46 protein-coding genes and 1 pseudogene (1 of these 47 running past the window's edge) are annotated in these 57,150 nt (G+C 73.7%); 31 read left to right on the top strand and 16 right to left on the bottom strand.

The features are described 5' to 3' along the window. Positions 1–2,505, top strand: the 3' portion of a protein-coding gene (gene glgP, locus J4709_RS36935) for an alpha-glucan family phosphorylase (protein WP_208248072.1). It extends 144 nt beyond the left edge of the window; 2,505 of the gene's 2,649 nt are visible here — the last part of the coding sequence; its start codon lies beyond the left edge, outside the window; the stop codon is at positions 2,503–2,505. Here the strand turns inward: glgP and J4709_RS36930 are convergent. The 4 genes from J4709_RS36930 to J4709_RS36915 are packed head-to-tail and all read right to left on the bottom strand — an operon-like array spanning position 2,502 to position 5,080. Then, positions 2,502–3,062, bottom strand: coding sequence for a hypothetical protein (locus J4709_RS36930; protein WP_208248070.1), 561 nt, complete (start codon positions 3,060–3,062; stop codon positions 2,502–2,504). The two genes, glgP and J4709_RS36930, sit on opposite strands and share 4 nt — an antisense overlap. Beyond that, a complete protein-coding gene (locus J4709_RS36925; RefSeq protein WP_173099409.1) occupies positions 3,062–3,307 on the bottom strand; it encodes a helix-turn-helix transcriptional regulator in 246 nt (81 codons plus the stop codon). The genes J4709_RS36930 and J4709_RS36925 overlap by 1 nt, the downstream gene beginning before the upstream one ends. A 25-nt stretch (positions 3,308–3,332) precedes the next feature. Then, entirely contained in the window at positions 3,333–4,187 is an 855-nt protein-coding gene (locus tag J4709_RS36920; RefSeq protein ID WP_208248068.1) for an ABC transporter permease, read from the bottom strand. Beyond that, the gene (locus J4709_RS36915) at positions 4,184–5,080 is read right to left on the bottom strand and encodes an ABC transporter ATP-binding protein (RefSeq protein ID WP_208248066.1); all 897 of its coding nucleotides are present in this window, start codon (positions 5,078–5,080) and stop codon (positions 4,184–4,186) included. The genes J4709_RS36920 and J4709_RS36915 overlap by 4 nt, the downstream gene beginning before the upstream one ends. A 117-nt stretch (positions 5,081–5,197) precedes the next feature. Between J4709_RS36915 and J4709_RS36910 the strand changes: the two genes are divergently transcribed. Both J4709_RS36910 and J4709_RS36905 read left to right on the top strand, forming a co-directional pair. Beyond that, complete coding sequence (locus J4709_RS36910; protein ID WP_307801868.1) at positions 5,198–6,376, top strand: sensor histidine kinase; 1,179 nt, start codon at positions 5,198–5,200, stop codon at positions 6,374–6,376. A gap of 12 nt (positions 6,377–6,388) precedes the next feature. Further along, positions 6,389–7,231 carry a M55 family metallopeptidase gene (locus tag J4709_RS36905; RefSeq protein ID WP_208248062.1) on the top strand — a complete coding sequence of 281 codons (843 nt, stop codon included), beginning with the start codon at positions 6,389–6,391 and terminating at the stop codon, positions 7,229–7,231. Positions 7,232–7,249: 18 nt separating this feature from the next. On the opposite strand, the gene J4709_RS36900 is transcribed toward J4709_RS36905, so the two are convergent. Then, positions 7,250–7,885 (bottom strand): hypothetical protein, encoded by a 636-nt coding sequence (locus J4709_RS36900; RefSeq protein ID WP_208248060.1) that lies wholly within the window; start codon positions 7,883–7,885, stop codon positions 7,250–7,252. Between the two features lie 98 nt (positions 7,886–7,983). Next, complete coding sequence (locus tag J4709_RS36895; protein WP_232384622.1) at positions 7,984–8,421, bottom strand: winged helix-turn-helix transcriptional regulator; 438 nt, start codon at positions 8,419–8,421, stop codon at positions 7,984–7,986. 139 nt (positions 8,422–8,560) lie between these two features. Here J4709_RS36895 and J4709_RS36890 point away from each other — a divergent pair, with 139 nt between their 5' ends. Then, the gene (locus J4709_RS36890) at positions 8,561–9,433 is read left to right on the top strand and encodes an aldo/keto reductase family oxidoreductase (protein ID WP_208248056.1); all 873 of its coding nucleotides are present in this window, start codon (positions 8,561–8,563) and stop codon (positions 9,431–9,433) included. A 9-nt stretch (positions 9,434–9,442) separates the two neighbouring features. On the opposite strand, the gene J4709_RS36885 is transcribed toward J4709_RS36890, so the two are convergent. Both J4709_RS36885 and J4709_RS36880 read right to left on the bottom strand, forming a co-directional pair. Continuing rightward, positions 9,443–10,222: an SWIM zinc finger family protein gene (locus tag J4709_RS36885; protein ID WP_208248054.1), complete on the bottom strand. Its 780-nt coding sequence runs from the start codon at positions 10,220–10,222 to the stop codon at positions 9,443–9,445. Then, the gene (locus tag J4709_RS36880; protein ID WP_208248051.1) at positions 10,222–13,245 is read right to left on the bottom strand and encodes a DEAD/DEAH box helicase; all 3,024 of its coding nucleotides are present in this window, start codon (positions 13,243–13,245) and stop codon (positions 10,222–10,224) included. The genes J4709_RS36885 and J4709_RS36880 overlap by 1 nt, the downstream gene beginning before the upstream one ends. 161 nt (positions 13,246–13,406) lie before the next feature. On the opposite strand from J4709_RS36880, the gene J4709_RS36875 reads away from it, so the two are divergent. Further along, positions 13,407–14,189: an enoyl-CoA hydratase/isomerase family protein gene (locus tag J4709_RS36875; RefSeq protein ID WP_208248048.1), complete on the top strand. Its 783-nt coding sequence runs from the start codon at positions 13,407–13,409 to the stop codon at positions 14,187–14,189. On the opposite strand, the gene J4709_RS36870 is transcribed toward J4709_RS36875, so the two are convergent. Then, entirely contained in the window at positions 14,176–14,580 is a 405-nt protein-coding gene (locus J4709_RS36870) for a winged helix-turn-helix transcriptional regulator (RefSeq protein WP_208248046.1), read from the bottom strand. The two genes, J4709_RS36875 and J4709_RS36870, sit on opposite strands and share 14 nt — an antisense overlap. A gap of 90 nt (positions 14,581–14,670) precedes the next feature. On the opposite strand from J4709_RS36870, the gene J4709_RS36865 reads away from it, so the two are divergent. The 9 genes from J4709_RS36865 to J4709_RS36825 all read left to right on the top strand — a co-directional run bounded on the left by J4709_RS36865 (position 14,671) and on the right by J4709_RS36825 (position 26,441). Beyond that, positions 14,671–15,330, top strand: coding sequence for an NADPH-dependent F420 reductase (locus J4709_RS36865; protein ID WP_208248044.1), 660 nt, complete (start codon positions 14,671–14,673; stop codon positions 15,328–15,330). Positions 15,331–15,465: 135 nt separating this feature from the next. Continuing rightward, positions 15,466–16,233 carry an SDR family NAD(P)-dependent oxidoreductase gene (locus J4709_RS36860; protein WP_208248042.1) on the top strand — a complete coding sequence of 256 codons (768 nt, stop codon included), beginning with the start codon at positions 15,466–15,468 and terminating at the stop codon, positions 16,231–16,233. A 205-nt stretch (positions 16,234–16,438) separates the two neighbouring features. Then, the gene (locus J4709_RS36855) at positions 16,439–17,389 is read left to right on the top strand and encodes an acyl-ACP desaturase (RefSeq protein WP_208248040.1); all 951 of its coding nucleotides are present in this window, start codon (positions 16,439–16,441) and stop codon (positions 17,387–17,389) included. Positions 17,390–17,521: 132 nt separating this feature from the next. Continuing rightward, positions 17,522–18,346 carry a serine/threonine-protein kinase gene (locus J4709_RS36850; RefSeq protein WP_208248038.1) on the top strand — a complete coding sequence of 275 codons (825 nt, stop codon included), beginning with the start codon at positions 17,522–17,524 and terminating at the stop codon, positions 18,344–18,346. A 53-nt stretch (positions 18,347–18,399) separates the two neighbouring features. Continuing rightward, positions 18,400–20,316 carry a serine/threonine-protein kinase gene (locus tag J4709_RS55100; RefSeq protein ID WP_208248036.1) on the top strand — a complete coding sequence of 639 codons (1,917 nt, stop codon included), beginning with the start codon at positions 18,400–18,402 and terminating at the stop codon, positions 20,314–20,316. A gap of 49 nt (positions 20,317–20,365) precedes the next feature. Continuing rightward, the gene (locus J4709_RS36840; RefSeq protein ID WP_208248034.1) at positions 20,366–22,681 is read left to right on the top strand and encodes a protein kinase domain-containing protein; all 2,316 of its coding nucleotides are present in this window, start codon (positions 20,366–20,368) and stop codon (positions 22,679–22,681) included. Between the two features lie 449 nt (positions 22,682–23,130). Then, positions 23,131–24,414 carry a protein kinase family protein gene (locus J4709_RS36835; protein WP_208248032.1) on the top strand — a complete coding sequence of 428 codons (1,284 nt, stop codon included), beginning with the start codon at positions 23,131–23,133 and terminating at the stop codon, positions 24,412–24,414. 275 nt (positions 24,415–24,689) lie between these two features. Further along, positions 24,690–25,469 carry an electron transfer flavoprotein subunit beta/FixA family protein gene (locus J4709_RS36830; protein ID WP_208248030.1) on the top strand — a complete coding sequence of 260 codons (780 nt, stop codon included), beginning with the start codon at positions 24,690–24,692 and terminating at the stop codon, positions 25,467–25,469. A 21-nt stretch (positions 25,470–25,490) separates the two neighbouring features. Next, positions 25,491–26,441, top strand: a complete 951-nt coding sequence (locus tag J4709_RS36825; protein ID WP_208248028.1) for an electron transfer flavoprotein subunit alpha/FixB family protein — start codon at positions 25,491–25,493, stop codon at positions 26,439–26,441. 54 nt (positions 26,442–26,495) lie between these two features. Here the strand turns inward: J4709_RS36825 and J4709_RS36820 are convergent, their stop codons facing one another. The 3 genes from J4709_RS36820 to J4709_RS36810 form a co-directional block, all read right to left on the bottom strand. Continuing rightward, on the bottom strand, positions 26,496–28,310 hold the full coding sequence (locus J4709_RS36820) for a serine/threonine-protein kinase (protein ID WP_208248027.1): 1,815 nt from the start codon (positions 28,308–28,310) through the stop codon (positions 26,496–26,498). An 82-nt stretch (positions 28,311–28,392) separates the two neighbouring features. Beyond that, a complete protein-coding gene (locus J4709_RS36815; RefSeq protein ID WP_208248026.1) occupies positions 28,393–29,691 on the bottom strand; it encodes an MFS transporter in 1,299 nt (432 codons plus the stop codon). A gap of 183 nt (positions 29,692–29,874) precedes the next feature. Next, positions 29,875–30,393 (bottom strand): TetR/AcrR family transcriptional regulator, encoded by a 519-nt coding sequence (locus J4709_RS36810; protein WP_208248025.1) that lies wholly within the window; start codon positions 30,391–30,393, stop codon positions 29,875–29,877. A 153-nt stretch (positions 30,394–30,546) separates the two neighbouring features. Between J4709_RS36810 and J4709_RS36805 the strand changes: the two genes are divergently transcribed. From J4709_RS36805 to J4709_RS36795, 3 genes are all read left to right on the top strand, one after another. Next, on the top strand, positions 30,547–31,722 hold the full coding sequence (locus tag J4709_RS36805) for a cysteine desulfurase family protein (RefSeq protein ID WP_208248093.1): 1,176 nt from the start codon (positions 30,547–30,549) through the stop codon (positions 31,720–31,722). A gap of 82 nt (positions 31,723–31,804) precedes the next feature. After that, positions 31,805–32,665 carry a DUF1206 domain-containing protein gene (locus J4709_RS36800; RefSeq protein WP_208248024.1) on the top strand — a complete coding sequence of 287 codons (861 nt, stop codon included), beginning with the start codon at positions 31,805–31,807 and terminating at the stop codon, positions 32,663–32,665. A gap of 77 nt (positions 32,666–32,742) precedes the next feature. Then, entirely contained in the window at positions 32,743–33,642 is a 900-nt protein-coding gene (locus J4709_RS36795) for a DUF1206 domain-containing protein (protein WP_208248023.1), read from the top strand. Positions 33,643–33,649: 7 nt separating this feature from the next. On the opposite strand, the gene J4709_RS36790 is transcribed toward J4709_RS36795, so the two are convergent. Continuing rightward, positions 33,650–34,747 carry a DUF695 domain-containing protein gene (locus J4709_RS36790; RefSeq protein ID WP_246342426.1) on the bottom strand — a complete coding sequence of 366 codons (1,098 nt, stop codon included), beginning with the start codon at positions 34,745–34,747 and terminating at the stop codon, positions 33,650–33,652. Positions 34,748–35,319: 572 nt separating this feature from the next. Here J4709_RS36790 and J4709_RS36785 point away from each other — a divergent pair. From J4709_RS36785 to J4709_RS36760, 6 genes are all read left to right on the top strand, one after another. Next, positions 35,320–35,994: an RNA-guided endonuclease InsQ/TnpB family protein gene (locus J4709_RS36785; RefSeq protein WP_307801867.1), complete on the top strand. Its 675-nt coding sequence runs from the start codon at positions 35,320–35,322 to the stop codon at positions 35,992–35,994. 41 nt (positions 35,995–36,035) lie between these two features. Then, the gene (gene mnmA, locus J4709_RS36780) at positions 36,036–37,112 is read left to right on the top strand and encodes a tRNA 2-thiouridine(34) synthase MnmA (RefSeq protein ID WP_208248022.1); all 1,077 of its coding nucleotides are present in this window, start codon (positions 36,036–36,038) and stop codon (positions 37,110–37,112) included. Positions 37,113–37,266: 154 nt separating this feature from the next. After that, complete coding sequence (locus J4709_RS36775) at positions 37,267–38,085, top strand: LLM class F420-dependent oxidoreductase (RefSeq protein WP_208248021.1); 819 nt, start codon at positions 37,267–37,269, stop codon at positions 38,083–38,085. Between the two features lie 58 nt (positions 38,086–38,143). Then, the gene (locus J4709_RS36770; protein ID WP_208248019.1) at positions 38,144–39,148 is read left to right on the top strand and encodes a methionine synthase; all 1,005 of its coding nucleotides are present in this window, start codon (positions 38,144–38,146) and stop codon (positions 39,146–39,148) included. Between the two features lie 50 nt (positions 39,149–39,198). After that, a complete protein-coding gene (gene ligA / locus J4709_RS36765; protein WP_208248016.1) occupies positions 39,199–41,367 on the top strand; it encodes an NAD-dependent DNA ligase LigA in 2,169 nt (722 codons plus the stop codon). Positions 41,368–41,620: 253 nt separating this feature from the next. Then, entirely contained in the window at positions 41,621–43,744 is a 2,124-nt protein-coding gene (locus tag J4709_RS36760; protein ID WP_208248014.1) for a putative bifunctional diguanylate cyclase/phosphodiesterase, read from the top strand. 3 nt (positions 43,745–43,747) lie between these two features. On the opposite strand, the gene J4709_RS36755 is transcribed toward J4709_RS36760, so the two are convergent. Further along, entirely contained in the window at positions 43,748–43,999 is a 252-nt protein-coding gene (locus J4709_RS36755; protein WP_208248012.1) for a DUF6458 family protein, read from the bottom strand. A gap of 159 nt (positions 44,000–44,158) precedes the next feature. On the opposite strand from J4709_RS36755, the gene gatC reads away from it, so the two are divergent. From gatC to J4709_RS36735, 4 genes are read left to right on the top strand one after another with little or no spacing between them, the layout of a single operon-like run. Further along, positions 44,159–44,458, top strand: coding sequence for an Asp-tRNA(Asn)/Glu-tRNA(Gln) amidotransferase subunit GatC (gene gatC, locus J4709_RS36750; RefSeq protein ID WP_173099435.1), 300 nt, complete (start codon positions 44,159–44,161; stop codon positions 44,456–44,458). Beyond that, entirely contained in the window at positions 44,458–45,957 is a 1,500-nt protein-coding gene (gatA, locus tag J4709_RS36745) for an Asp-tRNA(Asn)/Glu-tRNA(Gln) amidotransferase subunit GatA (protein ID WP_208248010.1), read from the top strand. Before gatC ends, gatA begins: the two co-directional genes overlap by 1 nt. A 14-nt stretch (positions 45,958–45,971) precedes the next feature. Continuing rightward, on the top strand, positions 45,972–47,456 hold the full coding sequence (gene gatB, locus J4709_RS36740) for an Asp-tRNA(Asn)/Glu-tRNA(Gln) amidotransferase subunit GatB (RefSeq protein WP_208248091.1): 1,485 nt from the start codon (positions 45,972–45,974) through the stop codon (positions 47,454–47,456). 48 nt (positions 47,457–47,504) lie between these two features. Beyond that, positions 47,505–48,251, top strand: coding sequence for a DUF4253 domain-containing protein (locus J4709_RS36735; protein ID WP_208248008.1), 747 nt, complete (start codon positions 47,505–47,507; stop codon positions 48,249–48,251). Here the strand turns inward: J4709_RS36735 and J4709_RS36730 are convergent. Then, entirely contained in the window at positions 48,248–49,327 is a 1,080-nt protein-coding gene (locus J4709_RS36730) for a PQQ-dependent sugar dehydrogenase (protein WP_208248006.1), read from the bottom strand. The two genes, J4709_RS36735 and J4709_RS36730, sit on opposite strands and share 4 nt — an antisense overlap. A 404-nt stretch (positions 49,328–49,731) precedes the next feature. Between J4709_RS36730 and J4709_RS36725 the strand changes: the two genes are divergently transcribed. From J4709_RS36725 to ilvC, 4 genes and pseudogenes are all read left to right on the top strand, one after another. Then, positions 49,732–52,626 (top strand): EAL domain-containing protein, encoded by a 2,895-nt coding sequence (locus J4709_RS36725; protein WP_208248003.1) that lies wholly within the window; start codon positions 49,732–49,734, stop codon positions 52,624–52,626. A gap of 229 nt (positions 52,627–52,855) precedes the next feature. After that, a pseudogene (locus tag J4709_RS36720) lies at positions 52,856–54,619 on the top strand (acetolactate synthase large subunit); the annotation flags it as partial. Position 54,620: 1 nt separating this feature from the next. Next, positions 54,621–55,145, top strand: a complete 525-nt coding sequence (gene ilvN, locus J4709_RS36715; protein WP_208248000.1) for an acetolactate synthase small subunit — start codon at positions 54,621–54,623, stop codon at positions 55,143–55,145. A 78-nt stretch (positions 55,146–55,223) separates the two neighbouring features. After that, positions 55,224–56,207, top strand: a complete 984-nt coding sequence (gene ilvC, locus J4709_RS36710) for a ketol-acid reductoisomerase (protein WP_173099441.1) — start codon at positions 55,224–55,226, stop codon at positions 56,205–56,207. A gap of 53 nt (positions 56,208–56,260) precedes the next feature. Here the strand turns inward: ilvC and J4709_RS36705 are convergent, their stop codons facing one another. Next, positions 56,261–57,073 (bottom strand): hypothetical protein, encoded by an 813-nt coding sequence (locus J4709_RS36705; protein ID WP_208247998.1) that lies wholly within the window; start codon positions 57,071–57,073, stop codon positions 56,261–56,263. Positions 57,074–57,150: the final 77 nt, after the last annotated feature.

Here is a 57,150-nt window from a genome sequence, read left to right as displayed (position 1 = left end):
GCCGTCCACCACGACCCGGTCCGGCTGCTCGGCGAGGTCGCGCCCGAACGGCTCGCCCAGCTCGCCGAGGACCGCCGCTTCCTGCGAAGGCTCCAGGACACCGCCGAGGACCTGCACGAGTACCTGACCGCACCGCGCTGGTACCAGTCGCTGACCGGCGCGCCGTCGTCCATCGCCTACTTCTCGCCCGAGTACGGGATCACCGCGGCGCTGCCGCAGTACTCGGGCGGCCTCGGCATCCTGGCCGGCGACCATCTGAAGACCGCCAGCGACCTCGGCGTCCCGATCATCGCGGTCGGGCTGCTGTACCGGCACGGCTACTTCTCCCAGTCGCTGTCGCCGGACGGCTGGCAGCTGGAGCACTACCCGGCGATCGACCCGAACGGGCTGCCGCTGACACTGCTGCGCGAGGCCGACGGGACGCCGGTGCGCGTCGCGATCGGCCTGCCCCCGGGCGGGGTGGGACGCGGCAACGGCGCGCCCGGCGCCGCCGAACCCGGGATCGGGGGCCAGGAGCTGCACGCGCAGGTGTGGCTGGCCAGGGTCGGGCGCGTCCCGCAGCTGCTGCTCGACTCCGACGTCGAGGACAACGACCCGGCCGCCCGCGACGTCACCGACCGGCTCTACGGCGGCGGCGGCGACCACCGGCTGCTGCAGGAGATGCTGCTCGGCATCGGCGGCGTCCGCGCCATCCGCGCGTACTGCCGCATCACCGGCCACCCGGCGCCCGAGGTGTTCCACACCAACGAGGGCCACGCCGGGTTCCTCGGCCTGGAGCGCATCCGCGAGCTCGTGTCCGAGCACGCCCTGACGTTCGACGAGGCGCTGGAGGCGACCCGCGCCGGCACGGTGTTCACCACCCACACCCCGGTGCCCGCCGGCATCGACCGGTTCCCGCGCGAGCTGATCGCCCGGTACTTCGGCGGCGCCAACGAGGACCCGTACGTCCCCGTCGAACGCGTCCTCGCGCTCGGCGCCGAGGACTACCCCGGCGGCGACCGCACCGTGTTCAACATGGCCGTCATGGGGATGCGGCTGGCGCAGCGCGTCAACGGCGTCAGCGAGCTGCACGGCGAGGTCAGCCGCGAGATGTTCGGCGGCCTGTGGGGCGGCTTCGACACCGCCGAGGTCCCGATCGGGTCCATCACCAACGGCGTGCACGCCGGCACCTGGGTGGCGCGGGAGGTCCTCGACCTCGCCGCCCGCGAGATCCCGGCGCTGATGGCGTCCGGGCGCGGCTGGGAGGAGGTCCGCGACGTCCCGGAGAGCGAGATCTGGCGGATCCGCGGCCTGCTGCGCGAGCGGCTCGTGCTGGACGCGCGGCGCCGGCTGCGCGAGTCGTGGCGGCAGCGCGGCGCCAGCGAGGCCGAGACGTCCTGGATCGACGACGCCCTCGACCCGAACGTGCTGACCATCGGGTTCGCGCGGCGCGTCCCCTCCTACAAGCGGCTCACGCTGATGATGAGCGACCCGGACCGGCTGCGCCGCATCCTGCTGGACCCGGACCGGCCGGTGCAGATCGTCATCGCAGGGAAGGCGCACCCCGCCGACGAGGGCGGCAAGCGGCTCATCCAGGAGATCGTCCGGTTCTCCGGCGAGGAGGACGTCCGGCACCGCATCGTCTTCCTGCCCGACTACGACATGGCGCTCGGGCGGCTCATGGTGCAGGGCTGCGACGTGTGGATGAACAACCCGCTGCGCCCGCTGGAGGCGTGCGGCACGTCCGGGATGAAGGCGGCCCTGAACGGCGGGCTGAACCTGTCCATCCTCGACGGCTGGTGGGACGAGTGGTACGACGGCCAGAACGGCTGGGCGATCCCGTCCGCCGACGGCCTCGCGAGCCCCGACCGGCGCGACGAGCTGGAGGCCGGCGCGCTGTACGAGCTGATCGAGGACCATGTCGCGGTCACCTTCTACGACCGCGACTCGGCGGGGCTGCCGCGCCGCTGGCTGGAGATGGTGAAGCACACCATCGCGACGCTCGGCCCGAAGGTGCTGGCGAGCCGGATGCTCCGCGACTACGTGCTGGACCTGTACACGCCGGCCGCCGCGTCCGAGCGGGAGATGGTCGCCGACAAGTACGCGGGCGCCCGCGCGCTCGCCGGGTGGAAGCAGCGGGTCGCCAAGGCGTGGCCGGGCGTCGCCGTCGAGCACGTCGAGACCGACGGCGGGGAGAGCCCGCAGGTCGGCGCGCGGCTGACGGTGAAGGCCGTGGTCGGGCTCGGCGGCCTCGACCCCGACGACGTGTCCGTCGAGGTCGCCTACGGCCGGGTCGACGACGCCGACGCGCTGATCGACCCGGCGTACCTGGAGCTGGACGGCGCCGAGCCGGCGGGCGACGGGCGGCTGCGCTACACCGGCGAGGTCACGCTCGGCCGCAGCGGCGCGTTCGGGTACGGCGTCCGGGTCGTGCCGAGCCATCCGATGCTGTCGGCGCGGTCGGAGATGGGCCTGGTCGCGCTGCCGCCCGCGCCGCCCGGCATGACGAACGGCGACCTGCGCTAGCGGTCGTTCTCATCGTCGTCGTCCTCGTCGTCGGGGGGCGGGTCGGGCAGCCGCCACCCGGCGACGAGGACGGGCAGCAGCATGTGCGTCTCGAACAGCGCGACGACGCCGACCACCACGGCCGCCATCGGGACGTGGTCGGTGTCGGCGGCCAGCACCCCCGCCACGACGGCGACGAGCACCGCGAGCATGACCCGGTGCGCGACGGTGAAGGCGCGCAGCCGCTCGGCGACCTGCCGCTCGTCCAGCCGGCTCTCCGCCAGCGACGTCGTCCCGCGCGTCGCGACGTTCAGCGCGGCGACCACCGGAATCGTGGTCAGCACCGACACGGCCAGCAGGCTGATCGTCACCCACATCGCGGTGTCGCTCGGCGCGAGGTTCCAGGACACGACCGTCCCGGCCCAGATCATGGCGAGCCCCGCCAGGCCCGCGCCGGCGAGCGCCCGCCGCCGGCGCCGCGTCGCGTACCAGGACGGCAGCAGGTCGGACTGCAGCACCTCCTCCCGGCGGCGCGTCCACCGTTCCCACATTCCGGTCTCGCCTCCCTCGGGCGTCATCACGTGCTCCCCAGCCGGGGGAACGGCGCCAGCGAGAACACGACCTCGACCGGCACCTCGAAGAACGCGGCGATCCGCAGCGCCAGGTGCAGGCTCGGGCTGTACTCGCCGCGCTCCAGGTAGCCGATCGTCTGGTAGTGGACGCCGAGCGCCGTCGCCAGCTCGCGGCGCGACACGCCGCGTTCCGCGCGCAGCACCGCGATCCGGTTGTGGACGTGCTCCTTGTCCGCCTTGCCGTCCGCCACCGGCACAGTCTCCCGCACCCGGAGGTCAGAACGCGCCCTGGGCGGCCCGCCGCTCGCGGCGCGCGGCCAGCCGGGCGCCGGACTCGCGCCGCGTGGCGCGCAGCAGCAGCACCGGCGCGACCAGCAGGCCCGCGGCGGCCCACGCGCCGAGCATCCCCGCGGTCTCCAGCGGGCGCCAGCTCCCGCCGATCTCCCCGGCGAGCATCGCGTCCGGCAGGAACGCAGACCGCAGCCCGAGCCCCTCCCAGTACAGCGGGAACGCCTGCGCGATCCACTGGACCGGCTCCGGCAGCGACGTCACCGGGAACAGCACCCCGGAGACGACCATCAGCCCCATGACCGGCAGCGACAGGATGCTCGCGGCGTTGCGCGGCCCCGGCAGCAGCGTGCCGAGCACCGCGCCGAACGGGACGACCGCGAGCGTCCCGAGCGCCAGCACCCACAGCAGCGTCAGCCACCGCGCCGGGTCGGAGGGCAGCTCCAGGCCCGCGAGCGCCATGCCCGCGACCAGCATCAGCACCACGTACGTGACGATCTGCAGGAGCACCGAGACGGCGCGCCCGACGACGTAGGCGGGGACGCCGCCCGGCACCGTGCGCAGCCGCAGCAGCGTGCCCTCCTCCCGGTCCGCGGCGATCATCATGGCGAGGTTCATCAGCCCGGTCGAGAACACGCAGAACGCGACGAACCCCGCCGCGAGCAGCAGGCCCTCCGACACATGCGTGCCCTGCGCGTCGTGGCCGCCCTGCCAGCGGACCATCAGCACGAAGACGGCGACCGTCCCGCCGAGCCCGGCGAGCAGCTCGCGCCGGTTCCGCATCGAGTGCACGTGCTCGGCCCAGCCCCGCCGGACCCCCAACGCGATCGGCCTGGTGTTCACGCCGCCGTCCTCTCCGCGACCGCCGCCGCGTCCCGTCCGGCCGCGCCCGGCTCGGCGCCGACCAGGTTCAGGTAGCTCTGCTCCAGCGTCGGGCGCCGGATCTCCAGCCCCGGGACCGGCCCGCCGAACCGCCGGTGCAGCTCGTACGCCAGCCGCGACGGGTCCGGCGTCCGCTCGGTGCGGGGCGCGCCGTCCTGCAGCCACCGCACCTCCGACGGCGCCTGCACGATCGACGCCAGCCCGGACGGGGTGCCGCTCACCGTGACCTCACCGCGCACCAGGATCGCGATCCGGTCCGCGAGCCGCTCGGCCTCCGCGAGGTCGTGCGTGGTCAGCAGGATCGTCATGCCGTCCTCGCGGGCGAGCCGCCCGACCAGGTCGTGGAACTCGCGGCGCGCCCGCGGGTCGAACCCCGCCGTCGGCTCGTCCAGGAACAGCACCTCGGGGCGCCCGACGATGCCGAGCGCGACGTCCAGCCGGCGGCGCTGCCCGCCCGACAGCCGCGCGACGGCCTGCCCCGCCTGCGCCGTCAGGCCCATGACCGCCAGCAGCTCGTCGGGGTCGCGCGGCCGGTCGTAGAACGCGGCGATGTGCGCCAGCAGCTGCCGGACGCCCCAGCGCGGGTGGTCCTGCCAGTCCTGCAGGACGATCCCGAGCCGCGCCCGCCACGCCGCGCCGCCCGTGCCGGGGTCGGCGCCGAGCACCCGCGCCTCGCCGGACGAGCGGCGCCGGAACCCCTCCAGGATCTCGATCGTGGTGGTCTTGCCCGCGCCGTTCGGGCCGAGCAGCGCGGCCACCTCGCCCGCGCCGACCTCCAGGTCGACGCCGCGCAGCACCTCGGTGCGGCCGTAGCGCATCCGCAGGTCGCGCGTCCGGATCACCGGCTCGGTCATGCGCACCCCCTCCGTACGGGAACTTCGATCGTCCGCCGCAACTCTATGTTCATTGATAGTAGAAGTACTACATCTCATCGTAGGATCGCAAGAAGGGGGACCTGGCAGGATGGAGCCGTGCGCGCACCAGCCCCCGCCCTCGGCCGCGCGGCGTCCGCGCTCCGGGCGCTGCCGCACGGCCGCCGCGCCGACGCGCTGCTCGCCGCCGCCTGCTTCGCCGTCCTGACCGCGATCGCGCTGATCGCGACGCAGGCGCTGCACCGCGGCACCATGGTGTTCTACGGCTGGGCGCTGCTCGCGGTCGCCTGCGGCGCGCTCGCCTTCCGGCGCAGCCGCCCCCGGACCGTCGCGGCCGTCACCTTCGTCGCGTGCGCCGTCTACTACCCGGTCACCGAACCCGACGGCCCGATCATCATGACCTTCGTCATCGCGCTCTACACCGCGGCGGCGCAGGGCCACCTCGCGACGGCGTCCGCGCTCGCCGCGGTGGCGATGGGCGCGACCCTCTACGGCAACGACAGCGACAACATCAACCACCTCGCCGACGCCGCGACCTTCCTGCTCGCCGGCTGGTTCGTCGCCGTCATCGCGATCGGCGGCCTCGCCCGCAACCGGCGCGCCTACCTGCGCGAGGCCGAGCGGCGGGTCGCCGCCGCCGAACGCTCCCGCGAGGAGGAGGCCCGCCGCCGCGCCAGCGAGGAGCGGCTCCGCATCGCCCGCGAGCTGCACGATGCGCTCGGCCACAACATCTCGCTGATCCACGTCCAGGCGACCGCGGCGCTGCACGTCCTGGAACGCGAGCCAGGCCGGGCGGGCGACGCCCTCACCGCGATCAAGGACGCCAGCAAGGACAGCCTCCGCGAGCTGCGCGCCACCCTCGGCGTGCTGCGCCAGGTCGACGCGCCCGCCGGCCCCGGCCTCGCCCGGCTGGACGAGCTCGTCGCCGGCTCCACCGCCGCCGGGCTCACCGTCCGCACCGAGACCGAGGGCGCGCCGCGCCCGCTGCCACCGGACACCGACCACGCCGCGTACCGGATCGTCCAGGAGGCGCTCACCAACGTGACCCGGCACTCCGGCGCCTCATCCGCCGTCGTCCGCGTCCGCTACGGCGACGACGGCGTCACCGTCACCGTCGAGGACGACGGCGGCGGCGCCCCCGCACCGGCCCCCGCCGGAACCGGCACCGGCTCGGGTATCCGCGGCATGCGCGACCGCGCCGAGGCCCTCGGCGGCACCCTCGACGCCGCGCCCCGCCCCGGCGGCGGCTTCACCGTCCGCGCCGCCCTCCCCGCCTGACACGATGACCGCATGAAGATCTTCGTCTCCGTCGACATGGAAGGCGTCTCGGGGCTCACCGACCCCGAGGAGATGCGCGCCGGCGGGCGCGGCTACGAGCGCGGCTGCGAGCTGATGACCGCGGACGCGAACGCCGCGGTCCGCGCCGCCTTCGACGCCGGCGCCGACCAGGTCGTCGTCACCGACTCGCACGGCCGCGGCAAGAACCTGCGCGCCGACCTGATCGACGAGCGCTGCACGCTGATTCGCGGCCCGCACATGGCGATGCGGATGGGCGAGGGCCTCGACGCCTCCTTCGACGCCGCCCTGTACGTCGGCTACCACGCGCGCGCCGGCGCCGAACGCGGCGTCCTCAACCACACGTGGATGGGCCGCGAGATCCAGGACCTGTACCTCAACGGCGAGATCGCGGGGGAGATCCGGCTGATGGCCGGCTACGCCGGCTCCCTCGGCGTCCCGGTCGGCCTGGTGGCGGGCGACGAGGCGGCCTGCGCGGAGGCCCGCGACGCCCTCGGCGCCGTCCCGACTGTCGCCGTCAAGACGGGCCACGACCGCTACGCGGCCGAGCTGATCCCGCCCGCGCGCGCCCAGGAAATGATCTACGAGACGGCGCTGCGCTCCCTGCGCGACCCGTCCGGCTGGCGCCCGCTCGCCGTCCCGTCCCCCTACACCCTGTCCATCGACTGGAACTCCACGTCGATCGCCCAGTCCTGCGCCCTCATTCCGGGCGTCGCTCTCACCGCCCCCCGCACCACCGAGTTCATCTCCACCGACTACGCCGAGATCGTCGGCCTCCTGGGCATCTGCGCCACCCTCGCCGGCGACATAGCCTGCACCGGCCGCCACTACGGCTGACTCCGAACGAATGGGGGCCTAGAAGGGAGGGCGCCAATCAACCCAGGTGGGTTCGTGGCCGGGCGGTGGCCAGAATTCTGAATGGCCCGGGTAGGCCCACTGACGGCCCACCCATTCGCACTCCGGTATCCACCCCTCCCAATCGTCGACACAGCGGTCGGCCCAGTCGCGACCCACCAGCACCGGGCGGGTGGCCACGCTGCCATCGGTCTCCTGCACCCGCAGAACCAGGCCCAACTCGTTGATCCCAGGGTTTCCGCGCGGCCCATAGGCCACGCTGAGCCCAGTGGACCTGGCGACGTCCAGCAGCGATTGTTCGAGCTCGGCCGGAATGGCGGCGGTCAATTCCAGGCCCTCGAATGCCACTTGGGGTCCACGAGCGGCATCGACCGCCACGCAGAACAGGCGACCGGCCTCGTCGAAGTAAGTGTGCACGGCGGGAGCGGCACGCCCGGTGCCGAACTGCACACCCAAGATCTGGGGAGAGTGAGGACCGGCCTGGAACCGGCGCAGCTCGATGACGCCGGGCAATGCCGCTGCGACGTCGTCCATGCGCATGCCGAAGTGCAGCGGCCCGACGCTCTCCAGGGGTGTCAGCGCCCACACCGGCCGCATCGGTCCGACGGCGGTTTCACGAACACCTGCTGCCGCCATCCTTCATCCCCGTTCGCTTCAACCGGTGGTCGAGCATATGGCCGGTGAAGGGTGATGAACCGACGGTTTCGTTGGTTTCACCGTGCCCCTTGTTTCGGTCAGGGGGTGCGGGCGTCGTGGGTTTTGCGGTTGGTGAGGACTTCGTCCATGTGGGTTTGGGCCCAGCTTCTGAGGCCGCGCGTCATGTGGTGGAGCGAGAGGCCGAGGTCGGTCAGCTCGTAGGAGACGGTGACCGGGACGGTCGGCGTGACCGTACGGGTGAGCAGGCCGTCGCGCTCCAGCGACCGCAGGGTCTGCGTCAGCATCTTCTGGCTGACCCCCGCCAGAAGCCGGGAGATCTCGGAGTAGCGCATCGCCTTCGGGGCGTCGGCATGTGCCGCATCGGGCCGGTCACCGCCGTTGTCGCCACCCAGCGCGCACAGGACCAGGACGACCCACTTGTCCGAGATCCGGTCGAGCAACTGGCGGCTGGGGCAGCCTGCCAGGAACGCGTTGTACTCCACCTTGGCTTGAGCCCTCTTCTGGGCCGCCTTCATCGTCGCCACAGGCCACGCCTCTCACCGATGGGTGGGTTACGCACTCCAAGGTACCTACTTCCCGTCAGGGAGTTTCTCTCCAATGCTGGTGCAGGGAGGCGGCAGGCGCCACCCCGAGTGCACGACGAAAGGCACCACGATGAGCACACCCTCCCTCTCTCTTCCCGGCGGCACCTGGACTCTGGGGGACATGACCGTCACCCGGTTCGGTTACGGTGCGATGCAACTGGCCGGCCCGGGGGTCATGGGACCGCCCGCCGACCGCGAGGGCGCCGTGGCCGTTCTGCGCGAAGCGGTCGACGCCGGTGTCACCCACATCGACACCAGCGACGCCTACGGGCCGCGCGTCACCAACGAGCTGATCCGCGAGGCGCTGCACCCCTATCCCGCGTCGCTGCACATCGCGACGAAGGTGGGCGCGACCCGCGACGAGCAGGGTGGCTGGCCTCCGGCCCGGCGGCCCGGCGAGCTGCGCCGCCAGGTCCACGAGAACCTCGAGTCCCTCCGGCTCGACGTGCTCGACCTGGTCGACCTCCGGCTCGGCGACGCCGAGGGCCCCCGGCCCGGCTCGCTCGTCGAAGCGTTCGAGACGCTCGCCGAACTCCAGGAGCAGGGCCTGATCCGTCACCTCGGGGTCAGCAACGCCACCGAGGAGCAGGTCGCCGAGGCGCGGAGCATCGCGCCGATCGTGTGCGTGCAGAACATGTACAACCTCGCCCACCGCCACGACGACGAGCTCATCGACCGGCTCGCCGCCGACGGCGTCGCGTACGTGCCCTTCTTCCCCCTCGGGGGCTTCACCCCGCTGCAGTCCTCGGCGCTCTCGGCCGTCGCCGCCCGATCGGAGGCGACGGCGATGTCCGTCGCGCTGGCCTGGCTGCTGCAGCGATCACCGAACATCCTGCTCATCCCCGGCACGTCATCGACGGCGCACCTGCGCGAGAACATCGCCGGCGCGAGGCTGTCCCTCTCGCATGAGGACGTGACCGAGCTGGACCGCATCGGCCGCTGAACGGCCGGGTCAGTCGGTGGGGTCGGTGGCCAGGGATTCGTAGGCGGGGAGTAGGGCGTCGGTCAGGGGGCGGCGGCGGATCTTCAGTGGGGGCGGTGTCGCCACCTGGAGGATGAAGCCGGGTGGGACGGGGGGTGCGGGCGGACGGTCGCGGAGGCGGGCCAGGCCGGACGGGGTCGTCCAGAAGTCGGTGGCCGAGAGGGGCTCGTCGTCCATCGCCAGGGGGTCGGGCGCGGCGGCGGGGCCGCGGCGCAGGGCGGTGAGGAGCTGGTCGCGGCCCCGGCCGTTCCATTCGAGGATGAGGAACGGGTCGTCGTCGAACGCCTCCGCGAGCAGGTAGAGGACGGCGGCGGCGTGCTTGCACGGGTCGCCCCAGTCGGGGCAGTCGCACATCAGGTGCAGGTCGGCGGCGGAGCCGGGGAACAGGGCGAGGCCGAGTTCGGCGAAGACCCATTCGATCTCCGGCGGCATCTCGCCGGCGAGGAGGCGGGCGCGGAACACGGCGCGGGACGCCAGTTCCCTCTCGGCGGCGCGCCAGTCCGCCGCGCCGATCCCTTCGATGCCGAGCGCCACCTCGTACGGCTCGGGACGTGAGCCGCGGACCTTCGCCGTCACCTCGTAGGGGGCGACGCGCAGGTCGTGGACCTGGCCTTTGCGGGCGTAGGTGCGGCCGCGGGAGAGGCGGCCGGTGTCGGCGAAGCCCTCGACGAGGTCGATGAAGCGGCGCGACCACCATTGCGCGCCGATCGAGCCGCGCCTGGTGCGGGCCTTGATCCCCTCGTCGTCCATCAGTCGCTCACCGCCTCGGGGGACAGCCGCAGGACGTCGCGGAGCTCGGCGACCGACAGGTCCGTCAGCCATTCCTCGCCCGTGCCGACGATCGATTCGGCGAGGGCCTTCTTGCGCTCGATCATCTCGTCGACGCGCTCCTCCATCGTCCCGACGCAGATGAACTTGCGGACCTGCACGTTGCGGGTCTGGCCGATGCGGAACGCGCGGTCGGTGGCCTGGTCCTCGACGGCGGGGTTCCACCACCGGTCGACGTGCACGACGTGGTTCGCGGCGGTCAGCGTGAGGCCGGTGCCGGCGGCCTTGAGGGACAGCAGGAAGATCGCCGGCTCGCCGTCCTGCTGGAAGTGCTGGACGAGGTCGTCGCGGGCCTGCTTGGACGTGCCGCCGTGCAGCCACAGGACGGGGCGTTCGAGCCGGGCCGCGAGGTAGGGCTGGAGCATCGAGCCGAACTCGGCGTACTGGGTGAAGACGAGCGCCTTCTCGCCCTGGTCGAGGACCTCGGCGCAGATCTCTTCGAGGCGTTCGAGCTTCCCGGACCGGCCGGGGAGCCGCGAGCCGTCCTTGAGCAGGTGCGCCGGGTGGTTGCAGACCTGCTTGAGCTTGGCCATCGTCGCCAGGACGAGCCCGCGCCGCTGCTTGTCGTCGGCCTCGGCGATCTGCTCCAGCATGTCGTCGACGGTGGCCTGGTAGAGCGACGCCTGCTCGGTGGTGAGGTTGCAGTAGACCTTGATCTCCTGCTTCTCCGGCAGGTCCGAGATGATCGACTTGTCGGTCTTGAGGCGGCGCAGGATGAACGGCTGCGTCGCGCGCTTGAGGGCGAGCGCCGCCTGCTCGTCGCCCTCCTTCTCGATCGGCACGGCGAACCGCTGCCGGAACGCCGCCCGCGGCCCGAGCAGCCCCGGGTTCGCGAACTCCATGATCGACCAGAGTTCGGTGAGGTGGTTCTCGACGGGCGTGCCGGTGAGCGCGATCCGGTTGCGGGCGGGGATGCTCCGCACCGCCCTGGCCTGCCGCGTCCCGCTGTTCTTGAGGGCCTGCGCCTCGTCGCAGATGACCCGTTCCCAGCCGACGGGCGAGAGCATCTCCGCGTCGCGGGTGGCCGTCCCGTAGGTGGTCAGGACGAGGTCGGCCGCCGCGGCGGCCTGGAGCAGCTCCTCGCCGCGGTGCCGGCCCGTCCCGTGGTGGACGTACACGCGCAGCTTCGGCGTGAACCGCGCCGCCTCCCGCTGCCAGTTCCCGACCAGCGACATCGGCAGGATCGCCAGCGTGGGTCCGGGGCGGGCGCCGTCCTCCCGTTCGTGGACGAGAAGCGACAGAACGGAGATCGTCTTACCAAGCCCCATATCGTCGGCAAGAAGGGCACCGAGCCCCAGACCGTCCATAAAGGTCAGCCAGGCCAGGCCGCGCTCCTGGTACGGGCGCAGGTCGGCGTCCAGGTCGTCGGGCGTGCGCATGGGGGTGAGGCGGCGGTCGGCCTCGCCGGACAGCAGGTCGCCGAAGGTTCCGTCGGCGTCGACGGCGGTCAGCGGCAGCGCGTCCTCGCCCGCGTGGACGATCGCGCGGATGGCCTCGGCGGCGGCCATCCGGCCCTGGCGGGGATGGCGCAGGAAGTCGAGGGCGGCCTCGAGCTGCTCCTCGTCCAGCTCGACCCACTGGCCGCGCAGCCGGACGAGCGGGGTCTTCAGCCGGGCCAGCTCCTCCAGCTCCGCCTCGTCGATGCTCTCGTCGCCGATGGCGAGGTCCCACCGGAAGTTCACCATGCCCTTGAGGTCGAAGCCGGACGGCGCGGCGGCGCCGGCGGACGCCTCGGGATCGTCGGTGCGGGTGGTGAGCTTCATGCCGAGCTTGGCCTTGCCCGCCCACTGGGGGAGCAGGACGCCGAACCCGGCGGCGGCCAGCATCGGCGCGGCGCGGCGGAGGAAGCGGAACGCGCCGGCGGTGTCGAGGGTCAGCTCGGCGGGCGCGGGGCCGTCGAGCGCGGGCGCCATGTCGGGGAACAGGCGCAGCGCGCGGCCGAGCCCGGCGAGCAGCGTCTCCTCCGCGTCGGGGATCGAGGTCGCGTCGCCCGCCCACACCATCGCGGCGGGCACGTAGAGGCTGGGGTCGTCGGTGCCCTGGAGGGCGAACTCGACGCGCCAGGCGTCGCCGGAGTCCTCTTCCTCTTCTTCCTCGGGGAACGGGTCGGTGGTGAACTCCTCGGCGCCCGGTTCGGCGAGGCGGAAGCAGACCCGCAGCGGCCCGGACGGGCGGCGCGCGGCGGCGGCCCACGCGTCCAGCTCGGCGATCAGCTCGCCGGGGTCGTCGCCGGGCTCCCGCGCCACCTCGGCGGACGGCCCCGTCAGCGCCTCAGCCCAGCGCTCGGCGAGCGGCAGCCGGTCGGGCGCCTTGCCGCGCCGCGCCGGCAGCAGTGGATGCGGGACGACCCCCCGGACGGCGGTGTCGACCAGCCCGGACAGCGCCTCCCGCAGCACCTGCGCGGCGGGACGGCCCCCGTCGGCGGCGCGGCACGCGGCGGGCATCGCGCGGGCCAGCGCCCGGAACCGGGCCGGGTCGTCCAGCACGGGGCGCCAGCGCGCGACGAGGTCGCCGTCCTCGCGCAGCAGCGCGGGCAGCACCTGGCCGCGCCCGGCGAGGTGCACGGCCTCGTCCGCGAGGACGCACAGGAACCGCAGGTCGGAGCCGGGGACGACGTCGCCGCTGTGCTCGGCGGCCTGGAGCAGCGCCATCGCCGGGAACGGCTCCAGCACCAGCGCCGGCACCCGCCACGGCCGCAGCTCCGGCTCGCCGGGCACCGGTTCGGGGCCGAGCTCGGCGGACGGCAGCGGATGGTCGCCGAAGGTGGGCAGCGCCATCGCCAGCTCGACGCGGAACGCGCCGCGCAGCAGCGGCTCGTAGGACGTCCCGGTGAAGTCGCGGGTCGCGAACGGGTGCGCGTCGCCGCCGGGCGGTTCGTGCGGGCCGGTGCGCTCGGCCCACAGGCACAGCGCCCCGCCATGCCAGGTGGCGTGCGAGACGAGCATGGTCACCGAAGCTACCAGCCGCTTCGGACGGTCCGGGCCCGGCCGCGCGAGGGCCCCGGGTCCTGAATCCGGCGCCGCATGAGGACGGCCGGGCGGCGGGCGCGCCGCGAGCCCTGGCTAGGCTCGGAGCGTCGGTCGACCGGAGGATTGTGGAGGCGTTCGTGGGCGAGTTCGTGCGGGTGGAGACCGAGGGCGGCGTCGCGACGATCAGGCTGGACCGTCCGAAGATGAACGCGCTGAACGCGCGGATGCAGCGGGAACTGATCGAGGCGGCCCGGCAGGTCACCGAGGACGACGCGGTCGCGGCGGTGGTGCTGTACGGCGGGGAGCGGGTGTTCGCGGCGGGCGCCGACATCAAGGAGATGGCGCCGATGCAGTACGCGGAGATGGCGGCCGGCCACTCCCGGCTCCTCCAGGACTTCACCAAGGCGCTCGCCGCGATCCCGAAGCCCGTCATCGCGGCGATCACCGGGTACGCGCTGGGCGGCGGCCTGGAGGTGGCGCTGACCGCCGACCTGCGGGTCGCGGGCGAGGGCGCGAAGGTCGGGCAGCCGGAGATCCAGCTCGGCATCATCCCCGGCGCGGGCGGCACGCAGCGGCTCGCGCGGCTGGTCGGCCCGTCCCGCGCCAAGGACCTCATCTTCTCCGGCCGGCACGTCAGGGCGGACGAGGCGCTCGCGATGGGCCTGGTGGACCGGGTCGTCCCGGACGCCGACGTCTACACGGCGGCCAGGGAGTGGGCGGCGTCGTTCGTCGGCGGTCCGGCGGTCGCGCTGCGCGCCGCCAAGCAGGCCGTCGACGCGGGCCTGGAGGTGGACCTCGCGACCGGGCTGGAGATCGAGCGGGCGCAGTTCGCCGCGCTGTTCGCCACCGAGGACCAGAAGAACGGCATGAAGTCGTTCATGGAGGACGGCCCAGGCAAGGCGACGTTCACCGGCCGCTGAGCGCGCCGTCGCGAGCCTCCGTCCCCGCCGACTCCGCGTCCGCCGACTCCGCGCGGTCCTGGGCGTCGAGGACGTCGGCGGCGTAGCGCTCGGTCCACCGGCCCAGGGCGGACAGGGGTTCGAGCATCCCGCGCCCCGGGCCGGTCAGCTCGTAGTCGACGCGCGGCGGCGCCTCGGCGTAGCGGCGGCGCACGACCAGCCCGTTGTGCTCCAGGCGCCGCAGCGTCTCCGTCAGCACCTTCTGGCTGATGCCGCCGATCCGGTCCTGGAGCTCGCGCGGGCGCAGCGGGCCGTCCTGCAGCGTCCACAGCACCACGCCCGTCCAGGTGCCGGACAGCAGGTCGAGGCCGAGGCGCGTCTGGCAGTCGGCGAGGAACTCGGGGTCGTCCATCCTGCATCCTGCCCTTCCCGATACGCACCGGATGGTGCGGAACGGACCGCTTAGCGTCCCGTCCGACGGTAATCGACACGGGAGGTCGTCATGCGGATCGGTGTGCTGGGCGCGGGCAACATGGCGGACGCGCTCGCGACGCAGTGGGCGCGCAAGGGGCACGACATCCGGATCGGGGCGCGGACGCCGGAGAAGGCGGCCGCGCTGGCGGCCCGCATCGGCCACGGCGCCGAGGGCGGGACGCTGCGGGAGGCGGCGCGGTTCGGGGACGCGGTGCTCCTCGCCGTCACCCACGAGGGCGTCGAGGACGCGCTACGAGAGGCCGGGCCCGTCGCGGGACGCGTCCTCATCGACTGCACGAACCCGATGGGACCGCCGTTCGAGCGGCTGAAGACCGGCGCCGGCCCGTCGGCGGCGCGGCGCATCGCCGACCTGACCGGCGCGCGGGTGGTGAAGGCGTTCAGCACCTGCCCCGACACGGTGTGGCGGATGGCGCCGCCGGAGTTCGGCGGCCGTCCGCTCGGCGTCCCGCTGTGCGGTGACGACCCGGACGCGCTCGCGCTCGTGCGGGGACTGGTGGCCGACCTCGGCTGTGCCCCGATGGACGGCGGATCATTGGACCGCGCGGCGCTGCTGGAGGCGACGACGGCGTTCCTCGTCGGCCTCTGGGTGGCCGGGGAGGAGGCGCTCGCGATGCTGCCGCCGCTCGACGCGGCGCTGCCCCGCGAGCCGCAGCGTGCCTCCTCCTGACCGTCCGGTGACGCGCCCGGGGCGGCCTGCGGCCCTCGGAGGCCGCCCCGGGCGCATCCTTTTCGCGGCTTCTGTCATGTTCATTTCGGCGGGTGCCCCCGGACCGGACGAAGATCGCCGATAGCATCTGCCGCCATGCGACACGCGTACCGAACCGCGCTCGTGACCGGGGCGTCCAGCGGGATCGGCGAGAGCTTCGCCCGCCTCCTCGCCGCCCGCGGCACCGACCTGGTGATCGTGGCCCGCCGCGGCGACCTGCTGGACGGGCTCGCCCGCGAGCTGGTCGAGCGGTACCGGGTCGCGGTCGAGGTGCTGGCCGCCGACCTCACCGACCCCGGTCAGCGCGGCGAGATCGAGCGGCGGCTGCGCGCCGAGCCCGTCGAACTGCTGGTCAACAACGCGGGGCACGGCGCGTTCGGGGCGTTCGCCGAGCTGCCGGTCGAGGACCACCTCCGGCAGCTCGAACTGAACGTCACCGCGCTGGTGCGGCTCACCCACGCGGCCCTTCCCGGGATGGTGCTGCGCGGCCGCGGCGGGGTGCTGAACGTCGCGTCCATGGCCGGGTTCACCCCGTCGCCCGGCAGCGCGACCTACGGCGCGACCAAGGCGTACGTCGCGTCGTTCTCCGAGAGCCTGCACGCGGAGGTCGCGTCGAAGGGCGTGCACGTCACCGCGCTGTGCCCGGGGTTCACCCGCACCGAGGACGACGCCCCGTCCAACCTGCTCTGGCTGCGCCGCGACGACGTGGCCAGGGCCGGGCTGGACGCGGTGTCGGCCGGCCGCGCCCTGTGCGTCCCCGGCGCGCAGTACAAGGCGGCGCTGCCCGCGCTGAAGCTCGTCCCGCGCCCCCTGCTGCGGGCCGCCGTGAACCGGATGTGGCACCAGGCGGCCGACACGCAGTGACAAAAGCGAAGGACCGGTTTCGCTCAGATCTACAAAACACTCCCGGGGCGGATTGTCACGGGGGTGACTTGACGCGGGTCAGGTGGACTGGCGACGATCGAACCTACGCTTGAGTAGGTTGAGTTCGGCCTGCCGGGCGCCCCACAGCGTGCCGCGGGCGCGGCGGCACCGTCCGGCACTCCATCTCGTCCAGCGAAGGAAACGCATGTCCGTGACCCCCGAAGAGAAGTTCCAGACCGACCTCCTGCACGAGCTCGAGCCGGTGGTCGAGAAGGAGCTCGACCGGCACCTGACCATGGCCAAGGAGTGGTTCCCGCACCAGTACGTGCCGTGGAGCGAAGGCCGCGACTTCGACGGTCCCCTGGACGGCGAGCCCTGGTCGATCGAGCACTCGAAGGTGACGCCGGAGGCGCGCGAGGCCCTCATCGTCAACCTGCTCACCGAGGACAACCTGCCCGGCTACCACCGCGCCATCGCCACCGTGTACGGCCGCGAGGGCGCCTGGGGCACCTGGGTGAACCGGTGGACGGCCGAGGAGAACCGGCACGGCATCGTCATCCGCGACTACCTCACCGTCACCCGCGCCGTGGACCCCGTCGCGCTGGAGCGGGCCCGCATGCGCCACATGGAGGCCGGCTACGAGGCCGACCACGGCGACTCGATCCTGCACGGCTCCGCCTACGTGTCGTTCCAGGAGCTCGCCACCCGGGTGTCGCACCGCAACACCGGCAAGGCGTCCGGCGACCCGCTCTGCGAGCAGATGATGGCCCGCGTCGCGGCCGACGAGAACCTGCACATGATCTTCTACCGGAACCTGATGGCCGCCGCGCTGGACGCCGCCCCGAACGAGACGATGCGGGCCATCACCGACGTCGTCAAGGCGTTCCAGATGCCCGGCCACAGCATCGACGGGTTCCTGCGCAAGTCGGTCGTCATCGCCAACGCCGGCATCTACGACCTGCGCCTGCACCACGACGACGTCCTCACCCCCGTGCTGCGCAAGTGGGGCGTCTTCGACCGGACGGACCTGACCGGCGACGGCGACAAGGCCCGCGAGGAGCTCGCCGAGTTCATGGACCAGCTCGACGCCGCCGCCACCAAGTTCGAGGACCGCCGCGAGGAGCGCCGCGCCCGCCAGGCCGCCCGCAAGGGCTGAGCCTCCGGCGGGCGACCCGCCGCCCCGGGCCGCGGCCGTTTCGTGATCTTCTTGCGGGAACGGCCGCGCCGCCGACGGCGTCCGATCGGGTTTCACCGGAACGCGGCGGTGATTTCCGGCGTCTCAGTTTCCATGGGGACTCATCGCCGTCTGGGTGAGTATCGGCTGCTGGACGAGATCGGCCGGGGGAGCACCGCGATCGTGCACCTGGCCCTGGACTCCCAGGGCCGCGAGGTCGCGGTCAAGGAACTGTGCCCGCAGGTCGCCGGCGAGCCGGAGGCGCTCGCGCGGCTGGCCCGCGAGCTCGCCGTGCAGGCGCGGGTGAGCAGCCGGTACGTGGCGCGGCTGCTGGACGGGCGGGTGTCGGAGGAGCGCCCGTACGTCGTGATGCAGTACGTGCCGGGCTGCCCGCTGAACGACCTGGTCCGCGCGTACGGGCCGCTCGCGGGGGACCGGCTCGTCCGGTGCGCGCGGCAGCTGTCGCTCGCCGTCGCCGACGTGCACGACGCGGGCGTGCTGCACCGGGACGTCTCGCCCGGCAACGTCATCGTGCTGGGCGACCGGCCGACGCTGATCGACTTCGGCATCTCCCACCAGGCGGGGATGGAGCAGATCACCCGGCGCGGGATGGTCGTGGGGACGCCCGCCTACCTGGCGCCCGAGCTGATCGAGGGGGAGCGCGCCACGACCGCGTCGGACGTGTTCTCCTGGGCGGCGACCACGGCGTTCGCGGCGACCGGCCGGCCGCCGTTCGGGCGGGGCTCGCTGCACGGGGTGTGCTTCCGGATCCTGCGCGGCCAGGCCGACCTGGACGGGGTGCCGGAGCCGCTGCTCGGCGTGGTGCGCCGGGCGCTGTCGCGGGACCCGGCGGAGCGGCCGACCGCCCGCTGGATCGCGGGCGCGCTCGCGCAAAGTGACGACTCTATCACACTTCGCGGCCGGTTTGCGGCGGCCTGAGATGACCGTTGAATCCTTCTCGCCGGGGGGACGAAGGTAGGGTTTCGGAAACGATGGAGGGAGCAGTCACGTCCGGGGACCGTATCGGCCACTACAGCGTGCTCCAGACCCTCGGGGAAGGGGGCATGGGCGTCGTCTACCTCGGCGCCGACCCCGAGGGGCGCAACGTGGCCATCAAGGTGCTGCGGCCCGCGGTGGCCGGCGACGCCACGGCGCGCCGCCGGCTGGCCCGCGAGGTCGACTCGATGCGGCGCGTGCACAGCCCGCACGTCGCGGAGATCCTCGACGCCGACGTCACCGCCGACCAGCCCTACATCGTCACCCAGTACGTGCCCGGCCGCACGCTGGAGGAGGTCGTCGAGGAGGGCGGCCCGATCAACGGGCGGGGCCTGCAGCGGCTGACGGTCGGGCTGGCGTCGGCGCTGTCGGCGATCCACGGCGCCGGGATCGTGCACCGCGACCTCAAGCCCGGCAACGTCATGATCGTCGACGGCGAGCCGGTCGTGATCGACTTCGGCATCGCGCAGGGCGCGGACGCGACCCGGCTGACCGCCACCGGCATGGTCATCGGCACCCCCGGCTACCTCGCGCCGGAGATCATCGAGGGCGAGGACGCGGGCCCGCCGTCCGACGTGCACGCGCTCGCCGGCACGGTCGCCTACGCCGCGACCGGCCGCCCGCCGTTCGGCGCCGGCACCTTCGAGTCGATCTTCTACAAGATCATGCAGGGCACGCCCGACCTGGACGGCGTCCCGGACGCGCTGCTCCCGCTGCTGCGCTCGGCGATGGCCCGCAACCCCGCCGAGCGGCCCACCGCGGTCACCCTCGTGCAGCTCGCCCGGCGCATCCACCTCGAAGCGACGATCACCGACCAGACCCGCGTCGACCAGCACTACACCCGCCCGGACGGGCACGTCCCGCCGGTCGAGCGGCCGGCGCCCGACCACGCCCGGCAGTTCGCCATGCCGCCGAGCGAGACGGCCGGCCGCACGGACGGCCTCGCGGGCGGGCACACGCCCGCGCCCGCGCCGGCCCCGCTTCCGACGCCCGCACCCGTCCCGGCGCAGCCGAAGGACTTCGTCGGGCAGCTGCCGCCCGCCGCGCCGCCGCCCGTCCCGCCGCCCGCGCCCGGCCCCTACGACGCCGCGGCGCCCTACGGGACGCAGAACTACGGCCCGCAGGGCACCTACCCCCCGGCGAACTACGCCCCTTACGGGCAGCCGAACCAGCCGCCGAACCAGCCGCCGCCGAACTCGCTGCAGCGCGGCACGCAGCCGGGCGGCCCCTACGACCCGCAGCAACAGGACGCGCAGCGCCGCCGTCCCGAACCCGCGCGCGACGAGCGCGGCAAGGAGGCCCGCAAGCCCTACGGCTGGTACCGGGTGCTCGGCTTCCTCGTCCTGATCGCGCTCCTCGGCTTCGCCAACATCGCGCCGCTGCTCGCCGTCGGCGTGACGATCGTCGGCGTGCTCGTGCTGCGCAGCGCCGACAAGGCCGCGCAGGGCATGGAGGGCAAGCGGACCCGGCGCGGCCCCCGCTCGGGCGACGCGGTCGCGGCCGCGTTCCGGACCCCGCTGCACCTGCCCGGCGCGGTGATGGTCACCGCGCTGCTGTCGGCGCTCAGCCTGTTCGCCGGGCTCGTCCTGCTCGGCGTGCTGGTCTTCGCCAAATCCGACATGGCGGCGTCCCGGGCGATCGCCTACGCGGCGATGGCGGTGATCGCGCTGCTCAGCCTGGCGCCGGGCAGCGGCGCCCCGCGCCGCCAGCTCGCCCGGATCTGGGGCGCGCTGCTCCCGCGCACCGAAGCGGCCCTCGCCGCCGCCGTCATCCTCGGGATCTTCGCCGCCGTCCTGGTCGGCCTCTCGCAGAAGCAGCCCCCCGACACCACCCCGCTGGACGGCATGAGCCAGAACCTGGAGAGCCTGCGCAGCGATGTCCACGACCTCGTCACCGGGCTCCCGTTCGTCTGACGGGGCCTGGCTCCCCCCGCCGCCCGCCGCCGGGCCGGAACCGGCGGAGATGATCGGCCCGTACCGTCCGGTCGAGCTGATCGGCTCCGGCGGCATGGGGCAGGTGTTCCGCGCCCGCGACCCGCGCGGCGGCACCTTCGCCGTCAAGACCCTGCACCCGCACCTCGTCGACGCCCCCGGCGCGCGGGCCCGGCTGCGCCGCGAGGTCGAGACGATGGGCCGCGTCACCAGCCCCCGCGTCGCCGAGATCGTCGAGTTCGACGTCGACGCCCGCGTCCCCTACATCGTCACCCGCCACGTCGAGGGGCGCCCGCTGCTGGACGAGGTCCGCGGCGCCGGCGCGATCACCGGCGCGGCGCTGTGGCGGATCGCGGTCGGCACCGCCGAGGCCCTGGAGGCCGTGCACCGGGCCGGCGTCGTGCACCGCGACATCAAGCCCGGCAACGTGCTGCTGGAGGCCGGCGAGCCCGTCGTGATCGACTTCGGCATCTCCCAGGGCGTCGACGACACCCGCCTCACCCACACCGGCGGCGGCAGGTCCGGCACCTGGCGCTACCTCGCGCCCGAACTGCTGGAGGGCGCCGACGCGGGCCCGCCCGCCGACGTGTTCGCCTGGGCCGCCACGACCGCGTTCGCGGCCACCGGCGCCGACCTGTACGACGCCCCGAACGACGCGGCGGTCTGCGTCCGGATCATCCGCGGCGACCACGACCTCGGCGGCGTCCCCGACGAGCTGCGCCCGCTGCTCGCCGACGCGCTCGCCGCCGACCCGTCCGCCCGGCCGTCCGCCGCCGACCTGGTGCGGCGGCTGCGCGCGCTGCGCCCCGACTCCGCGGGGCTGCGGGTGTCCAGCGGCAGCGGCCCCGCCGTGTCCGCCGGCGCGCCCGCACCCGGCGGACGGCCCCGCCCGCTCGACCCCATCGGCCCCTACCTGCCCCTGCAGCGGCTCGGCCGCGGCGGCATGGGCGAGGTCTTCCTCGCCCGCGCCGACGACGGCCGGATGGTCGCGATCAAGACGCTGCACCCCTTCCTGCCCGCCGAGTTCCAGGCCAAGGACCGGCTGCGCCGCGAGGTCGAGGCGATGCGCCGGATCCGCAGCGCCCGCGTCGTCGAGCTCGTCGACCACGACGTGGACGGCGACCCGCCCTACGTCGTCACCCGCTACGTCGAGGGCACCTCGCTGCTGGAGACCGTCAAGGCCCGCGGCGCGCTGCCCCGCGACGGCCTGCTCCGGCTGGCCGGCGGCCTCGCCGGCGCGCTCGCCGCCGTCCACGACGCCGACAGCGTCCACCGCGACGTCAACCCGGGCAACGTCATGCTGGTCGCCGGCGAGCCCGTCCTGATCGACTTCGGCATCGCCTACCTCGCCGGCGCGGCCCGCCTCACCCACGGCCCCGTCGGCACCCCCGGCTACGTCTCACCCGAGGTGCTGGAGGGCCGGCCCGCCGGGCCGCCCACCGACGTGTTCGGCTGGGCCGCGACGATCGCCTACGCCGCCACCGCCCGCCGCGCCTACGAGGCGACGAGCCCCGCCGCGTTCGTCCGCCGCGTCCTGACCGGGACGCCCGACCTCGCCGGCATCGACCCCGACCTGCGCGAGGTACTGGAGGACGCGCTCGCCCGCGACCCCGCCCACCGGCCGGACGCGGCGGAGCTCGCCGCCCGGTTCGCCAACCCCGGCTCGATCGCGCCGCGGCTGCGCCTCAAACCCGCCCCGAAGCCGGAGCCGCCCCCGCCGCCGCGGCCGGAGCCGCCGGCCGACCGGGTCGTCGCGGGCCGCGCCGCCTTCGCGCGGGCCGGGTTCGCGCTGACGGTCCCGGTGATCGAGGTGTCGCTCGCCGAGGCCAAGCGGGAACTGGTCGCCGCCGAGCGCGGCCACGCCATCGGCGGGACCTGGTCCGACCACACCGCCGGCCACGCCCGCAAGGCCCTCGACGCCGCGACCCGCGCCGCCGACGACGCGCGGACCGGCACCGGCGTCCCCGCCAACGGCCCCCGCCTCGCCGAGATCCACCGCGCCGCCGGCCTGTACGCGGCGCACGCCCAAGGACTCCTGCAGGGCCGCCCCGTCATGCCGGGCCGGCTCGCCGACGTCCGCCGCGCCACCGCGCTGCTCGGCACCGCCCGCTTCACCCGCGCCCGCTTCAAGGAGGGCTACCACCCCGCCGAGGTCGACGGCTTCGTCGCCCGCGCCCGCGACTGGCTCACCGGCGACCGCCGCGCCCTCGCCGAGGTCATCGGCGCCGACGACGTCCGCGCCCGCTCCTTCACCCTCCGCCGCCTCCGCGAGACCTACGACAAGGACGAGGTCGACGCCTTCCTGGCCGCCCTGGAAACCGAACTCCGCCGCACCGGCTACGCGTAGTCCAGGGGGGCGACCCCCTGGAACCCCCGTCACGGCCGGCGAACCGTTTCCCCGCTCCGCTGGCGCTCCGCGGCGAAACGGCTCACCGACCGCCGGGCAGGCCCGCTCCGCTCGCCAGGGCTCGCTCCGCGTGCCTGCCCGTGGCTGTGTTTTCCCAGGGGGGCGACCCCCTGGAACCCCCCGTTGCGACGGACGAGGCGTTTCCCGCTCCGCTGGCGCTCCGCGTGAAACGCCTCGTCCGTCGTCGGGCAGGCCCGCTGCGCTCGCAGAGCTCGCTCCGCGTGCCTGCCCGTGGCGATGGCTGAGCTTCAAGCCGCCGGGCTGGGGTTCGAGCCGTCGGGGCGGGGTTCGGGGCGTTGGGCGTGCTTGTGCTTGACCGTGTTTCCCCAGTGGGGGTGGGGTGGGATCGCTGCGGGGTGGGTGGGGGCGTGGGTAGGGTGGCCAGCCATATGAGCGGCGAGACGAGCCACCAGGAGCACATCGGGCCGTACCGCCTGCTGGCGCGGAAGGCCGGCGGGGCCGGCCTGCGCCGGGCGACCGGGCCGGACGGGCGCGACGTGGCGATCAGGCTGCTGCCGCCGGGCGCCGCGCCCGACATCGAGCGGATGCGCGCCGTCGCCAGCCCCTACGCGGCGGACGTCCTGGACGGCGAGACCGGGGTGCGGCGGCCGTACGTGGTGTCGCGGTTCGTGCCGGGACGTCCGCTGGCGGAGGTCGTCGCGGAGCAGGGGCCGATGTCCGGGGACGCGCTGCGGCGGATGGCGGTGGGGCTGGCGAAGGCGCTGGCGGCCGTGCACCGGGCGGGGCTCGCGCACGGCGAGCTGGGGCCGGGCACGGTGCTGGTGGTGGACGGCGCGCCCGTGGTGGTCGACTTCGGGCTGGCGGCGGGGGCGCACGGGCCCGGCGACGTGCACGCGTGGGCGGCGACGGTGACGTTCGCGGCGGCCGGGCGGTTCGAGGTGCCCCCGGACGCGCTGCCCGAGGATCTGCGCCCGCTGGTGGCGGCCGCGGCGGATCCCGATCCGGCGGCCCGTCCGGACGCGGAGCGGCTGGCGGAGGCGGCGTCCCGGCTGGTGGTGCGGCCGGAGCGGCACGTCCCGGCGCCCGCGCCGGCGGTGGAGGAGGCCGCGCCGCCGGTGGCGCCGCCCGCCGCGGAGCCGGCGCCGGCGGAGCCCGTGGAGCCGGCGCGGGCGCCGGTGCTGCGGGCGTGGGCGCGGCTGCTCGCGGCGATGGTGGTGGTGGTCGGGGTCGGCGTCGCGGTGATGATGCCGGTCGTGGGGCTGGTGCTGACGCTGGCGGCGGTGACGGCGCTGCGGGCCGCCGCGGCGGGCACGGCGGGGGACTGGGCGCGCGCGCTCGGGCGGACGGTGCTGACCGTCCCCTATGCGGCGGTGCTCACGGTCGCGGTGCCGGTCGGGCTGGCCGCGGCGTCGGTGCTCGGCGGCCAGATCGACTCCCTGGGCGCCTGCGCGTTCGGCGCGGGGGCGGGTGCGGCGGTGCTGTGGACGGCGCCGGGCGTCAGCGCGCCGCGCCGGCAGCTGGAGCGGATGTTCGCGGCGGTCGCCGGGGACCCGCGGCGGATCGCGGTCACGGGGGTGGTGCTGGGCGTGCTGGCGCTGCTCGCGGTGGTCGGGGCGATGACGCTGACGCCGAGCTTCGCGCCGCTGTACGGGACGCAGAGCTCGCTGGAGCGCGCGGTGGACCGGCTGCAGAACGCCGCGGACCGCTGGTGACTGTGAGCTGCGTCACGGCGTCCTCTGGACGGGACGGGGCCCGCAAACCCGGTGGGCACGTGGGTAAGGTCTCACGAACTGGGATTTGCCAGTAGGCTACCGATGAGTAACATTTGTCGTGCACGGCCCAACCGGGGACCCGGCTCCGAAGCACGTTCGGGTGTTTGGCAGGCTGTGACCACGAAAGCGCATGTCCGCGTCGACCCGTCATGGGCGGCGCCCCTCTGCCGCTTACCCCAGCGGCCAACTGAGTGCAGGGAGGTCGGCCACCGGCCATGAACATCGTCGTCCTGGTGAAGCAGGTTCCCGATACGGAGAGCCCGCGCAAGCTGAAGTCCGATGACAGCACGCTCGACCGCGCTGCCGCGGACGGTGTCATCAACGAGCTCGATGAGTACGCCATCGAAGAGGCGCTGCGCATCAAGGAGGCCCAGGGCGGCGAGGTGACCGTTCTGACCATGGGCCCGGACAAGGCCACCGACTCCATCCGCAAGTCGCTGGCGATGGGCGCCGACAAGGCCGTCCACCTCATCGACGACGCCCTCGCCGGCTCCGACGCGCTGCAGACCTCCTACGCGATCCAGCAGGCCCTCGGCCGCACCGGCTTCGACCTGGTGATCCTCGGCTCGGAGTCCACCGACGCGCGGACCGGCGTGCTCGCCGCGATGCTCGCCGAGCGGCTCGGCGTGCCGCAGGTCTCGCTGGCCAACAAGGTCGAGATCGACGGTTCGTCCATCAAGGCGCAGCGGGTCACCGACTACGGCTTCGACCGCGTCGAGGCGACCCTGCCCGCGGTGGTCTCCGTGGTCGAGAAGATCAACGAGCCGCGCTACCCCTCCTTCAAGGGGATCATGGCGGCCAAGAAGAAGCCGGTCGAGACGCTCGGCGTCGCCGACGCCGGCATCGACGCCGCGCAGGTCGGCCTGGCGAACGCGGCCACCGAGGTGGTCGACTTCGCCGAGGCGCCGCCGCGCGCGCAGGGTCAGATCGTCACCGACGAGGGCGACGGCGGCGCGAAGATCGCCGAGTTCCTCGCGTCGAAGAAGTTCGTCTGACCGAGGAAGGGGATTAGAACAATGGCTGAGATTCTCGTCCTCGTCGACCACGTCGACGGTGAGGTCAAGAAGGTCGCCCTCGAGCTGCTGACGCTGGCGAACAAGCTGGGCGAGGCCTCCGCGGTATGGATCGGCCCCGGCGCCGACGGCGCCAAGGACAAGCTCGGCGAGTACGGCGCCGCGAAGGTCTACGTCGCCGCCGACGAGGAGCTGACCTCCTACGTCGTCGCGCCGAAGGCCGCGCTGCTCGCGCAGCTGGTCGCCGACAGGTCGCCGGCCGCGGTGCTGGTCTCCGCGACCGCGGAGGGCAAGGAGATCGCGGGCCGCCTGGCGGTCAAGACCGGCTCCGGAGTGCTCACCGACGTGGTGGACGTCACCGACGGCTTCGTCGCCGAGCACTCCATCTTCGGCGGCGGGATCATCGCGCACGCCAAGGTGAAGACCGGCACGCCGATCATCGCGGTGCGGCCGAACTCGGTCGCCCCCGAGGCGTCCCCGGCCACCCCGGCCGAGGAGGCCGTGTCGGTGGCGCTGTCGGACACCGACAAGGGCACCCGGATCGTGGAGAAGGTCGTCCAGGAGAAGGGCGAGCGCCCGGACCTGACCGAGGCCGCGATCGTGGTCTCCGGCGGCCGCGGCGTCGGCGGCGCCGAGAACTTCAAGATCATCGAGGGCCTGGCCGACTCGCTCGGCGCGGCCGTCGGCGCCTCCCGCGCCGCGACCGACGCCGGCTGGTACCCGCACTCGTTCCAGGTCGGCCAGACCGGCAAGACGGTGTCGCCGCAGCTGTACGTCGCGGTCGGCATCTCCGGCGCCATCCAGCACCGGGCCGGCATGCAGACCTCGAAGACCATCGTCGCCATCAACAAGGACCCCGAGGCGCCGATCTTCGAGCTCGTCGACTACGGCGTGGTGGGCGACCTGTTCCAGGTCGCGCCGCAGCTCACCGAGGAGATCACCAAGCGCAAGTGATCGCCCCCGGACGCCCCGTCCCCGGCACGCGCCGGGGGCGGGGCGTCCGGCGTGTCAGGAGTGCGCCGGCCGCGGGTACGGGACGGCCGCGAGCAGGTCCGGCTTGATCATGTCCTTGACCTCGGCGTACGGGACGGTCGCGTCCTCCTCGCCGCACGCCGATGCGTAGCCGAGCACCGCGCCGTAGAAGGCGACGCGCAGGCCGGCCGGTGTGAGGGCCATGCTGACGTCCCCGGACTTGACGAACGCGGACGGGTTGTCGGTGCCGTGCGGCTGGAACGGCCCGGCCCCGCCCACGTCGCTCCAGCAGTACGTGCCGTGCGGCAGGTGCGCCTTGATCTTCCGGTCCAGCGGCGCGATGCCCTGCTCGGTCGGGACGCGGAACAGGTCGAACGGGCGGAGGGCCGCGCCGGTCCGCAGGTCGACGGTCACGGCGGGCGAGTGGTCCCAGCCGGTTCCGCGCTCGCCCTGCAGGGAGACGGTGTACCAGACCGACAGCAGCCGGTCGTTGCGCAGCAGGATCGCCGGCTTCACGACGTCGGTGTAGGCGCCCCGTCCGGATCCGCCGGCGAGGCCCTTGGTGGTCGTGGCCCAGCGCTCTTCGAGCGGCGACCGCAGCGCCTGGTCGATCTTCCGGACGAGCGCGGGCCTGCCGCCCGTCACGGTGACGACCTGCCCCCGCGCCTGGAGGGTCACGCCGCCGCCGAGGTCCTTGCGCGGCTCGTTCAGCGCGGAGAGCGCGGCCACGATCGGCTTGGGCTTCGGCTTCTCCTTCGCGTCGGCGACGTAGACGGCCGCGCCGCCGGCCGCCGCGACGACGGCGACGCCGCCCGCGACCGCCGCGGCGCCCTTCGCGCCGAGCGCGCCGAGGACGCCCTTGCCCGCCGTGGCGGTGCCGGCCGTCCCGGCGCCCGCTCCGGACCCGCCCGCGGCGCCCGCCGTCCCGGCCGCGCCCGCGCCTCCCGCCGCGCCCGCTCCGGCGCCGCCCGAGCCGAAGCCCAGGGCGCTGAGCGGGAACAGCAGCGACAGCGCGGCGGTCGCCCCGGCGAGGGCCCGGACGCCGCGCGACTCCCAGTCGGGCCCGTAGGCGCCGGCCGCCGCCGATTCCAGTTCGGTGACGAACGCGGCGGCGCCGAGCGGGCGGTCCCAGGCGCTCTTGGCCAGGCCCCGCCGGATCAGCGGGCGCAGCGGCTCGGGGACGTCGGCGACGGGGATCGGCGCGGTCAGGTGCCGTCCCATCAGCCCGGCCTGGTCCTCGGCGGTGTAGGGGCGGCGCCCCGTCACGCACTCGAAGAACACGCACGCGGCGGCGTACACGTCGGTGGCGGGGGAGGCGGGCTCGCCGCGCCACTGCTCGGGCGCCATGTAGACCGGCGTCCCGGACCGTCCGGCCTCCCCGGCCTCCACCGCGACGCCGAAGTCGATCAGCTTGCTGCACCCGTCGCCGCGCACGATCACGTTGGCGGGCTTGTAGTCGCGGTGGACGATGCCGAGGTCGTGCGCGGCGGCCAGGCCGAGCAGCGAGCCCTTCAGCACCGCGAGCGCCGCCTCGGGCGCCAGCGGGCCGCTCTCGGCCAGCACCGCCTTCAGCGACGCCCCGTCCACCGCCTCCATCACGATCGCCGCGCCGGCGGGCGTCTCGACCAGCCCGTACATCCGGGCCACGAACGGATGGTGCAGCCGCCGCAGCAGGTCGGCCTCGCCGCGGAACCGCTCGCGGAACTCCGCGTCGTCCGCGAACCGGCCCGCCAGGTACTTGATCGCCGCGGGCCGTCCCGTGCCGTCGTGCCGCGCGAGGACGACCCGGCCCTGCGCGCCCTCCCCGAGGACCCGCAGCTCGCTGTACCCCGGAACCCGCCAGTCGCCCATATGCCGCCCCGTCTCTGGTTTCGAGGGCGTTTATACCGGATCAAGCCCTCCGCGGGGGGACGGCCCCGGCAGGGCGCCGGGGTCAGGCCGCGACGGGCTGCGGACGGGTGCCGTTCGGGTCGTCCTCGGGCGCGCCCGAGGGGACACCGGCCGGCGACTGCGCCTCCGCGGCGGCGACGGCCGCCTCGGGGGAGTGCGCCGAGACGTCCGCGAACGCGCCGAGCGGGAGGAGGCGGGCGCCGGCCGCGATCAGCAGCGCCAGTACGACCACCACGCCGACGCCGATGCGCAGCGACGTCGCGTCCGACAGGAACCCGACCACGACCGGGCCGAGCAGCAGCCCGCCGTAGCCCATCGCGCCGACCTGCGCGACCGCGGCGGCCGGCCGGCCCGGCGCGGCGGTCCCGGCCAGCGAGATCGTCGTCGGGACGACCGTGCAGACCACCAGCCCGGTCACGAAGAACCCGGCGATCGCGACGGGCGCGGACGGCGCGAGCACGACCGACGTCATGCCGAGCGCGGTGCCGATCCCGGCGCCGGTGAGCAGCCGGCGGGTGCCGATCCGCATCCGGACCCGGTCGCCGACGAGCCGGCCGAACAGCATCGCGAGCTCGAACATCGGGTAGCCGAGCGCGGCGATCGCCTGGGTGGCGTGCAGCTCGTCGTGCAGCAGCAGCCCGCTCCAGTCGGCGATCGAGCCCTCGGTCATGAACGCGATGAACGCGAGCACGCCGATGAGGTAGACGGCGGGGGGCAGCCGCCGGGCGGCCCGGCCGGTCCCGGACGCGGCGGGGATCTCGGCGGCGGGCACCGCGCCGCTGTCGATCGGGTAGGTGTCGGGCAGGTAGGTGCGGCCGAGCAGCAGCGCGAGCGGCACCGCGGCGAGCGCGGCGGCCAGCACGGTGGCGGTGAAGCCGAGCCCGGCGGCGGCGGTCGCGACGCCGTACAGGCCGCCGGTCATCGCGCCGACGCACCAGCCGGCGTGCATCCCGCTCATGATCGACCGGCGGTACGCCTGCTCGACCACGCTGCCCTGGGCGTTCATCGCGATGTCGGTGATGCCGAAGGTCATGCCGAACAGCGCGACGGCGCCGAGCAGCACCCCGTAGGTGGGGGCGAGCGCGACGCCCGCGTAGGACAGCGCGGTCAGCGGCAGCGCGACGCGCAGCACGTTGCGGCTGCCGGCCCGGGCCATGACGCCGCGCAGGGCCTGCATCGCGACGATCGCGCCGAGGCCCCAGATGAGGACGACGATGCCGATCTCGCCCTCGTTCGTCCCGAACTTTCCGGCCAGCGCCGGCATCCTGGCCACCCACACTCCGGTGAGCAGGCCCGCCAGCGCGAAGGTCAGGAACGTCCCCGAACGGGCACGGAACAGCATGGTTCACCTCTTTCTCGGCTCGTCGCGAATGCGATGGGTGCGCACGCGTGTGCGCGGTGGTTCCGCTGTGACGGGGCTCCGGGCGTCATGGAACGCTCCAGACCCGGGAGGGGCCGGGAGCGTCGCGGACGGTGCCGGAAGGGCGCGCCGGGTGGCGGCGCCCGTGTCGGGTCGGCGGGCGTGCTACGGCAGAAGCGCCAGCAGCCGCCGTTTCAGTGCCGCGAGCTGTTCCCCGTCGTACAGCTCGGGCGCGTGGCTCACCACTTCCCACAGGCCCTCGGCCGCCAGCCGGACGATCTGGGCGGCGCCCGGGTCCGGATCGTCGGCGGGATCGCGGCCGTGCCAGCGCCGCATCGCCTCGTTCAGCGGCTCGGCCTGCTCCGGATCCGCCGCGGCGGCCGTGATGGCCGACCATCGCCGGTGGGCCCTGGCCTCCCCGCCGAGGATCTCGAAGGTGGCCTCGACGTAGGCGCGGGTGTAGGACCCCGGCGTGCCGTCGTCGTAGGAGGCGATCAGGCCGTCGAACTCCTCGATGACCCGCGCCACCATGGCCTTGACGAGCGCTTCCTTGGTGGGGAAGTGGTAGAGCAGCCCGCCCTTGCTGACGCCGGCGCGGTCGGCGACCGCGGCGAGCGTCAGCGCCTGCGTGCCGTGCTCGAACAGCACGGACTCCGCGGCGTCCAGGAGGGCTTCACGTTTCATGACCATTCCACTGTACCGGCCGGACGGTATACACGCCAAACCGCGGGCGCTCCGCTTCTCTTCCCAGCTCAACGTCCCCTTCCCGCCCGCCGCCCCGCGGGCGGCCGGGCGGCCGCGGGGAACAGGGTCCGCGCGGATACTGTTAACCGCGTGGTGACCTACCTCGACCATGCGGCGACGACCCCGATGCTGCCCGAGGCCATCGAGGCGATGACCGCCGAGCTGCGCGAGCTCGGCAACCCCTCCTCGCTGCACGCGGCCGGCCGCCGCGCCCGCCGGGTCGTCGAGGAGTCCCGCGAGATCATCGCCGAGGCGTTCGACGCCCGGCCGAGCGAGGTCGTGTTCACCTCCGGCGGCACCGAGGCCGACAACCTCGCCGTCAAGGGCCTGTACTGGGCCCGCCGCGCCGCCGATCCGGCCCGCGTCCGGGTGCTCGCCGGCGCCGTCGAGCACCACGCCGTCCTCGACGCCGTCACCTGGCTCGGCGACCATGAGGGCGCCGCCGTCGAACGGATCCCGGTGGACGGCCTCGGCCGCGTCACCCCCGACGCCCTGCGCGCGGCGCTCGGCAGCGGCGACGACGTGGCCCTCGTCACCGTGATGTGGGCGAACAACGAGGTCGGGACCGTCCAGCCGGTGCCGGACCTGGCCACCGTCGCCCGCGAGCACGGCGTCCCGCTGCACACCGACGCCGTCCAGGCCGCCGGGCACCTGCCCGTCCGGTTCGCCGCCAGCGGCGCGCAGGCGCTGACCATCACCGGCCACAAGCTCGGCGGGCCCGTCGGCGTCGGCGCGCTCCTGCTCGCCAAGCCGAAGGAACCGCTGTTCCTCGACCCCGTGCCGCTGCTGCACGGCGGCGGCCAGGAGCGCGACGTCCGGTCCGGGACGCTCGACACCCCCGCGATCGCCGGGTTCGCCGCCGCCGTCCAGGCGACCGTCGCCCGCCGCGACGCCGAGGCCCGCCGCCTCGCCGACCTGCGCGACCTTCTCGTCGAGGCCGTGCGCGCCGCCGTCCCCGACGCGATCCTCAACGGGGACCCCCGCGACCGGCTGCCCGGCAACGCCCACTTCTCCTTCCCCGGCTGCGAGGGCGACGCGCTGCTCATGCTCCTGGACGCGCGCGGCATCGCCTGCTCGACCGGGTCGGCGTGCTCGGCCGGCGTGTCCCAGCCCAGCCACGTCCTGACCGCGATGAACACCGGACCCGAGCGCGCGCGCGGCTCGCTCCGCTTCACCCTCGGCCACACCTCCACCGAGGCCGACGTGAAGGCCCTCGCCGACGCCATCGGCCCCGCCGTCGAACGCGCCCGCCGCGCCGGCCTGTCCTGACGGCCCGGCCGCGCCTTCCCGAGGCGTCCGGGTTTGACCGTTCCTTGAACGGGGACAGCGTTGCCGTTCAAGAAAGGCGGCGATGGCGGCGAAGGACGCGGCGCGCGAGCTCGGACGGCGTGCGGCCGGACACCCCTGGTTCCACCGCCTGTCCCGCGCGGGCCTCGCCGCCCGCGGCGTCCTGTACCTGCTGATCGGCTGGCTGGCCCTGCTGATCGCGACGGGGCACGGCGGGGCGGAGGCCGACCGGCAGGGCGCGCTGCGCACCGTCGCGGACAGGCCGGGCGGCTGGGCGGTCCTCTGCCTGCTCGCCGCCGGGTTCGCCGGGCTGGCCCTCTGGCAGTTCGCCGAGGCCCTGTACGGGCGGCCCCTCCCCAACGGGCGGCGCAAGCGGATGCGGCTGCCGGCCGCCTTCCGCGGCCTCACCTACGCCATCGGATGCACCGGCACGGTCGGCTTCCTCTTCGGGCAGGGCCACGCGTCGAGCGACCAGCAGTCGCGCGCCCTGTCGGCGCGCGCCATGGCCGAACCCGGCGGCCGCTGGGCGGTGCTCGCCGTCGGCGCCGGCTTCGTCGTCTGGGGCGTCGTCACGCTGGTCAACGCGGGGCGGCGCGCCTTCCGCGACGAGCTCGACACGGACGCGATGGGGACCGTCGCGCACTGGATCGTCCAGCCCCTCGGGACGATCGGCAACGTCGCGCGCGGCCTGATCGGCGGCGCCGTCGGAGCCTTCCTGGCGTACGCCGCGATCTCCTTCGCGCCGGACCGGGCCCAGGGGCTGGACGGCGCGCTGCGCGAGTTCGCCGCCACACCGGCCGGCGGCTGGGGCATGGCCGTGATCGCCCTGGGCCTGGTGGTCTTCGGTCTCTACTCCTTCTGCGAGGTCCGGTGGCGCAAGGTCGAGGCCGTCGAACCGCAGGACGACCGGCCCGCCGACGACTGAGCTGCGTTTTGCCGGAGTTTGACCGATCTGCTACCGGGCACAGCTCTGCCGTTCGCGACGGGAAGGGACGACGGAGCATGACCACGAATGTCGCCGGCGGTGGCGTCCGGCGCGCCGGACGCCGGGTGGCGGGAAACTCGGCGTTCCACATCTTCTGCCGGTCCGGCCTGGTGGCGCGGGGCGTGCTGTACCTGCTGATCGGCTGGCTCGCCGTCCAGATCGGGCTGGGCGACGGCGGGCAGGAGGCCGACAAGCAGGGCGCGCTGCAGACGGTCGCGGGCAAGCCGGGCGGCACCGTGATGCTGTGGCTGCTGGCCGCGGGATTCGCCGGGCTGGCCCTCTGGCGCTTCGCGGAGGCGGCCTTCGGGCAGCCCGCCGCGGACGGCCGGAAGGCGACCAAGCGGCTCGCCTCCTTCGGCCGCGGCGTGTTCTACTCCGCCGGCTGCGTCACCGTGCTGAACTTCGTGCTCGGGCAGGGCGGCAGCTCCAGCAACGAGCAGTCCAAGACCTACACGGCTCGGGCGATGGAGCATTCCGGCGGCCGCTGGCTCGTCCTGGCGGTCGGCGCCGGCTTCCTCGCCTGGGGCGTCGGGAGCGTCGTCGGCGCCGTCCGGCGCAAGTTCCTCGAACGCCTCAACACCGCCCGGATGGGCCCGAACACCCGCCGCTTCGTCAAGACGCTCGGCGTGGTCGGCCGCGCGTCCCGCGGGATCGTCTTCGGCGCCGTCGGCGTCTTCCTCGCCTACGCGGCCATCACGTTCGACCCCGGCAAGGCCAAGGGGCTGGACGGGACGCTGCGCCAGTTCGCCGGCACCCCGGCCGGCCCGTGGCTGCTGGTCGTCGTCGCCGCCGGGCTGCTGGTCTTCGGGGCCTACTCCTTCTGCGAGGCGCGCTGGCGGAAGGTCGAGGCCGTCCGGGACGGCTCGCGCGGCCGGACCGGCCGCGGCGGCCGCCGGCGGCTGCCCCGGATCGGCTAGCGGCGGCTCACGGCTGGTAGGGCGCCAGGGCCTTCCAGCCCGGGTCGGCCGTCGAGGCGACCTTGGCCTTGCCCTCGCCCCACCCGGCGGCGAGCTGGTCCAGCTCGGCGATCACACCCGAGTCGGGGTCGGCGTACAGGTGGAACACCCGCAGCCCGTCGCCCGTCTCCCGGACCGCGAGGACCGCGCGGTCGCCGAGCTTGGTGAGCTTCTTCTCGAACGCGCGCAGCGCGCCCGCCGACGGCTCGACGGGCAGCCGGTCGGGGTTGGCGTTGGCGTACGGGACGGTGATCGCCACGTGCAGGTCGCAGAGCGGGTAGTCCTGCCGGTGCAGCGGGAACCGGGCGCCCAGCCGGGCGGGATGCCCGCGGGGCGTGCGGCCCTCGCCGGTCAGCCACGCGGGCTCGCTGAACGGCTCGGCGATCTGCTCCACGACCGCCGACAGCATCGCCGGCGCCAGCGCGTCGATCGGCGCCTCCGTCGCGATGGAGACCTCGCCGACCCAGCGGGCCACGTCGTCCTCGCCGAGCGCCCAGTCCAGCACGTGCAGCGCGACCGCGACCTGCTGCTCCTCCGACACGAACAGGAAGTCGGGGTGGTAGGCGGTGATGTGCACCCGGGCCCGGTCGGCGTCGGCGCGCATGCCGAGCCGCACGTACTCCAGGTCGAACTCGTGGTCGCCGAGGACCAGGTCCTGCGACAGCATCTCCAGGTCGGGCCGCCGGGCCGGGTGGAACGTCCAGCCGCCCGCCGCGGCGCCGGACGGCGCGGCGCGGAACCAGCGCTCGGTCAGCCCGCGCAGCTCCGGGTCGCCGCCGCCGGTGACCGTCAGCGACGGTGTCCGGTCGTCCGCGCCGCCGATCTCCCACTGCAGGTCAGCGTGGATCCGGTGGACGCGCCGGGACAGCTCCTCGATCGCGTCCGCCGACAGGCCCTCGCCGGGCGCGGGGCCGGCGGCGTCGTCCGCGTCGGCGCCCGCCGCGGCCAGCGACGCCTCGATCGTCGGGCGGGCCTGCGCCCACCATTCCCAGAACTCGCTGATCGCGGGCGGCGTCGCGGCGGAGGACTCGCGAGGACGGCGGAAGATTCCCATCAGTCGGTGCACGAGGAGGACGTCAACGGCCGACGGTCGAGCGTCGGGACTCCTCGCTTCTCCTCTCGGATCTGTCGGTGGCGTTCGGTAGCGTCGCGTGACGAAGCGTGTTCGAAGTGGAGGCGGGGATGCGCAGGTCGTTCAAGTTCCTGTTGCGGCCCACGGCACGGCAGGCCGGGAGTCCGGCCGCCTGCGTCGAGGACCATCGAGTCCTGTACGACGCCGCCCTTGAGCACCGACGGACCGCCCACCGCAGAGCGGGTGCGATGGTCCGTTACGGTGACCAGTCCGCCGAACTGAAGGACGTCCGTGCCGCCGGCCCGGACGGGCAGGGCCGGTGGTCGTTCTCCTCCCAGCAGGCCACTCTCAGGCGTCTCGACCTGGCGTTCGCCGCGTTCTTCCGCAGACTTCGGAACGGGCGAAGCCCCGGCTACCCCCGGTTCAGAGGGCGAGGCCGATTCGACACCGTCACATGGCCGAGGGACGGGGACGGCCGCCGCTGGAACTCCCAGCCGGGGCATCCCACGGCGACGTTCGTAGGCCTCCTCGGAGTCGGTCATGTCCGCGTCCACCAGCATCGGCCCGTGGTCGGGACCATCAAGACCATCAGTGTGAAGAGAGAGGGCGATCACGTACCCAACCCTCGCCCGCTCGCCGCCACTGCGCGCCGGCTCTCGACCGCCCAGCAGGCGCTGGCCCGCAAGTCTCCAGGATCCGAGCGGCGGCGCAAGGCGGTCCGCAGGGCGGCCGCCTTGCACGCCAAGGTGAGGCGGCAACGGCTCGATCACGCGCACAAGGCGGCGCTCGCCCTCGTCCGCGAGCACGACCTCATCGTCCATGAGGACCTGCGAATCGCGAACATGACCCGCTCGGCCCGAGGGACGGCCGAGCGTCCCGCCAGCAAAGTCGCTCAGAAAACGGGACTGAACAGATCGATTCTGGACGCGGGTTGGGGGGTGTTCCTGACGGTCCTCGCGTACAAGGCTGAAAGCGCCGGTCGAGAGCTGATCGTGGTGAACCCCGCCGGAACGTCCCGCACGTGCGCCGCATGCGGGCACAGCGCTGCGGAGAATCGCGTCGGACAGGCCGTGTTCCACTGCCGTGCATGCGGGCACGCCGCGCACGCTGACGTGAATGCGGCGGTCAACATCCTCGGGGCAGGGCTTGCCCTTCGTGAGGCTGCGCAAGCGGCCCAGCGAGAAGCCGCTTCCGCCAGGAAGCGGAGGAGTCACAACCCGCCTCATCGTACGCGGAATTGATGACGGGTAGCCCCCTGGCTGCGCGTACGCTCGATGGCACTATGACTCTGCGCGTACTCGCCGCCATGTCGGGCGGCGTCGACTCCGCGGTGGCCGCGGCCCGCGCCGCCGAGGCGGGGCACGACGTCACCGGCGTCCACATGGCCCTGTCCAGCAACCCTCGGTCGTACCGGACGGGGGCGCGCGGCTGCTGCACCCTGGAGGACTCCCGGGACGCGCGCCGCGCCGCCGACGTGATCGGCATCCCGTTCTACGTGTGGGACCTCGCCGAGCGCTTCCACCAGGACGTCGTCGAGGACTTCGTCAGCGAGTACGCGGCGGGCCGCACCCCGAACCCGTGCCTGCGCTGCAACGAGAAGATCAAGTTCGCGGCGCTGCTGGACCGGGCGATGGCGCTCGGCTTCGACGCGGTCTGCACCGGCCACTACGCGCGGCTGGACGGCGGCGTCCTGCGCCGCGGCGTCGACGAGGGCAAGGACCAGTCGTACGTGCTGGCGGTGTGCACGCCCGAGCAGCTCGCGCACGCCCTGTTCCCGCTCGGCGACACCGCCAAGGCCGACATCCGGCGGGAGGCGGAGCGGCGCGGCCTCCAGGTGGCGGACAAGCCCGACAGCCACGACATCTGCTTCATCGCGGACGGCGACACCCGCGGGTTCCTCGCCGAGCGGCTCGGCTCGGCGCCCGGCCCGATCGTCGACACCGACGGGACGCGGGTCGGCGACCACGACGGCGCGTACGCGTACACGATCGGGCAGCGCAAGGGGCTGCGGCTCGGCGTCCCGGCGCCGGACGGCAAGCCCCGCTACGTCCTGGACATCTCGCCGGTCACCAACACGGTCACCGTGGGCCCGCGCGAGGAGCTGGACGTCCACGAGATCGTCGGCGAGCGCCCGGTGTGGCTGGGCGAGGCGCCCGCCGGGCCGTTCGCCTGCCACGTGCAGCTCCGCGCGCACGGCGAGGTCTACGCCTGCACCGCCGAGCAGGACGGCGACGAGCTGCGCATCCGCCTGGCCACGCCGGCGCGGGGCGTCGCGACCGGCCAGGCCGCCGTCCTCTACGAGGGCGACCGCGTCCTCGCCTCCACGACGATCGCCGAGACCGCCCGCGTCGCTGCCTGACCGGCGCCATGGAGCGGAGCTCCAGCGGAGCGGAAGGTGCTGGTCAGGCCTGCACTTGCCGGGGGGTGTGGGGGGGCGTCCCCCCACAGGGGGATTTGACCGGCGCGGAGCGGCGCCGGGCTAGGGTCTTCGTGATCACTGCTTGGAGGGCGCTGTGGAATTCGGTGTGTCGACGTTCGTGACGGACGACGGGATCGGCCCGGCCGCGCTGGGGCGCGCGCTGGAGGAGCGGGGGTTCGGGTCGCTGTTCGTGGCCGAGCACACGCACATCCCGGTGAAGCGGGAGTCGCCGTGGCCCGGCGGGGACGAGCTGCCCCGGCACTACTACCGGACGCTCGACCCGTTCGTGACGCTGACCGCGGCCGCGACGGCGACCGAGCGGCTGCGGGTCGGCACGGGCATCGCGCTGATCGTCCAGCGCGACCCGATCCTGCTGGCCAACGAGGTCGCCTCGCTCGACCTGGTGTCCGGCGGACGGGCCGTGCTGGGCGTCGGCGCGGGCTGGAACCGGGAGGAGATGCGCAACCACGGCACCGAGCCGAAGACCCGGATGCGGCTGCTGCGCGAGCGCGTCCTCGCGGTGAAGGAGCTGTGGACGAAGGACGAGGCGGAGTTCCACGGCGAGTTCGTCGACTTCGACCCGGTGTTCTCCTACCCGAAGCCGGTGCAGGACCCGCACCCGCCGGTGCTGATCGGCGGCGCCGGGCCGACGACGTTCGACCGGGTGGTCGAGTTCGGCGACGGCTGGATGCCGATCTTCGGGCGCGGCACCGACGCGCTGGCCGCGCAGGTCGCCGAGCTGCGGGAACGGGCCGGGCGGCGGGTTCCGGTGACGGTGTTCGCCGTCCCGCCGAAGCCCGAGGTGATCGAGGCGCTGGGGGCCGCGGGCGTCGACGGGATCCTGTTCAACCTGCCGACCGAGCCGGAGGACGGCACGCTGGCCCGCCTCGACCGGCTGGCCGGGCTGCTCTGAGCCCGGCGGGCCCCGCCGGGAGGATTCGGGCGGTCGTTTCGTCGGTAGGGTTCCGTCCGTGACGAGCGACTTCCCGTGGCAGGCGGGCACCGCGACCGGCGTCGGGTCGTACCCGGGGGACGACCCGGCCGAGGCGCTGCGGATCGTGCTGGGGGAGCTGCCCGAGCTGCCGCACCTGCCGGAGCTGCCCGCGCGCGGGCCCGGCGCCGACCTGACCGGGCGGACGGCGGGCCTGCTGGTGGACATGCCGGTGCGGGTGGAGCCGTCCGGCTGGCGGTTCTCCGACCGGCCGGGCCGCGACACGCTGCGCTCCCACGACCACCTCGCGCGGGACCTGGACGTGCTGGAGGAGGTCGCGGGCGGCCACGACGGCCCGTTCAAGATCCAGGTGTGCGGGCCGTGGACGCTGGCCGCGACGATCGAGCTGCGGCACGGCGACCGCGCGCTGAAGGACCCGGGCGCCGTCCGCGACCTGGTCGCGTCGCTGGCCGAGGGCGTCGCGGCGCATGTCGCCGACGTCCGGCGTCGGCTGCCGTCTGCACAGGTCATCGTGCAGCTGGACGAGCCGGGCCTGCCCGCCGCGCTCGCCGGGACGGTCCCGACGGCCAGCGGCTTCTCGCGGCTGCGGGCCGTCGAGGCGCCCGTGGCCGAGGACGCGCTGCGGCAGGTGATCGAGGCGGCGGACGCGTACCCGGTGGTGCACTGCTGCGCCCGGAACGTCCCGTACGGACTGCTCCGCGGGGCGGGCGCGAAGGCGATCTCGGTCGATCTGAGCCTGGTCCCGAGGCGCGACGACGACGCGGTCGGCGAGACGATCGACGCGGGCGTCGGGCTGTTCCTCGGCGCGGTGCCCGGAACCGACGCCGCGCTGGCGTCGCTCCAGGCGACCGCCGCTCCGGTGAAGGAGCTGTGGCGCCGGTTCGGATTCCCGGCCGCGCAGCTGGCGCGGCAGGTCGTGATCACGCCGGCGTGCGGGATGGCGGGCGCGTCGCCGCGCTACGTCCGCACCGCCCTGAAACGCTGCCGCGACACGGCCCGGATGCTGTACGAAGGCGCTGAGTAAGCAGGCGTGCCGGGCGTCATATTGTCGGTGGTAGCGGCGAGAATAGGCGCATGACCACCAGCGAGGGCGTACCGACGGAGGCGGCTCAGCGGCATCTGGAGCTGAGCGAGCGGATCGACGAGGCCAACTACCGCTACTACGTGCTCGACCAGCCGACGGTCACCGACGCCGAGTACGACCGGCTGATGCGCGAGCTGCAGGCGCTGGAGGCCGAGCACCCGGAACTGGTCACGCCGCGGTCGCCGACGCAGCGGGTCGGCGCGCCGATCACCACCGACTTCGCGACCGTCGAGCATCTGGAGCGGATGCAGAGCCTCGACAACGCGATGAACGCCGACGAGCTGCTGGCGTGGGACGAGCGGGTGGTCAAGGAGGTCGGCGAGGTCGCCGGCTACCTGTGCGAGCTGAAGATCGACGGCCTGGCGATCGCGGTGACGTACGAGAAGGGCCGCCTCGTCCGCGGGGTGACCCGCGGCGACGGCCGCACCGGCGAGGACGTCACCAACAACATCCGCACCATCGGCGCGCTGCCGGACCGGCTGGAAGGCGACGGCTGGCCCGACCTGCTGGAGGTCCGCGGCGAGGTCTTCCTCCCCGTCGAGGGGTTCGACCAGGTCAACGCGGTGCAGGTGGAGGCGGGCAAGGAGCCGTTCGCCAACCCGCGGAACGCGGCGGCGGGGTCGCTGCGGCAGAAGGACCCGCGCGTCACGGCGCACCGTCCGCTGAGCATGCTCGTCCACGGGTTCGGCGCGTGGGAGGGCGGCGAGCGGCCGGAGAGCCAGTCCGGGGCGTACGAGCTGATGCGCGGCTGGGGGCTGCCGGTCAGCGACCGGTACAAGGTCGTCGGCGGGCTGGACGCGGTCCGCGAGTACATCGAGTTCTACGGCGAGAACCGGCACGACCCGGCGTACGAGATCGACGGCGTGGTGGTGAAGGTCGACCAGTTCTCGCTGCAGCGGCGGCTGGGGTCGACGAGCCGGGCGCCGCGCTGGGCGATCGCGTGGAAGTACCCGCCGGAGGAGGTCAACACCAAGCTCCTCGACATCAAGGTGGGCGTCGGCCGGACCGGGCGCGTCACCCCGTACGGGGTGATGGAGCCGATCAAGGTCGCCGGGTCGACGGTGGAGCGGGCGACGCTGCACAACGCGAGCGAGGTCAAGCGCAAGGGCGTGCTGATCGGCGACACCGTCGTGCTGCGGAAGGCCGGCGACGTGATCCCGGAGATCGTCGCGCCGGTGACCGGCCTGCGGGACGGCTCCGAGCGCGAGTTCCAGATGCCGACGCACTGCCCCGAATGCGGGACCGAGCTGGCGTACGAGAAGGAGGGCGACGCCGACATCCGCTGCCCGAACACGCAGTACTGCCCGGGGCAGCTGCGCGAGCGGCTGTTCTTCGTGGCCGGCCGGAGCGCCCTCGACATCGAGGCGCTCGGGTACGTGGCGGCGACGGCGCTGACGCAGCCGCTGGAGCCGAACGATCCGCCGGTGAAGAACGAGGGCGACCTGTTCCACCTGACGGTCGAGGAGCTGCTGCCGATCCGCAGCCACGTGCTCGTCCAGCGGACCGGGACGACCAAGACCGACCCGAAGACGGGCGAGCCCAAGGTCGTGTCGTTCTTCGCGAACAAGGAGGGCGAGCCGAAGAAGACGGTCGAGGTCCTCTTCGAGGAGCTGGAGAAGGCGAAGCGGCAGCCGCTGTGGCGGGTGCTGGTGGCGCTGTCGATCCGGCACGTCGGGCCGGCCGCCGCACGCGACCTCGCCCGCGAGATGCGGTCGATGGACGCGATCGCGAACGCCACGGAGGAGGAGCTGGCGGCGGTGGACGGCGTCGGCCCGACGATCGCCGCGTCGATCAGGCGGTGGTTCGAGGTCGACTGGCACCGGGAGATCGTGGACAAGTGGCGGGCCGCGGGCGTCCGGATGGAGGACGAGGGCGCGGCGGGCCCGCGGCCGCTGGAGGGCGTCTCCGTGGTGATCACCGGTTCGCTGGAGGGGTTCAGCCGGGACTCGGCGACGGAGGCGGTGCAGCGGCTCGGCGGCAAGGTGTCGGGGTCGGTGTCGAAGAAAACGGGCTTCGTGGTCGTGGGCGACAGCCCGGGGTCGAAGTACGACAAAGCCGTGAAATTGGGCGTACCGGTCCTGGAGGAGGAGGGCTTCCGGGTCCTGCTCGCCGATGGGCCAGATGCGGCCAAAAATGTAACTATGCGCGCGGACGCATGACCCGCCGTGGTTAAGCGGCCCCTCACCAGTGTCGCGTTACTCAGGGGTACACTTCAGCTACCCACCGGTGAGGGGCCGGAACGGAAGGGGCATAACGGAACGTACGCAATCGGTTTCGCGAAGTTGAGCAAAGGCCGTACTCTCCCTCACATCACGACCCACCTGAATCTTCGGACGCACCACCTGGGGAGAGTGCCCCCGGGGTCCGGCGCGCCCGGTGCCGGGGACGGCCCCCGAAACCCCCGAGGATGTGATGAAGGACCCGAACAACACGCGGAACATGGCCCCGCGCCGCGGCTCCCCGTTGTGGATCTACTTCGTCGTCGTCATCCTGCTCGGCGTCGCCGTGTGCGCCGCCGCGTTCGCCGGGCTGACCCGCGCCGACCTCGACGCGCTCGCCGGCAACCCGGTGTTCTGGATCCTCGGCTGCTTCATCGTCTTCGGCGAGCTGCGCCCGATCATCACCCCCGGCTCCACCGAGACCAACGGCGCCACCACCTCCACCACGTTCGCGTTCGCCGCGCTGCTGTACGCCGGGCTGCCCGTCGCCGCCGCCCTGCAGGCCATCGCCGTCGTCACCTGCGGCGTCTTCCGCGGCCGCACCCCGCACCGCATCGCCTTCAACGCCGCGCAGTACACCCTCAGCCTCGGCGCCGCCCAGCTCGTCCTCGCCCTCGCCGGCGACCTCGCCACCCCGGCCAGCACCTGGGTCCCCGACGGCGCCGACCTGCCGGCCATCGCCCTCGCCGGCACCGTCTACTTCCTCTGCAACGACACCCTCGTCGGCTCGGCCGTCGCGCTGCACGAGCGGGTCTCGCTGATCAAGGCGCTGCGCTGGGACCTCGCCTACCAGATCCTCGTGCACCTGGCCCTGCTCGGCCTCGCCCCGCTCATGGTCATCGCGATGGACCGGTCCGCGGTGTTCGTCCCGCTGATCCTGCTGCCGTTCATCGCCGTCTACCTGAACGCCTCCGTCGCCGTCCGCCGCGAGCACCAGGCCCTGCACGACGCCCTCACCGGCCTGCCCAACCGCAAGCTGCTCATCGTCCGGACCGAGGAGGCCCTCGCCGAGGCCCGCGGCGCCGAGAAGCGCAGCGCCGCCGGCCGCCGCGGGCCGTCGGCGATCAGGCCGCCGCGCCGCCGCGCCCCCGCCGAGGAGCGCGACCAGCGCGCCGGGCTGTTCCTGCTCGACCTCGACCGGTTCAAGGAGGTCAACGACACCCTCGGGCACCCCACCGGCGACCGCCTGCTGCAGCTCGTCGCGCACCGGCTCACCCACAGCGTCCGCCCCGGTGACCTCGTCGCCCGGCTCGGCGGCGACGAGTTCGCGGTGCTGCTGCCGTCCGTCCGCGACGAGGCCGCCGCCCGCGAGGTCGCCGCCCGGCTGCGCGCCGCGCTCGGCGAGCCCGTCCGCCTCGACGGCATGTCGTTCGACCTGGAGGCCAGCGTCGGCATCGCGCTGTTCCCCGACCACGCCCCCGACTTCGAGCTGCTCCTGCAGCGCGCCGACGTCGCGATGTACAACGCCAAGGAGGGCCGCACCGGCGTCGAGGTTTACTCGCCCGCCAACGACCGCAACTCCCCGGAGCGGCTCACCATGCTCGGCGACCTGCGCCGCGCCATCGACCGCTCCGAGCTCGAGCTGTTCTACCAGCCGAAGGTGTCGCTGCGGGACGGCCAGCTCGTCGGCATGGAGGCGCTGCTGCGCTGGCGGCACCCCGACAAGGGCCTCCTCGCACCCGAGGCGTTCCTGTCGATCGCCGAGCAGACCTACCTGATGCGCTCCATCACCCACCACGTCGTCGAGGCCGCCCTCGCCCAGACCGCCGCGTGGTGGCGCGAGGACCTCGCCGTCCAGGTCGCCGTGAACGCCTCCGGGCGCGACCTCCTCGACACCGGCCTCACCGAGACCATCGAGGAGGGCCTGCTCGCCCGCGGCCTGCCCGCCGCCGCGCTCCAGCTGGAGATCACCGAGCGGATCCTGATGAACGAGCCCGCCTACGCCTCCGACACCGTCGCCAAGCTCGCCGAGCTCGGCATCCCGCTCAGCCTGGACGACTTCGGCACCGGCTACTCCTCGCTCGTCCGCCTCAAGCGCCTGCCCGTCGAGGAGATCAAGATCGACTCCTCGTTCGTCGGCCGGCTCGCCGCCTCCACCGACGACGCGGTGATCGTCCGCTCGATCGTCGACCTCGTCCGCACGCTCGGCCTGCGCTCGGTCGCCGAGGGCGTCGAGGACCCGCAGACCGCGCGCATGCTCCGCGAGATGGGCTGCGACGCCGCGCAGGGCTGGCACTTCGGCCGCCCCATGGACGCCGACACCGCCACCGACTGGCTCCGCCGCAACGTCCAGCGGGCCCCCGAACCCGCCGCGTAGGGCTCAGTAGCGGCGCCGGGCCTCGTAGTCGGGGTCCTCGTAGTAGCGCTCTTCGCGGACGGCGGGCGGCGGACGGCGCTCGACCGTGCGGCGCGCCGAGGCGATCCGGACGATGCCGACGACCAGCCCGATCAGGCCGCCGACCATCAGGATCACGCCCACGAGGCGGATGTCGATGCCGCTGAACTGGTAGTTGACCGCATAGGCCAGGATCGCGCCGATGATGATCAGGGCGATGCTGCCGCCGATGGTCACGGCGGGCTCCTCTCGTCGTCCCGGGGTGGACGACAACAGGGTTCCCCGCACGAGGATCTGAAACGGCGCGCCCGCCGCCGCGGCGGAAAGCGTTCGGGCGGCGGGGGGTCGGCCAATAGGATGGCGGTAACCCAATCATCGCAGGAACGGTTTCTCATCATGTCCGCCATCACCCGTGACGAGGTCTCGCACCTCGCCCGGCTGTCCCGGCTGGCGCTCGGCGACGATGAGCTCGACCATCTCGCCGCCCAGCTCGACCAGATCATCTCCGCGGTCGCGCGGGTGCAGGAGGTCGCGGCGGAGGACATCCCGCCCACCTCGCACGCGCTGCCGCTGACCAACGTGTACCGGCCCGACGAGGTGCGGCCGTGCCTCACCCCGGAGCAGGCGCTCGCCTGCGCGCCGGCCAGCGAGCAGCAGCGCTTCCGCGTACCGCGGATCCTGGACGAGGAGGCCTGATGGCGGAGCTGTTCCGCAAGGGCGCCGCGGAGCTCGGCGAGCTGATGGCGGCGGGCGAGGCGTCGGCGGTCGAGGTCGCGCAGGCGCACCTGGACCGGATCGCCGCGGTGGACGGGCGGGTCGAGGCGTTCCTGCACGTGGACGCCGAGACCACGCTGGCGCAGGCGCGCAGGGTGGACGAGCGGCGCGCGGCGGGCGAGGAGCTCGGCCCGCTGGCGGGCGTCCCGATCGCGCACAAGGACGTGTTCACCACCACGGACATGCCGACGACGGCGGGCTCGAAGATCCTCGAGGGCTGGCGGCCGCCGTACGACGCGACGGTGACCAGGCGGCTGCGCGAGGCCGGCCTGGTGATCCTCGGCAAGACGAACATGGACGAGTTCGCGATGGGCTCGTCCACGGAGAACAGCGCGTTCCAGACGACGCGCAACCCGTGGGACCTGTCGCGCATCCCCGGCGGGTCGTCGGGCGGGTCGTCGGCGGCGGTCGCGGCGTTCGAGGCGCCGCTGTCGACCGGCACCGACACGGGCGGGTCGATCCGCCAGCCCGCGGCGGTCACCGGCATCGTCGGGACGAAGCCGACCTACGGCGGCTCGTCCCGGTACGGGATCATCGCGTTCGCGTCGTCGCTGGACACGCCGGGCCCGTTCGCCCGCAACGTGCTGGACGCGGCGCTGCTGCACGAGGCGTTCAGCGGCCACGACGTCATGGACTCGACGTCGATCGACCGGCCCGTCCCGGGCGTGGTGGAGGCGGCGCGCAGCGGCGACGTGGACGGCCTGCGGATCGGCGTCGTCCGCGAGTTCGCCGGCGACGGCTACGAGCCGGGCGTGACCGCGCGGTTCAACGAGGCCGTGGAGCTGCTGGAGTCGCTGGGCGCGAAGGTCGTCGAGGTGTCGTGCCCGCACTTCGCGTACGCGCTGCCCGCCTACTACCTGATCGCGCCGTCGGAGGCGTCGTCGAACCTGGCGCGGTTCGACGCGATGCGGTACGGGCTGCGCGTCGGCGACGACGGCACCCGCAGCGCCGAGGAGGTCATGGCGCTGACCCGCGCGGAGGGCTTCGGGCCCGAGGTCAAGCGGCGGATCATGCTCGGCACGTACGCGCTGTCGTCGGGCTACTACGACGCCTACTACGGCAAGGCGCAGCAGGTCCGCACGCTGGTCAAGCAGGACTTCGACTCGGCGTTCGAGCAGGTGGACGTGCTGGTCTCGCCGACCACGCCGACCACGGCGTTCCCGATCGGGGAGCGCGCGGACGACCCGATGGCGATGTACCTGGCCGACCTGTGCACGATCCCGGCGAACCTCACGGGGAACGCGGCGATCTCGGTGCCGTGCGGCCTCGCGGACGGCCTGCCGGTGGGCCTGCAGGTGATGGCGCCCGTCCTCGGCGACGACCGCGTCTACCGGGTGGGCGCCGCCGTGGAGCGGGCCCTGGAAGAGCGCTGGGGCGGGCCGCTGCTGGCCGAGGCCCCCGAACTGGCGGAGGCGAAGTGAGCACCCCGACACTCATGCCGTACGACGAGGCGCTCGCGAAGTACGAGCCCGTCCTCGGCCTGGAGACGCACATCGAGCTCGGCACCGCGTCGAAGATGTTCTGCGGCTGCCCGACGGCGTTCGGCGCGGACCCGAACACGCAGGTGTGCCCGGTCTGCCTGGGGCTGCCCGGGTCGCTGCCGGTCACCAACCACGCCGCGATCGAGGGCATCATCAAGATCGGCCTGGCGCTGAACTGCACGATCGTCGAGTGGTGCCGGTTCGCCCGGAAGAACTACTTCTATCCGGACATGCCGAAGGACTTCCAGATCTCCCAGTACGACGAGCCGCTGTGCATCGACGGGCACCTGGACGTCGAGGTCGAAGGCGAGACGTACCGGATCGAGATCGAGCGCGTCCACATGGAGGAGGACACCGGCAAGTCGCTGCACGTGGGCGGCAGCACGGGCCGCATCCACGGCGCCGACCACTCGCTGGTCGACTACAACCGCGCCGGCATCCCGCTGGTGGAGATCGTCACCAAGCCGATCCCCGCGACGGGCGACAAGGCGCCGCTGGTGGCCCGCGCGTACGCGACGGAGCTGCGCGAGCTGGTGCGCTCGCTCGGCGTCTCGGACGTCCGCATGGAGGAGGGCTCCATGCGCTGCGACGTGAACGTGTCGCTGATGCCGCGCGGCGCGTCGGAGTGGGGCACCCGCACCGAGACCAAGAACGTGAACTCGCTGCGCTCGGTGGAGCGCGCCGTCCGCTCGGAGATCGAGCGGCAGGGCGGCGTGCTGGACGCGGGCGGGCGGGTGATCCAGGAGACCCGGCACTTCCACGAGGACACCGGCCGCAGCACGAGCGGGCGCAGCAAGGAGGAGGCGCAGGACTACCGCTACTTCCCCGAGCCCGACCTGGTGCCGATGGCGCCGTCGCGGGAGTGGGTGGAGGAGCTGCGGGCATCGCTGCCGGAGCTGCCCGCCGCGCGGCGCCGCCGCGTCCAGGGGGAGTGGGGCCTGTCGGACCTGGAGCTGCGCGACGTCGTGAACGCGGGCGCCGTCGACCTCATCGAGGCGACGATCGCGGCGGGCACGGACTCCGGCGCGGCCCGCAAGTGGTGGATGAACGAGCTGTCGCGCCGCGCCACCGAGCAGGGCGTGGAGCTGGCGGAGCTGCCGATCACGCCGGAGCAGGTCGCGCGGATCCAGGCGATGGTGTCGGCCGGCGAGCTGAACGACAAGCTGGCGCGGCAGGTCTTCGAGGGCGTCCTCGCCGGTGAGGGCGGCCCGGACGAGGTCGTCGCGGCCCGCGGCCTGAAGGTCGTCAGCGACGAGGGCGAGCTGGCCTCGATCATCGACCAGGTGATCGCGGACAACGCCGCCGTGGCGGACAAGATCCGCTCCGGCAAGGTCGCCGCCGCCGGCGCGCTCGTCGGCGCGGTGATGAAGGCGACCCGGGGCCAGGCCGACGCGGGCCGGGCCCGCGAGCTGATCCTGGAGAAGCTTGGCGCCTCCTGACGGCTCCCGCCGCCTCGGTGTCGTAGGCGTGCGCTAGCTTTCGCGGGCATGGTGGAGAGTGCGTTTCCGGCCCTGCCGGGCGGGTTGCCGCCCGGCAGGTTGGTCGTGCCCGAGGAGGGGCCCGAGGGCGTCATGGCGCTGTGGGTCTCCGACGAGCCGCAGGCCGAGCTGGGCGAGCTGTGGTGCCGGTTGTACGACGAGCGCGCGAGGACGGGCCTGTACCCGCTGCTGCTGGACACGCTCGGAGGCGAGCCGGCGCGGCCCTGGCACGACGGGGAGCTGTTCGTCGACGGCACGGTGGCCGACATCGACGCCCTCGATGTCGAGGCCGTGCTGAGGGGCGGCGGGTCCGGCGGGGAGGACGCGGCCGTCCCGTGGCCCGGGCTCGCCCCGCCCGGCGACGGGGTGGAGGACGCCGACGAGTTCGCGCGGGTGTCCGCCGAATCGGGTGCGGAGGACGCGGAGTTCCTGCTCGGGCTCGTGCCGGCCGCCCGGGGCGCCGACACGTTGACGGTCATGGGATGGTCCGGGCCGGTCAACCACTCCCGGACGGCGGAGATATCCGCGGTGGTCCGGTCGTGGGAGGAGCGGTTCGGGGCGCGCGTGGTGATGGTGGGGTTCGACGTGCTGGGGCTGTCGGTGGCCGCACCGCCGCGGACGATCGAGCACGCCCGTGCGGTGGCCGCCGAACACGAGGCGTTCTGCCCGGACAACATCTGGCAGGGCGTCGGCGACAGGGAGGAGTACGCCGCCGGGCTGGTCGGCCGGCCGAGCTGGTCGTTCTGGTGGGACTAGCGGAGCGGGACGACGATGATGCGGTCGTCGGTCTTGACCGGGGAGCCGCGGCCGTCGCGGTTGCTGGTGGTGAGCCACAGCGAGCCGTCGGGGGCGCGGACGGCGGCGCGGAGCCGGCCGTAGGTGCCCTCGAAGCGGGCGATGGGGCGGCCGACCGCGCCGGAGGCCGTCAGCGGGATCTGCCAGAGGCGCTCGCCGCGCAGCGCGGCGGCCCACAGTGACCCGCCGGCGTAGGCGAGGCCCGACGGGGACGCCTCGGACGTCTTCCAGGTCAGCAGCGGGTTCGTGAAGCCCTTGTGGTTCCCGAAGCCCTCGACGGCCGGCCAGCCGTAGTCGCGGCCCTTCTGGACGAGGTTGATCTCGTCGAAGCGGTCCTGGCCGAACTCGGTGGCGTACAGGCGGCCCTTGGGGTCCCAGGCGAGGCCCTGGACGTTGCGGTGGCCGTACGTCCAGACGCGGGTCCCGAACGGGTTGCCGGGCGCGGGCGCCCCGTCGGGCGTGACGCGCAGGATCTTCCCGGCGAGGGAGTTCCTGTCCTGCGCCTTCTCGCCGCGGCCGGTCTCGCCGGTGGTGATGTACAGCATCCGGTCGGGGCCGAACGCGAGGCGGCCGCCGTTGTGGATCTCGCCCTTGGGGATGCCGGTGACGATCGGCTGCGGCGTGCCGAGCCGCCCGTCGTAGCCGGCGCGGACGACGCGGTTGTCGGTCGCGGACGTGTAGTACAGGAAGATCTGGTGGTCGCGGGCGTAGCCGGGGGAGACGGCGACGCCGAGCAGGCCGCCCTCGCCCGCCGCGGCGACGCCGGGAACGGTCCCGATGACCGTCGTCCTGCCGGCGGGCGTGACGCGCAGCAGCCGCGCCGAGCCACGTTCGGTGACAATGGCGTCACCATCAGGTAGGAACGAGATGGCCCACGGGATCTTCAGCCCGGTGACCAGAACCCGGGGCGTTCCGGGCGGGGCGGCACCGCCGGGCGGTGCCGGCGCCGGTGTGCGCCCACCGCCCGTGTCCTTCGCCGGGGACGACGAGCAGCCCGCGAGGACCAGCGCGGCAAGGACGATCAGGTGCTTGCGCATGAGAACGCCTCCCGCTCCCAGCATGTCATGCCCCGAAATACGGTCACTCAGCGTGATGCCGGGCAAGGGGCCGATTCGGTGACGATCGCGTTTCGGCCGTCCCAAACGGATCGCCGACCGGGCGGTTCGTCGCCATGAGGACGCCCAGCCTCAATCGGTCCGTGACCTACGGAACGTACTCTGAGCATCACGGTGATCCCGCAGCGCGGCAACGTCGCTGGTCTCCGGCCGGCGCATCCGATGCGCCGCCCGTCCCGCGCCGACCCCGCGCGGGGCACGATCCACGACCCTCCGGGCGTTATCCCTGCGACCGGGGCGGTCTGCGGACCCACGTCCCCTCTGGCGCACCGCCGCGCCCGCGAGGGAAGGACAGCTCCCAGCGGGGCAGGAAGGGACACGGCGCGATGAGCGGCGAGAACGCCAGGCGGATGCCGCCGCGGGCGGTGCCGGTCGCCATGGCCGCGATCGTCGGCGTCCTGTACGCCACCGGGTCGCTGCTCGGCTGGGGCGGCACGGCCTTCATCGCCTGGACGGAGGCGGTCGTCGCGGGCGCCGCCGCGATCTCGCTGCTGGTGTCGGCGGGGCGGCCGAAGCGCGCCGCCGCGGACGCCGGCGACGTCGGGATCTTCCGCCGGGTGTCGTCGGGCGGGATCTGGCGGGCGTCGTGGCGCTGGTACGGGGTGGCCGCCGCGGGCTGGTTCGCGGGCGCCGTCGGCAGCGCGCTCGCCGGCCACGTCTCGCGCAGCGCGCTGTCGCTGTCGGTGCCGGACCTGTTCTACATGCTGGCCGCGGTGGCGCTGGTCACCGGGCTGATCGTGCCGGTGCGGCTGTCCCGCGACGTGGGGATGTGGCTGCGGTACCTGGCCGACACCTACGTGTGCGCGTGCGCGATGTTCGTGCTGGGCTGGGTCGCGCTCTTCAGTTCGCTGTACCACCAGTCGGGCGAGTCGGGGTCGGAGTTCCTGCTGGAGCTGCTGTACCCGCTGATCGACGTGGTGCTGGTGTGCGGGGCGCTGCCGTTCGCGCTCGGCGCGGCGCGCGGGCGCCGGCGGCTGGCGTGGATGGGGTTCGGGGCGCTGATGGCGTTCGCGACCGCCGACGTGGTGACGACGTTCGTCCGGTTGGACGGCGGCGGGCCGTCCGACGACCCGTCCGACATCCTGCGGCTCGCGGGCCTGCTGCTGCTCCTGCTGGTGCCGTGGACCGGTCCGGCGCCGGAGCCGGAGCCGGACGGCCCGTCCGACGACGTCCCGGCGGACGCCCTGCCGGCGGGCGGCGCGGCGGAGCCCGACGAGCGCGGCCGGATGATCGGCCCGGGGCTGGCGCCGGCGGCGGTCGCCGCGGCGGCGTCGCTGTTCGTCGCCGGGCACTCGCTGACCGGCCGCAACGGGCTGGAGCCGGTGGTGTCGGTCGTCGCGGGTTCGGCGGCGCTGGTGCTGCTGGCGCGGCTGGCGGCGCTGCTGCGGGAGAACGACCGGCTGCGCCGCGCGGTGGAGGCGAGCGAGCAGCACTTCCGGGCGCTGTCGGAGAGCAGCAACGACGCGGTGCTGATCTGCGACCTCGACGCGACCGTCCAGTATGCGAGCGCGGGCGCGCTGCGCACCTACCACTACACGCCGGAGGAGCTGCTCGGGCGGCCGCTGCACGAGATCATCCATCCGGAGGACCTGCCGCGCGTCCAGGAGGCGTTCACCGAGTTCCTGGACGCCGAGGACGCCGCCGGCGCGGACCGTCCGGGCGCGACGGGGTCGCTGCGCGTGTCGTGCCGTGTGCGCGCGGCGGACGGCACCTGGCTGCCGACCGAGTCGACGATCTCCCGGTACGCGGGGACGGGCGAGGCGCCGGGACGGCTGCTGGTCACCACCCGCGACCTGAGCGAGCAGGCCGCGCTGCAGCGGCAGGTCGCGCATCTGACCTTCCATGACGGGCTGACGGGCCTGCCGAACCGCTCCTACTTCGAGGAGCGGACGCGGGAGGTGCTGGCGCAGCAGCGCCCGGGCGGCCGGGTCGCGGTCGTGTTCGTCGACATGGACGGGTTCACCGACGTCAACGACTCGGCGGGGCACGCGGCGGGCGACCAGGTGCTGGCGCAGGCGGCGCGGCGGCTGCGCGCCAACGTGCAGGCCGACGACACGGTCGCGCGGTGGGGCGGCGACGAGTTCGCGGTGCTGGTGCAGCTCCCGTCCGACGACCGGGAGACCCGCGCGGCGGTGGAGCTGGCGGGGCGGCTGCTGCGGGTGCTGTCGGTCGACCCGTACCAGGTGGGCAGCAAGCAGATCGTGCTGACGGCGAGCGTCGGGATCGCGTTCGCCGGGGACGAGGAGGCGCCGGCGGGCCCGGCGAAGGGCCGCGGCGCGGACGAGGGGCGGCGGCTGCGCCGCACCGCCGCCGACCTGATCCGCAACGGCGACCTGGCGATGGCGCGGGCGAAGGAGCTCGGCGGCGGGCGCGTCGAGGTGTTCGCGCCGCACATGCACGCCGACGTGGTGCGGCGGCTGGAGCTCGGCAGCGACCTGCAGCGCGCGCTCGCCGAGGAGCAGTTCGCGGTGGAGTTCCAGCCGGTGGTGGACCTCGCGACGTCCCGGGTGACCGGGGTGGAGGCGCTGCTGCGCTGGTGGCGGGGGAGCGAGTCGGTGCCGCCGGAGGAGTTCATCGGGCCGGCGGAGGAGTCCGGGCTGATGATCCCGCTCGGCGACTGGGTGCTGCGGGAGGCGTGCCGGGAGGTGGCGCGGTGGCGCCGCGACTCCTGGGACGTCGGCCTGTCGGTGAACTTCACCGCCCGGCAGATCGCCGCGCCGCGGTTCGTGGAGTCGGTGGCGGCGGCGCTGGAGGAGACCGGGCTGCCGCCGCAGGCGCTGACGCTGGAGGTCCGCGAGGAGGTGCTCGTCGAGGACGGCGGGCAGAACGTGGCGCGGCTGTCGGAGCTGCGCGACCTCGGCGTCCGGCTGGCGATCGACGACTTCGGCACCGGGTACGCGTCGCTGGCCTACCTCGGCCAGCTCCCGGTGGACATCATCAAGATCGACCCGTCGTTCGTGGCGGGGCTCGGCTCGGACGAGACGCTGTCGCTGCTGACCCGCACGATCGTCCGGCTGGGCCGCGACCTGGGGCTGACCGTGGTGGCGGAGGGCATCGAGCGGCCGGAGCAGCTGGAGCTGCTGCGCGCGATGGACTGCCCGCGCGGGCAGGGGTTCCTGGTGGCGCGCCCGATGGCCGCCGGACGGGTGGAGTCGCTGGTCCGGACGAACCTCGCGGCACAGGATCTACCAGGCGATCTGCCGATGCCGCTGCCGGGCTGACCGGCCCGGCGCCGCCGGGATTGCATCTCATATGCCGAGATTTCTTGTCCACGGATTTGACCGGGGGCCGGATCTCGGCGAAAGTGGCTCCGTGCAGAACACCACCAGCATCCTCGTAGTACTTGGTCGGCGCGCAGGCTGACCAAGCTCACCGACCTGCGCGCCTCCCCTCGACCGCTACCCGCGGCGGGGGTTTTTTGTTGCCCGGCGAGCCCCGAACTTCTCTCCCAAGGAAACCCAGATCATGACGACCGAACAGATGACGGGAGCCCAGGCGCTGGTCCGCGCCCTGGAGAACGTCGGCGTCGACACCGTGTTCGGCATCCCGGGCGGCGCGATCCTCCCGGCCTACGACCCGCTGTTCGACTCGGACAAGCTGCGCCACATCCTCGTCCGGCACGAGCAGGGCGCCGGCCACGCCGCGCAGGGCTACGCGATGGTCACCGGCAAGGTCGGGGTGTGCATGGCCACCTCGGGCCCCGGCGCGACCAACCTGGTCACCGCGATCTCCGACGCCTACATGGACTCGGTGCCGATGGTGGCGATCACCGGCCAGGTCGCGACCTCCCTCATCGGGACGGACGGCTTCCAGGAGGCCGACATCGCCGGCATCACGATGCCGATCACCAAGCACAACTTCCTGGTCACCAAGGCCGAGGACATCGCCCGCACCATCGCCGAGGCGTTCCACATCGCCGGCACCGGCCGGCCCGGGCCCGTCCTGGTCGACATCGCCAAGGACGCGATGCAGGCCACGGTCGAGTTCCAGTGGCCCGTCCAGCTCCAGCTCCCCGGGTACCGGCCCGTCACCCGGCCGCACTCCAAGCAGGTCCGCGAGGCGGCACGGCTGATCGTCGAGGCGGCGCGCCCGGTGCTGTACGTCGGCGGCGGCGTGCTGAAGGCCGGCGCGGCCGCCGAGCTGAAGGTGCTCGCCGAGCTGACCGGCGCGCCCGTCGTCACCACGCTGATGGCCAAGGGCGCGCTGCCCGACAGCCACCCGCTGCACATGGGCATGCCCGGCATGCACGGCGGCGTCGGCGCGGTCGGCGCGCTGCAGCGCTCGGACCTGCTGATCGCGCTCGGCGCCCGGTTCGACGACCGGGTCACCGGCAAGCTCGACGGGTTCGCCCCGCACGCCAAGGTCGTGCACGCCGACATCGACCCGGCGGAGATCTCCAAGAACCGGCACGCGGACGTCCCGATCGTCGGCGACGCCCGGGAGGTCATCGCCGACCTGATCGTCGCGGTGCAGAACGAGCACGAGGCCGGCCGCAAGGGCGACTACGAGGACTGGTGGCGCCAGCTCAACGCGTGGCGCGACACCTACCCGCTCGGCTACGACGTCCCGGCGGACGGTTCGCTGTCCCCGCAGTACGTCATCGAGCGGATCGGCGAGATCGCCGGGCCGGAGGCGTACTACGTCGCGGGCGTCGGCCAGCACCAGATGTGGGCCGCGCAGTTCATCAAGTACGAGCGGCCGGGCGCGTTCCTGAACTCCGGCGGCGCCGGGACGATGGGGTACTCGGTCCCGGCGGCGATGGGCGCCAAGGTCGGCGCGCCGGACACCACGGTCTGGGCGATCGACGGCGACGGCTGCTTCCAGATGACCAACCAGGAGCTGGCCACCTGCGCGATCGAGGGCATCCCGGTCAAGGTCGCCGTGATCAACAACGGTAACCTCGGCATGGTCCGGCAGTGGCAGACGCTGTTCTACGACGGCCGCTACTCCAACACCAACCTGCACACCGCCAAGCGGATCCCCGACTTCGTCAAGCTCGCCGAGGCCTACGGCTGCGTGGGCCTGCGCTGCGAGAAGGCCGAGGACGTGGACGAGGTCATCGCCAAGGCGATGGAGATCAACGACGCGCCCGTCGTGATCGACTTCGTGGTGCACAAGGACGCGATGGTCTGGCCGATGGTCGCCGCCGGCACCACCAACGACGACATCAAGATCGCGCGGGACATGGCGCCCGAGTGGGAGAACGGAGACTGACATGAGCTCGCACACCCTCTCGGTCCTGGTGGAGAACAAGCCGGGCATCCTCGCGCGGGTCGCGGCCCTGTTCTCCCGCCGCGGCTTCAACATCGAGTCCCTCGCGGTCGGCACCACCGAGCACCCGGACATCTCCCGGATGACGATCGTGGTGAACGTCGCCGAACTGCCGCTCGAGCAGGTCACCAAGCAGCTGAACAAGCTGATCAACGTGCTGAAGATCGTCGAGCTGGAGCAGCCGGCGTCGGTCCAGCGCGAGCTGGTGCTGGTCAAGGTCCGCGCGGACGCCGAGACCCGCTCGCAGGTCCTGGAGACCGTCACGCTGTTCCGTGCCAAGGTGGTCGACGTGGCGCCCGACGCGGTCACGATCGAGGCCACCGGCAACCGCGACAAGCTGGACGCCTTCATCAAGGTCCTCGAGCCGTTCGGCATCAAGGAGCTCGTCCAGTCCGGCATGGTGGCGATCGGACGCGGCGCCCGGTCCATCACCGACCGCTCGCTGCGCGCCATCGACCGCAGCGCCTGAACCGACGCCCGACCGGGCGCGCGGCCCGGCCCGAGACGTAAAACCACATCGAAGAAAGGCAACAGCACTGTGGCTGAGATGTTCTACGACGACGCCGCCGACCTGAGCGTGATCCAGGGCCGGCACGTCGCGATCATCGGGTACGGCAGCCAGGGGCACGCGCACGCGCTGTCGCTGCGCGACTCCGGCGTCGACGTGCGGGTGGGGCTCCGCGAGGGGTCGGCCAGCCGTGAGCTGGCCGAGGCCGAGGGCCTGCGCGTGGTCACCCCGGCGGAGGCGGCCGAGGAGGCCGACCTCGTCATGCTGCTGGCCCCCGACCACCACCACCGCGAGATCTTCGAGAAGGACATCAAGCCGGCCCTGGTCGAGGGCGACGCGCTGTTCTTCGGGCACGGCTTCAGCATCCGCTACGGCCTCGTCCAGCCCCCGGAGGGCGTGGACGTGGCGATGGTCGCGCCGAAGGGCCCGGGCCACCTGGTCCGCCGCCAGTTCGTCGCGGGCCGCGGCGTCCCGGTGATCGTGGCGGTGGAGAAGGACGCCTCCGGCAACGCGTGGCCGCTGGCGCTGTCCTACGCCAAGGGCATCGGCGGCCTGCGCGCGGGCGGCATCAAGACCACCTTCACCGAGGAGACCGAGACCGACCTGTTCGGCGAGCAGGCCGTGCTGTGCGGCGGCGCGTCCGAGCTGGTCAAGGCTGGTTTCGAGGTGCTGACCGAGGCCGGCTACCAGCCGGAGGTCGCCTACTTCGAGGTGCTGCACGAGCTGAAGCTGATCGTCGACCTGATGTACGAGGGCGGCATCTCCAAGATGTACTGGTCGGTCTCCGACAACGCCGAGTACGGCGGCTACAGCCGCGGCCCGCGCGTGATCACGCCGGAGACCAAGGCCGCGATGAAGAAGATCCTCGGCGAGATCCAGTCCGGCGAGTACGCCAAGGAGCTGGTGGAGGAGTTCGAGGGCGGCCAGGCCCAGTTCGGCAAGTACCGCGAGCAGCTCGCCGAGCACCCGATCGAGAAGACCGGTGCGGAGCTGCGCCCGATGATGAGCTGGATCAACGACTAGCAGGAGTTCGCGACGGGGGCGGGCGCGCGGCGCCCGCCCCCGTTCGGCGTTTCTCAGCGGGGCGCGGCGGCGCGGGAGAGGCGGCGGCGGATGCGGGCGCGCAGGGACGTCGCGCCGGCGTCCTCGCGGATCACCAGCGCCAGGTGCCCGCCCTTGGTGAAGTACACCGAGACGTGGTGGCCGCCCACGGTGCGGCGCTGCGGCGCGGTCTTCAGGCCGTCGGCGCGGCGGGTGCCGAAGCGGGCCTCGCGGGTCACGCCGTGCGCGGTCGCGGCGACGTGCACGTCCCAGCGGCCGGGCTCGACGCCGGACGGGTCGGCGAGCGCCTCGAACCCACCGGTCCCGGTGCCGGGGCCCGGGCGGGGGCCGGCGGGGAACACGTGCTCCTTGCCGGTGGTCCGCTCGCGCAGGACGACGTCCACGACCGTCCGGTTCGTCTCGACCCGCTCCAGCACGGCGGTGCCGCGGATCCGGACGCGCCTGCCCTGCCAGGCCACCGCGTCGAGGCGGTGCTCGACGCCGACCTCGGTGGTGATGTCGGCGTCCTGGCGGGGGACGCCGCGCAGGTAGGGGTACATCGCGTAGATCCGGCCGCCGACCACGACGGCGCCGGCGGGGCTGCCGTCCACCTCGTCGCGGATCAGCCGCTCCAGCTCCTCGCGCAGGCCGTACTGGATGCAGAAGGCGCGCAGCCGGTCGGCGGCGGGCAGCGCGGCGCGGGCGGCGTCGCTGAGGCCCTCGTCGCCGATGACCCGGCGGGTGCCGTCGACGAGCCGCTCCCGCTGCCGGCGGTCGAGGTCGAGGTACCGGTGGTCGTACACGCGCAGGACGTCGCGCAGGACGCTGATCGTGCTGTCGGAGGTCACGCTTCTCTCCTGATCGGCCGGGGACATGGTCACGGTAAGGCGTGAGATGGTCGCGCACAGTGAAATTCCGGTAGCGT

This window comes from Actinomadura violacea (assembly GCF_017573465.1).
Taxonomy (GTDB): Bacteria; Actinomycetota; Actinomycetes; order Streptosporangiales; family Streptosporangiaceae; genus Spirillospora; species Spirillospora violacea.
The sequence above is the reverse complement of the archived record's forward strand: the minus strand, read 5'-3'. Positions and strand labels throughout refer to the sequence as shown.

What these genes read in the sequence shown, in the direction of transcription:
- J4709_RS36895 (WP_232384622.1), bottom strand. Translation starts at nt 8,421, where the DNA reads ATGAAGGCGGCCCAGAAGAGGGCTCAAGCCAAGGTGGAGTACAACGCG.
- gatB (WP_208248091.1), top strand. Translation starts at nt 45,972, where the DNA reads ATGCCGTACGACGAGGCGCTCGCGAAGTACGAGCCCGTCCTCGGCCTG.
- J4709_RS36815 (WP_208248026.1), bottom strand. Translation starts at nt 29,691, where the DNA reads ATGCTGTTCCGTGCCCGTTCGGGGACGTTCCTGACCTTCGCGCTGGCG.
- J4709_RS36930 (WP_208248070.1), bottom strand. Translation starts at nt 3,062, where the DNA reads ATGACGCCCGAGGGAGGCGAGACCGGAATGTGGGAACGGTGGACGCGC.
- J4709_RS36900 (WP_208248060.1), bottom strand. Translation starts at nt 7,885, where the DNA reads ATGGCGGCAGCAGGTGTTCGTGAAACCGCCGTCGGACCGATGCGGCCG.
- J4709_RS36730 (WP_208248006.1), bottom strand. Translation starts at nt 49,327, where the DNA reads ATGCGCAAGCACCTGATCGTCCTTGCCGCGCTGGTCCTCGCGGGCTGC.
- J4709_RS36890 (WP_208248056.1), top strand. Translation starts at nt 8,561, where the DNA reads ATGAGCACACCCTCCCTCTCTCTTCCCGGCGGCACCTGGACTCTGGGG.
- J4709_RS36885 (WP_208248054.1), bottom strand. Translation starts at nt 10,222, where the DNA reads ATGGACGACGAGGGGATCAAGGCCCGCACCAGGCGCGGCTCGATCGGC.
- J4709_RS36795 (WP_208248023.1), top strand. Translation starts at nt 32,743, where the DNA reads ATGACCACGAATGTCGCCGGCGGTGGCGTCCGGCGCGCCGGACGCCGG.
- J4709_RS36800 (WP_208248024.1), top strand. Translation starts at nt 31,805, where the DNA reads ATGGCGGCGAAGGACGCGGCGCGCGAGCTCGGACGGCGTGCGGCCGGA.
- J4709_RS36850 (WP_208248038.1), top strand. Translation starts at nt 17,522, where the DNA reads ATGGGGACTCATCGCCGTCTGGGTGAGTATCGGCTGCTGGACGAGATC.
- J4709_RS36860 (WP_208248042.1), top strand. Translation starts at nt 15,466, where the DNA reads ATGCGACACGCGTACCGAACCGCGCTCGTGACCGGGGCGTCCAGCGGG.
- gatA (WP_208248010.1), top strand. Translation starts at nt 44,458, where the DNA reads ATGGCGGAGCTGTTCCGCAAGGGCGCCGCGGAGCTCGGCGAGCTGATG.
- J4709_RS36865 (WP_208248044.1), top strand. Translation starts at nt 14,671, where the DNA reads ATGCGGATCGGTGTGCTGGGCGCGGGCAACATGGCGGACGCGCTCGCG.
- J4709_RS36825 (WP_208248028.1), top strand. Translation starts at nt 25,491, where the DNA reads ATGGCTGAGATTCTCGTCCTCGTCGACCACGTCGACGGTGAGGTCAAG.
- J4709_RS36810 (WP_208248025.1), bottom strand. Translation starts at nt 30,393, where the DNA reads ATGAAACGTGAAGCCCTCCTGGACGCCGCGGAGTCCGTGCTGTTCGAG.
- J4709_RS36760 (WP_208248014.1), top strand. Translation starts at nt 41,621, where the DNA reads ATGAAGGACCCGAACAACACGCGGAACATGGCCCCGCGCCGCGGCTCC.
- ilvC (WP_173099441.1), top strand. Translation starts at nt 55,224, where the DNA reads ATGTTCTACGACGACGCCGCCGACCTGAGCGTGATCCAGGGCCGGCAC.
- mnmA (WP_208248022.1), top strand. Translation starts at nt 36,036, where the DNA reads ATGACTCTGCGCGTACTCGCCGCCATGTCGGGCGGCGTCGACTCCGCG.
- ilvN (WP_208248000.1), top strand. Translation starts at nt 54,621, where the DNA reads ATGAGCTCGCACACCCTCTCGGTCCTGGTGGAGAACAAGCCGGGCATC.
- J4709_RS36735 (WP_208248008.1), top strand. Translation starts at nt 47,505, where the DNA reads ATGGTGGAGAGTGCGTTTCCGGCCCTGCCGGGCGGGTTGCCGCCCGGC.
- J4709_RS55100 (WP_208248036.1), top strand. Translation starts at nt 18,400, where the DNA reads ATGGAGGGAGCAGTCACGTCCGGGGACCGTATCGGCCACTACAGCGTG.
- J4709_RS36835 (WP_208248032.1), top strand. Translation starts at nt 23,131, where the DNA reads ATGAGCGGCGAGACGAGCCACCAGGAGCACATCGGGCCGTACCGCCTG.
- J4709_RS36905 (WP_208248062.1), top strand. Translation starts at nt 6,389, where the DNA reads ATGAAGATCTTCGTCTCCGTCGACATGGAAGGCGTCTCGGGGCTCACC.
- J4709_RS36820 (WP_208248027.1), bottom strand. Translation starts at nt 28,310, where the DNA reads ATGGGCGACTGGCGGGTTCCGGGGTACAGCGAGCTGCGGGTCCTCGGG.
- J4709_RS36915 (WP_208248066.1), bottom strand. Translation starts at nt 5,080, where the DNA reads ATGACCGAGCCGGTGATCCGGACGCGCGACCTGCGGATGCGCTACGGC.
- gatC (WP_173099435.1), top strand. Translation starts at nt 44,159, where the DNA reads ATGTCCGCCATCACCCGTGACGAGGTCTCGCACCTCGCCCGGCTGTCC.
- J4709_RS36880 (WP_208248051.1), bottom strand. Translation starts at nt 13,245, where the DNA reads ATGCTCGTCTCGCACGCCACCTGGCATGGCGGGGCGCTGTGCCTGTGG.
- J4709_RS36840 (WP_208248034.1), top strand. Translation starts at nt 20,366, where the DNA reads ATGATCGGCCCGTACCGTCCGGTCGAGCTGATCGGCTCCGGCGGCATG.
- J4709_RS36830 (WP_208248030.1), top strand. Translation starts at nt 24,690, where the DNA reads ATGAACATCGTCGTCCTGGTGAAGCAGGTTCCCGATACGGAGAGCCCG.
- J4709_RS36725 (WP_208248003.1), top strand. Translation starts at nt 49,732, where the DNA reads ATGAGCGGCGAGAACGCCAGGCGGATGCCGCCGCGGGCGGTGCCGGTC.
- J4709_RS36855 (WP_208248040.1), top strand. Translation starts at nt 16,439, where the DNA reads ATGTCCGTGACCCCCGAAGAGAAGTTCCAGACCGACCTCCTGCACGAG.
- J4709_RS36870 (WP_208248046.1), bottom strand. Translation starts at nt 14,580, where the DNA reads ATGGACGACCCCGAGTTCCTCGCCGACTGCCAGACGCGCCTCGGCCTC.
- ligA (WP_208248016.1), top strand. Translation starts at nt 39,199, where the DNA reads ATGACCACCAGCGAGGGCGTACCGACGGAGGCGGCTCAGCGGCATCTG.